Raw genomic sequence first — 56,255 nt, 5'->3', positions numbered from 1 at the left:
CGAGAGCGCGGACGTCCTCCTCCGGGCTCCCCGCCGCGGTGCCCGCGCGCACCGCGGCGACGTGCCCCGCGCCGTCCGCGGCCGCCGTGCGCTCCCCTGTGCTCTCCGCCGGGCCCGCGGCCGGGCTCTCCGGAGGGGCCACGGTGCCGCGGAACAGGACCTGCCGGGCGGAGAGCTCCCCGTGGCACCGGCCGAGGGCGTGCAGGGCGGCCAGGCCGGTCGCGGCGTCCCGCAGCACCGCGGCGGCCTCGGCGGGCGCCAGCCGGCCGCGCTCGGCCAGCCGGTCGGCGACGGAGCCGCCCCGCAGGAAGTCCTCGACCAGCCCGACCGGTGCCGCCGCCGGGCCCAGCAGGCCGCGCACGGCCACGAGACAGGCCTCGTCCCGGCATGCCAGGGCGACCGCGAGCGACCGGAGCGCGGCCCTCGACCGGTCGCGCTCCGGTCCGGGCTCCTCCGGGCAGGGCCGCAGGACGAAGTGCTCCCCCGACCGGGCCTCCCGCACCAGCCACGATCGACCGCCCAGGCGGCGCACCGGCTCCAGGCCGTCCTCCGGCGGGAGCCGCGGAGGCGTGTCCTCGATCCGCGTGCCGGGGAGGGGGCCCGCCCCGTCGTCCCGGACGGCCGCGGCGAGCCGCGCCCGGGCGGAGACTGTCGGGGCCCGGGAGGGCTCGTGGTGGCCGCCGTGCGCGGCGGGGCGCTGCTCCATGCCCCCAGCATGCCCGCCCGTCGCCCCGGGCCGTGGGCGCCGTCCACAGCCCCCGTCCGGCGCGCGTTGTCCCCGCCGCGCGATAGGCTGGGGACATGTCCATCTGCTTCGAACGGCTCGGCTTCGACCCGCACCTCGTCGACTACCGCTCGGCGCTCGAGCTGCAGAAGAACGTGCACCGGGAGGTCGTCGCGGGCGAGCGGGACAACACCGTGCTGCTGCTGGAGCACCCCCCGGTCTACACGGCTGGACGGCGCGCCGAGCCCCACGAGTACCCCACCGACGGGACCGAGGTCGTGGAGATCGGACGCGGGGGCAAGCTCACCTACCACGGCCCGGGGATGCTCGTGGGCTATCCCGTCGTCCGGCTGACCACGCCCATCGACGTCGTGCGCTTCGTGCGCCTGCTCGAGGAGATCATCATCGCTGTCATCGCGGACCTCGGGGTGGAGGCCACCACCGTGGCGGGACGCTCCGGGGCCTGGGTGCTCGCGGACGAGCACGGGCCGGACCGCAAGATCGCCGCCATCGGCGTGCAGGTCTCCAAGCGGGCCACCATGCACGGCTTCGCCCTGAACTGCTCCAACGACCTGCGGCCGTTCGGCAGGATCATCCCCTGCGGCATCACGGACGCCTCCGTCACGAGCCTCTCGCAGGAGACGGGCCGGCTCGTGACCCCGGAGACGGTGGTCGCGTGCGTGGAGCAGGAAATATCCGCCCGCCGGGACGAGTTGTGCGAACAGTTCGTCCCGTCAGGGACCCCGGGTCCGCTGCCCTGGCCCACCGCCGTCAGCTGACCTGCGCCGCCCCCGGGACCGCCGGGACCGTGAGCGCACCACCGTCGACATCTCGACAAGGAGACCGACCATGACCGTTGCCCCCGAGGGCCGCCGCCTGCTGCGCGTCGAGGCGCGCAACGCCGAGACGCCGATCGAGAAGAAGCCGTCCTGGCTGAAGAACACCGCACGGATGGGCCCCGAGTTCCAGGAGCTGAAGTCGCTGGCCCGCGGCAAGGGCCTGCACACCGTGTGCGAGGAGGCGGGCTGTCCCAACATCTACGAGTGCTGGGAGGACCGGGAGGCCACGTTCCTGATCGGCGGATCCAAGTGCACCCGCCGCTGCGACTTCTGCGACATCGCCACCGGCAAGCCGGACCTGCTGGACGTCACCGAGCCCCGCAAGGTGGCCGAGTCCGTCAAGGAGCTGGGCCTGCGCTACGCGACCGTGACGGGCGTGGCCCGTGACGACCTCGACGACGGCGGCGCCTGGCTCTACGCGGAGACCATCCGCGCGATCCACACGCTGAACCCGAACACCGGTGTGGAGATCCTGATCCCCGACTTCCAGGGCAAGCCGGACCGGCTGCAGCAGGTCATCGACGCCGCGCCGGAGGTCTTCGCGCACAACGTCGAGACGGTCCCGCGCATCTTCCGCCAGATCCGGCCCGCGTTCACCTACGAGCGCTCCCTGGACGTCATCACCCAGGGCAAGGACGCCGGGATGATCACCAAGTCCAACCTCATCCTCGGCATGGGCGAGACGAACCAGGAGATCTACGAGGCGCTGTGCGACCTCAACGACGCCGGGTGCGACATCATCACGCTCACCCAGTACCTGCGCCCTTCCCCGCTGTTCCACCCGATCGACCGGTGGGTCAAGCCCGAGGAGTTCGTGGAGCTCTCCGAGATGGCCGAGGAGATCGGCTTCCTGGGCGTCATGGCCGGCCCCATGGTCCGCTCCTCCTACCGCGCCGGCCGGCTGTGGGCCCGCGCCATGGAGAAGTCGGGCCGGGCGATCCCGGAGCACCTGGCGCACATCGAGGACACCGGCAGCGCCTCCCAGGAGGCCTCCTCGCTCGTCCAGCGACTCCGCTGAGGTCCGGCGGGGCGCGGCCCCGCCCACCCGCTAAACTGGAGGACGGACCACGGCCGGGCGCCCTGACGCCCTGACGCCGCGGGTCCCCCGGAACACCGCCACCGCACCACAGGACGAGGTCTCACCGTGTCACCTTCCCACGCCAAGTCGCGCCCCGCGTCGCGATCCACCTCCCCCGGGAAGCCGGCGGGCAAGCCGGCCGGGAAGCCCACCCGGGCGCAGAAGCGCGAGGCGAAGAAGCAGCGGAAGGCGACCAAGGGACCTGGGTTCCTCGGCCAGATCAAGCAGGTCTTCAAGATGACCCGCGAGGTCGAGCCCAACATCGGCTGGTGGATGCTGCTGATCGGCCTCGGGGTGCTGCTGGTCTTCCTGCTCATCGGCGCGCTCCTCGGCAACTGGATCACCGGGCTGCTCATCGGCCTGCCGTTCGCCCTGCTGGCCGCCTCCTTCTACCTGTCCCGGCGGGCCGAGCGCGCCGCGTTCGCCCGGATCGAGGACCAGCCCGGGGCCGCCGGCGCCGCGCTGTCCGCGCTGCGTCGCGGCTGGATCGTGGAGGACCAGCCGGCCGCCATGGACCCGCGCACCCGCGACCTCATCTTCCGGGCCATCGGCCGGCCCGGGGTGGTCCTCGTGACCGAGGGCCCCGCGGGGCGGGTCGACAAGCTCGTCGCCAAGGAGCGCCGCCGGATCGGCCCCGTGATCCAGAACGTGCCGATCCACGTCATCAAGACCGGCAAGGGCGAGGGGCAGGTCCCGCTGCGGGAGCTGTCCAAGCGGATGAAGAAGCTCGACAAGAAGCTCACCCAGCAGGAGGTGCAGACCGTGCACAAGCGGATCAGCACCCTGGGCAACCGCCTGCCGATCCCCAAGGGCGTGGACCCGATGCGCGCCCGCCCGGACCGCCGGGCCATGCGCGGCCGCTGAGCCGCAGGCCCCGCGACACGCACCACGACACGCACGGAGCCCCCCGCCTTCCTCGGAAGGCGGGGGGCTCCGTCGTCGTGGTGCCGGGTGCCGGGTGCCGCGCCCGGCGCTGCGCTCAGCGCGTGCGGACGAGGATCGTCTCCGCCGCCCGGTCGTGCAGGCCGCGCTGGTCCGGGTCGAACACGACCGCCGGGATCACGAGGCACAGCAGGAGGGAGCGGACCGCGGCGCGGGCGAACCCCGCCGGGCGACCCGCCAGCGCCTGCACCTGGAGGCCCAGGAGCAGGTGCCCGGGGGTGTGACCGGTCGCGCCGACCAGCAGCACGTTGAGCACGAACAGGAACGCCAGGGTCATCAGGCCCTGCTCGTTCCACTGGGGCACGAGCCACTCGGCGAGGCCCCAGCACAGGAACCAGTCCACCACCAGGGCCACGATCCGCCGCCCCACGCGTCCCACGGAGCCCGGCCCGTGCTCCGGTCGCCCGAGGCGCTGCCCCGGGTACTGCTGCCGGCCGGTCCCCGGTCCCTCGAGCCACGAGCCCACGTCACGTCTGTCGATCATCCCCTCAGGGTATCGGGGCGGGACTCCCCTAGACTGACGGGAGACCGTGGCTCCCCGGCGGTCCTCCGCGTAACACCGAGGAAACACCCGGGACACGGGGCCTTAATGCCCGGTCCGTAGCGTTGGCCCCGGAAACGGACGCCGCACGAGCATTCCCGGCACGGCGGTCCAGCCCACCTAACAAGGAGAACAGCACATGTTCCAGACACCCGAGGAAGTCCTCACGTTCATCAAGGACGAGGAGATCGTCTTCGTCGACGTCCGGTTCACGGACATGCCCGGCGTGCAGCAGCACTTCAACCTCCCCGCCAAGTCCGTGGACGACGACTTCTTCGAGCACGGGCAGCTGTTCGACGGCTCCTCCATCCGGGGCTTCCAGGGCATCGCCGAGTCCGACATGCAGCTCATCCCGGACCCGACGTCGGCCTTCGTGGACCCGTTCCGCGTCGAGAAGACCCTCGTGGTCACCTGCTCGATCGTGAACCCCCGCACCGGGGAGCCCTACCACCGCGACCCCCGCGGCGTCGCCGAGCGCGCCGAGGCGTACATGGCGTCGACCGGCATCGCGGACGTCGCCAACTTCGCCTCCGAGGCCGAGTTCTTCATCTTCGAGGACGTCCGCTACGACATCCAGCCGCAGGGCTCCTTCTACGCCATCGACTCCGACGAGGCCGCCTGGAACACCGGGCGCAAGGAGGAGGGCGGCAACCTGGGCAACAAGACCGCCACCAAGGGCGGCTACTTCCCGGTCTCCCCGGTCGACAAGCAGGCCGACCTGCGCGACGCGATGTGCGTGGCCCTGGACGAGGTGGGCCTCGAGGTCGAGCGCTCCCACCACGAGGTGGGCGCTCCCGGCCAGGCCGAGATCAACTACAAGTTCAGCACCCTCACCCGGGCGGCCGACGACCTGCAGAAGTTCAAGTACGTCATCAAGAACACCGCGGACGCCTTCGGCAAGTCGGCCACGTTCATGCCCAAGCCCGTCTACAACGACAACGGCTCCGGGATGCACTGCCACCAGTCCCTGTGGAAGGGCAGCGAGCCGCTGTTCTACGACGAGAAGGGCTACGCGGGCCTGTCCGACATCGCCCGCTGGTACATCGGCGGCCTCCTGGAGCACTCCTCGGCCGTGCTGGCCTTCACCAACCCGACGGTGAACTCCTACCGCCGCCTGGTCAAGGGCTTCGAGGCGCCGGTCAACATGGTGTACTCGCAGGGCAACCGCTCCGCCGGCATCCGCATCCCGATCACGGGCACCAACCCGAAGGCCAAGCGCCTCGAGTTCCGCGCCCCGGACCCCTCGTGCAACCCGTACCTGGCGTTCGCCGCCCAGCTGATGGCGGGCCTCGACGGCATCCGCAACCGCATCGAGCCGGCCGACCCGATCGACAAGGACCTCTACGAGCTGCCCGCCGAGGAGGCCAAGGACATCAAGAAGGCCCCGGCCTCGCTCGAGGAGGCGCTGCTGGCCCTCGAGGCGGACCACGAGTTCCTGCTCGCCGGTGACGTCTTCACCGAGGACACCATCCAGTCCTGGATCGAGTACAAGCGCGAGTTCGAGCTCAAGCCGCTGTCCGTGGTCCCGCACCCGCTGGAGTTCTCGATGTACTACGGCGTCTGATCCGCACGGATCGACCGCTTTTCACGGGGAAGGCCCCGGACCCCTCGCGGGGGTCCGGGGCCTTCCCCGTGCCGCCGACAGTCCGACGACGACACCGTCGGTGGCCGCCAGCCGTCTGTGACAGGCGTCGGTGGCCGCCGTCAGTGCCCGTAGAAGAGCCGCTCGAACACGGCCCGGGCCTTGCGGGTGGTGCGCAGGTAGTCCTCCTCGAGCCGGCCGGCGCCACCGTGGGAGTACCCGCACCAGCGGGCCACCGCCTCGAGGTCGGCCCGCTTGGCGGGCAGGGCGTCGGAGCGGCGCCCGGTCCGCAGGACGTTGCCGTTGCGCACCGCCGTGGCCAGCCGCCACGCGGCGGACAGGGCCACGGCGTCCTCGGCGCTCACGAGACCGGCCTCCTCGGCGGCGTGCAGGGCCCGCAGGGTGCTCGTGGTCCGCAGCCCCTGGATCCGGTGCCCGTGCTGGAGCTGCAGCGTCTGGACGAGCCACTCGACGTCCGAGAGCCCCCCGCGGCCCAGCTTCAGGTGCCGGGCCGGGTCCGCGCCGCGCGGCATTCGCTCGTTCTCCACGCGGGCCTTCATCCGCCGGATCTCCAGCAGCTGGCGCTCCGTGAACTCCGCCGGGTACCGCAGCGGGTCCACGACCCGCCGGAACGCGTCGGCCAGCTCGTCGCTGCCGGCCAGGGGCAGCGCCCGGGTGAGCGCCTGGAACTCCCAGGTCTGCGCCCACCGGGCGTAGTACTCGGCGTAGGACTCGACGGAGCGCACCATGGGCCCCTGCTTGCCCTCGGGGCGCAGGTCGTTGTCGATCTCCAGCACGCGCTCCGCCACGATGGGCGGCGTGCAGGGCGCCTTGAGCAGCTGCACCATCCGCTGCAGCAGGGTCTCGGCCTGCTCCCGGGCCGCGGCGGGGTCCGCGTCCCCCACCGGGGCGTAGACGTACATGACGTCGGCGTCGGAGCCGTAGCCGATCTCCCGCCCGCCCTGCCGGCCCATCGCGACGACGAGGACGTCGGCGAGCCGGCCGGCGCGGTCGTAGACCTCCCGCTCGGCCACGTGCAGGGCGCCCAGGACGCAGACCCGGTCGATGTCGGACAGCGCCGCCACGACCTGCTCGACGTCGAGCAGCCCGGAGGTGTCCGCGAGCGCCACGCGCAGCTCCTCGCGGCGGCGGATGAGGCGGATCATCCGCACGGCCTCCCCGGGGTCGGGGTGGCGGGCCATCTGGGCGCGGATCTCGCTCCACAGCGTCTCGAAGGACACCGGGCACAGCTCGTCGTCCTGGCCGAGCCAGGCGGTCGCCTCCGGAGAGTTCTCCAGCAGGTCGGTGACGTACCGGGAGCTGGAGAGGATCTGGCACAGGCGTTCGGCGGCGGCGTTCGAGTCGCGGAGCAGGCGCAGGAACCATGGGGTGGTCCCGAGGGACTCGGAGAGCCGCCGGAAGCCCAGCAGCCCGGCGTCGGCGTCGACGCCGTCGGCCAGCCAGGCCAGGAGCACGGGCAGCAGGGTGCGCAGGATCTCGGCCCGCCGGCTGACGCCGCGGGTGAGCGCCTCGATGTGGCGCACGGCGGCCTTCGGGTCCCGGTAGCCGAGCGCGGCGAGCCGGTCCCGCACCGACTCCGCCGAGAGCTGGGTGTCGGTCTCGGGCAGGTGGGCGAGCGCGGCCAGCAGCGGCCGGTAGAAGATCCGCTCGTGCATCCCCCGGACGCTGCGCTTGACCTTGCGCCACTCCTCGAGCAGCGAGTCGCCGGAGGGGCGGGCGGTGTCCGCGGCGCCGCGCAGGGAGCGGGCGATGACCGTGAGCTCCTGCTCGCCCCGCGGCATGAGGTGGGTGCGGCGAAGCCGGAACAGCTGGATGCGGTGCTCCAGGAGGCGCAGCCAGCGGTAGTGGGCGGAGAACTGCTCGCTGTCCCGGCGGCCGATGTACCCGCCCTCGGAGAGCGCGGCCAGGGACTCGGTCGTGGCCTGGGTCCGGACCCGCTCGTCCGTGCGCCCGTGCACCAGCTGGAGGAGCTGGACGGTGAACTCGACGTCGCGCAGCCCGCCGGGGCCCAGCTTGATCTGGCGCTCGCCCTCGGCGGCCGGGATGTTGTCGGTGACCCGCCGGCGCATGGCCTGCACGGACTCGACGAAGCCCTCGCGCCCGGAGCTGCGCCACACGAAAGGCTCGATGGCCTTGCGGTAGGCCGCCCCGAGCTCCGGGTCCCCGGCCACGGGCCGGGCCTTGAGCAGGGCCTGGAACTCCCAGGACTCGGCCCACCGCTCGTAGTAGCGCACGTGCGAGTCCAGGGTGCGCACGAGCGGCCCGTCCTTGCCCTCGGGCCGGAGGTTGGCGTCCACCTCCCACAGCGGGGGCTCCGCGCCGCGGGCCATGAGCGCCCGGGCGGTGCCCGTGGCGAGGGCCGTGGCGATGACGGTGGCCTCCGCCCCGTCCAGGGGCTCCGCGCCTTCCGGGTCCTCGACGGCCATGACGTGGACGACGTCGACGTCGGAGATGTAGTTGAGCTCCCGGGCGCCGCACTTGCCCATCCCGATCACGGCGAGCCGCACCCGGTCGACGGTCTCGGGGGCCCAGGTCCCCGCCGCCTCCGCCCGGGAGACGGCGAGCGCCCCCTCGAGGGCCGCGGCGGCCAGGTCGGCGAGCTGGCGGCCCACCGCGGGCATGTGGTCGGCGGGGTAGAGGGCCCCGACGTCCCGGATCGCGATGCGCGTCAGCTCCCGACGGTAGGCCGCGCGCAGGGCGCTGCAGGCGGCGTCACCGGTCCCGGAGGCCACCGGGGTCCGCGCGGCGGGGTCCGCGCCGACCGCCGTCAGCAGCGCGTCGCGGAACTGCTCGCCGGGGATCTCCGCCGGCTCGGCGGCGGCGGGCTCCGCGAGCAGGTCCAGGTGCTCGGGGCGCCGGAGCAGGAACTCCCCGAGCGCCTCGGAGGAGCCCAGGAGCCGGAACATGGCCTCGGAGGCCTCCGGGCCGGCGTTGATCCGCTCGGCGAGCTCCGGGGAGCCCTCGAGGAGCCGGACGGTGAGCCGCAGGGCGACGTCGGGCGAGGCCGCCAGGGCCAGACCCTCCAGCAGCCGGTCGAGGTCGACCTCGGCGAGCTCCGGGAAGCCGAGCCAGCGCTGGGCGTTGCCCGTGTCCGCGAAGCCGACCTTGATGAGACGGCCGGACGGGACGGTGCCCGCCGGGGCCGCGGACTGGGGAGGGTGTGTCATGGGACGGTCCGTCCGGGGTCAGAGGATGCCGAGGTTGTTCTTGAGCTCGAAGTGCGTGACGACCCGGCGGTAGTCGTTCCAGTCGCGGCGCTTGTTGCGCAGGAAGTAGTCGTAGACCTGCTCCCCGAGCAGCTCGGCCATGAACTCCGACTCCTCGGTCTCCCGGATGGCGTCGTACAGGCTCGAGGGCAGCGGGTTGTGGCCGAGGGCGCGGCGCTCCGCGGAGCTCATCGCCGCGACGTCGTCCAGCTCCACGGGCGGGAGCTCGTACTCGTTCTCGATGCCCCGCAGACCCGCGGCCAGCAGCGCGGCGTAGGAGAGGTAGGGGTTCGTGGCGGAGTCGATGCCGCGGTACTCGATGCGCGCGGCCTGCACCTTGTCCGGCTTGGACAGCGGCACCCGCACGAGCGCGGAGCGGTTGTTGTGGCCCCAGGACTGGTAGGAGGGGGCCTCTCCCCCGCCCCACAGCCGCTTGTAGGAGTTGACGAACTGGTTGGTCACCGACGTGAACTCGGGGGCGTGCCGCAGGATGCCGGCGATGAAGTGCCCGGCCGTGCGGGAGAGGCGGAACTCGGACCCGGCCTCGAAGAAGGCGTTGGTGTCCCCCTCGAAGAGCGAGAAGTGGGTGTGCATGCCGGAGCCGGGGTGCTCGGTGAACGGCTTGGGCATGAAGGTCGCGTACAGCCCCTGCGAGAGCGCGACCTCCTTGATGACCGTGCGGAACGTCATGATGTTGTCGGCCGTCTGCAGGGCGTCGGCGTAGCGCAGGTCGATCTCGTTCTGCCCGGGGCCGGCCTCGTGGTGGGAGAACTCGACCGAGATCCCGACGGCCTCCAGCATGTTCACGGCCTTGCGCCGGAAGTCCTGCACCACGCCGCCCGGCACGTGGTCGAAGTACCCCTCGTGGTCCACGGGCGTGGGCCGGCCCTCGGCGTCGAGGTCCGCGGACTTCAGCAGGTAGAACTCGATCTCCGGCGCCGTGTAGCAGGTGAAACCCATGTCCGAGGCCTTCTCCAGGACCCGCTTGAGCACCCCGCGCGGGTCCGAGGAGGAGGGCTCGCCGTCCGGGGTGAGGATGTTGCAGAACATCCGGGCGGTGGGCTCCGTCTCGCTGCGCCAGGGCAGGATCTGGAACGTGGACGGGTCCGGCTGCAGGAGCATGTCCGCCTCGGAGACCCGCGACAGGCCCTCGATGGAGGAGCCGTCGAAGCCGAGCCCCTCCTCGAAGGCCGCCTCGACCTCGGCGGGGGCCAGGGCCACCGACTTGAGGCTCCCGACGACGTCCGTGAACCACATGCGCACGAAGCGCACGTCGCGCTCCTCGATGGTCCTGAGGACGAACTCCTGCTGACGGTCCATGGTTGTCTTCCTCGTCTTCCTGCCCGGGAGTGCTGTGCCGCCCGGGCACGCCTGCTGTCCCGCCCACTCTAACGCGCTGTCCCGCCGCGCCCGCCGGACCGGACGGCGCGGACGGGCGCGCCCGATAGGGTGGGGCCATGACCCAGGAGACACCCCGTCCGGCACCGGGCGCGCTGGACGTGCGCCGGGTGCGCACGCACCACCTGCGCGAGGCCAAGCGCCGTGACGAGAAGTTCACGATGCTCACGTGCTACGACGCCCTGACGGCGGCGATCTTCGACGCGGCCGGCGTCGACTCGCTGCTGGTCGGGGACTCCGCGGGCAACAACGTCCTGGGCCACTCCAGCACCCTGCCCGTCACCGTGGACGAGCTGCTGCCGATGTGCCGTGCCGTGTCCGGCGCCGTCGAGCGCGCGTTCGTGGTGGTGGACCTGCCCTTCGGCTCCTACGAGGCCTCCCCCGAGCAGGCGGTGGCCACCGCGGTGCGCTTCCTCAAGGAGGGCGGCGCGCACGCGGTGAAGCTCGAGGGCGGGGCGTGGTTCGCCCCCCACGTCCGGGCCATGGTCCAGGCCGGGGTGCCCGTCGTGGCCCACATCGGCTTCACCCCGCAGAGCGAGCACGCCCTGGGCGGGTACCGGGTGCAGGGGCGCGGCGACGCCGCGCGCACGCTCGTGGAGGACGCCCGCGCCCTCGAGGCCGCCGGGGCCTTCTGCCTGGTGATGGAGATGGTCCCGGCGGAGGCCGCCGCGGCCGTGGACGCCGCCCTGGAGATCCCGACCGTGGGCATCGGGGCCGGGCCCGCGACCACCGGCCAGGTGCTCGTGTGGCAGGACATGCTGGGGCTGCGCCGGGGCCGGATGCCGCGCTTCGTCCGGCAGTACGCGGACCTGCACGGGGTGGTCTCCGACGCCGTGGGCCGCTACGTCGAGGACGTGCGCTCGGGGGCCTTCCCGGCCCCGGAGCACGGCTTCTGAGCCGCCGCGCCCGGCGCACCGTTCCGGGGCGCCCCGGCCGTCGGGGTGCTGCGCCCGCGGCGGATCAGCCCTCCTCGAAGGCGCGGTCCTCCTCGTCCCACTGCCGGGTGCGCTCCGCGGCGAGCTTCAGCGCGTTCTGCGCCTCCTCGCGCGTGGCGTAGGGCCCGAGCAGCTTGCGGTAGTCCGACTGCGGGCCCTCCTCGACCTGGTGGGTGTAGGTGTTGAACCAGTACTCGGCCATGACCTCTCCTCTCGACGGCCGCCGGGCCCCGGTGACCGGACCGGCCCCGTGCCCGGCGCGCTAGGGTAGATCCTAGGCCCGGACCGGCCCGGACGGGGCCGGCCCACCCGATCCAGGAGGTCCAGACCCCCGTGCCCACGCACAACCTCACCGCTCCCGCCCCCGGCGGCACCGCCCCCGTCGGCGCCCTCGCCCCCGGCGCCGTGACCCCCGGCCGGCCCGTGCCGGCGTCCATCCCCCGCCCCGAGTACGTGGGCCGGGCGGAGCCGGACGAGGGCCGCGGCGGCAACGTCTACACCCCGGACGAGATCGAGCTCATCCGCGCGGCGGGCCGGATCGCGGCGCGCGCCCTGCAGGAGGCCGGCCGGGCCGCCGTGCCCGGCACGACCACGGACGAGCTCGACCGGATCGCCCACGAGTACCTGTGCGACCACGGGGCCTACCCCTCCTGCCTGGGGTACCGGGGCTTCCCCAAGTCCATCTGCACGTCCCTCAACGAGGTGATCTGCCACGGCATCCCCGACTCCACGGTGCTGGAGGAGGGCGACATCATCAACCTGGACGTCACGGCCTACAAGGACGGCTTTCACGGCGACACCAACCGGATGTTCCTGGTGGGCGAGGTCGACGAGCAGTCCCGCCTGCTGGTCGAGCGCACCGAGGAGGCCCTCAACCGGGCCGTCAAGGCCGTCCGCCCGGGCCGGGAGATCAACGTCATCGGCCGCGTCATCGAGAAGTACGCCCGGCGCTTCGACTACGGCGTGGTGCGGGACTTCACCGGCCACGGGGTGGGCCGGGAGTTCCACTCCGGGCTGATCGTCCCCCACTACGACGCCGCGCCGTCCTACTCCACCCCGATGGTCCCGGGCATGGTCTTCACGATCGAGCCCATGCTGACCCTGGGCACGATCCAGTGGGAGCAGTGGGACGACGACTGGACCGTGACCACGCGCGACCGGCGGCGCAGCGCGCAGTTCGAGCACACCATGGCCGTCACCGAGGACGGGGCGGACGTCCTCACCCTTCCGTAGGCCCTGCCGTAGACTGCCCACTGATCATCCGACCACGGCCCCACGAGAGGACCGCCCCATGACCACACCAGACCGCGACGTCGCCGCCGTCCCGAACCGCCGCGTCATCGGCATCGACTTCGGCGGCACCGGGACCAAGGGCGGGATCGTGGACCTCGACACGGGCGAGCTCGTCGGCGAGCGCTTCCGGATCGCCACGCCCCGCCCGGCCACCCCCGAGAAGGTCGCGGAGGTGATGCAGCAGATCGTCGCGGAGCTGCAGTCCCGTCCCGAGGCTCCCGCTCCCGACTCGCCCGTGGGCATCGTCTTCCCGGCGATCATCAAGGAGGGCGTGGCCCTGTCCGCGGCGAACATCGACAAGTCCTGGATCGGCACGGACGTCGACGGCCTCATGACCGAACGGCTCGGCCGTCCGGTCGAGGCCCTCAACGACGCCGACGCCGCGGGGCTGGCCGAGGCCGTCTACGGCGCCGGACGGGGCGTCAAGGGTCTGGTCATCGTGATCACCCTGGGCACCGGGATCGGCTCCGCCCTGATCCTCAACGGCAAGCTCGTCCCGAACGCCGAGCTGGGGCACCTGGAGATCGACGGCCACGACGCCGAGACGAAGGCGTCCGCCGCCGCGCGCGAGCGCGAGGACATGCCGTGGAAGAAGTGGGCGACCACCCGCCTGCAGCGCTACTTCAGCCACGTGGAGTTCCTGTTCTCGCCCAACCTGTTCGTGGTCGGCGGCGGGGTGTCGAAGAAGGCGGAGAAGTTCCTCCCCTTCATCGAGCTGCGCACGCCCGTGAAGGTCGCCGAGCTCCGCAACAACGCCGGGATCGTGGGCGCCGCCCTGTGGGCCGGCATCCCGCACGCGCCCGAGAGCTGAGCCCGGTCCGACGACGACGCCCGGTCACCTCCGCGAGGAGGTGACCGGGCGTCGTCGTGACCGGGCGGGAACGATCCGGCCGGGGGCAGAAAAAAACCCGCCGGGGGCCGCGGCTTCCCCTCCGCAGCCCCCGGCGGGAGCTTGTTGTGGACCCCACTCTACGGTCCTCATCCGGCCTGCGGCAAGGGACACGCCGGGACGTGGCGGCCGGAGCCGGTGCACCGCACGGGCGGGTCGTCAGAGCAGCCTCGGCTGGGACACGCCCTCGAGGCCCTTGCCCCGCGGCCGCCGGCCGCTGCGCTTCCGGGCGGCGCCGATGGGCTCCACGGTGGCGGGGATGGTCTGCTGCCCGGTCTGCTCGGCCTGCTGCCGGCGCAGGAGGTCGATCGCCTCCTCGAAGTCCCCCAGGCCGTCGAAGGCCTGGTAGACGCTGGCGAAGCGCAGGTACGCCACGACGTCCAGCCGGCGGAGCGGGGCCAGGATCGCGAGCCCCACCTCGTGCGCCTCGATCTCCGCGGCGCCCAGCGCCCGGATCGTCTCCTCGACCTCCTGGGCGAGCATCGCGAGGTCGTCCTCGCTCACCGGCCGCCCCTGGCAGGCCTTGCGCACCCCGTTGACGATCTTCTGCCGGTCGAAGGGCTCGGTGACGCCCGAGCGCTTGATGACCGAGATGGTCGTGGTCTCGAGCGTGGTGAAGCGCCGGCCGCACTCGGAGCACTGGCGGCGGCGGCGGATCGCCGTCCCGTCGTCCGTGGTGCGGCTGTCGACGACGCGGGAGTCGGTGTGACGGCAGAACGGGCAGTGCACGGTCGGATCAGCTCCCGGTGCGGATCGTGATGGCCCGGCCGTGCGCGGGCAGGTCCTCGGAGCGCGCGACGGCCACGATGTCCTCCCCGATCACGGCGAGCGCGTCCTGGGTGTACTCGACGATCTGCACCGCCTTCATGAAGGCGGTGGTGGACAGGCCCTGGGCGTGCACCGCCGTCCCGCCCGTGGGCAGCACGTGGTTCGAGCCCGCCGCGTAGTCGCCGAGCGGGACGGGGCTGTAGGGCCCCAGGAAGATCGCCCCCGCGTTGCGCACCCGGGCGGCCACCTCATGCGGGTCGGCGGTGTGGATCTCGAGGTGCTCGGCGGCGTAGGCGTCGGCCACGGCGATCGAGGAGTCGAGGTCGTCGGTGAGCACGATCCCGGACTGCGGCCCGGACAGGGCGGTGGTGATCCGCTCCCGGTGCTTCGCCTCGGGGACCTGGACGGCGAGCTCCGCGGCGACCCGCTCGGCGAGCTCGGGCGAGTGGGTGATCAGCACCGCGCCGGCGGCGGGGTCGTGCTCGGCCTGGGAGATGAGGTCGGCGGCCACGTAGGCCGGCACGGCGGTGTCGTCGGCCAGCACGGCGATCTCGGTGGTCCCCGCCTCGGCGTCCACGCCGACCACGGAGCGGAGCAGGCGCTTGGCGGTGGCGACGTAGACGTTGCCCGGACCGGTCACGGTGTCGACCGGCTCGAGGACGTCGTCGCCGTCCGTGACCCCGTGGGCCATGGCGGCCAGCGACTGGGCGCCGCCGATGGCCCAGACCTCGTCCACCCCGAGCAGCCCCGCGGCCGCGAGGATCGTGGGGTGCGGCAGGCCCCCGAACTCCTTCTGCGGCGGGCTGCACAGCACCACGGAGCCGACCCCGGCCGCCTGGGCCGGGACGACGTTCATGACCACGGACGAGGGGTAGACGGCCAGCCCGCCGGGCACGTAGAGCCCCGCCCGGCGCAGGGGCGTCCATCGGTGCACGAGCACGGCGCCGGGCGCGACCTCGACGCGGGCGTCGGCCGGGCGCTGCGCCTGCGCGAAGGCCCGGGTGCGCTCGATGGCGGTCTCCAGGCCCCGGCGCACGGCCGGGTCCAGCTCGTCGACCGCCCGCCGGATCTCCGCCGGGTCGACGCGCAGCCGGTCCTGGGCCACGCCGTCGAAGCGCTGCGCGTAGCGGCGCAGGGCGACGGCGCCCTCGGTGCGGACCGCGGCGATGATCTCCTCCACGGCCTGCTGCGCCGAGGCGAGCGACGTGGAGCTCTGCCGGGGCACTGCCGCCCGCAGCTCGGACCAGGACAGGTGCCGGCCGCGCAGGTCGATCGTTCGCAGGACGGGAGTCGTGGTCGTCTCAGCAGTAGTCACGCTCTCCATGGTATTCCACCGCGGCGCCCGGCCGGGTGCCGGGCCTTGCGCTCAGCCGCCCGGTGGGCTACACCTCCAGGCAGGTCGGGCCGAGCAGCACCTTGAGGTCCCCGAACAGCGCCGGTGAGGGGTTCACCCGCAGATCGGGGCCCAGGCGCAGGACCTGCACCTTCTGGCGGGTCTCGAGGTGGATGCGCACCTCGGAGTCCCCGCGGTGGTTGCGCAGCACCGCGCCGATCTCCTTGACCGTCTCCTCCGTGGCGCGGAACTCGGGCAGGGCGATCAGCACGGGGCCGCTGTGCCCGTCCGCCGAGAGCTCCGGCACGGTGAGCTCCTGCGCGGAGATCGTCACCGACCCGTCGTCCCGGCGCTGCAGCCGGCCCTTGATCACGCAGATGAGGTCCTCCGCGAGCACGCCCGCGATGGGGGCGTAGGCCTTGCCGAAGAACATGATCTCGATCGAGCCCGTCCGGTCCTCGAGCTCCACCCGCGCGTAGGCGTTGCCCGAGGTCTTGGCGATCCGCCGGGACAGGGAGGTGATCATGCCCGCCACGGTCACCACGGCGCCGTCGGGCCGGCCGTCCTCGCCGAGCAGCGGCTGGATCGAGGTGTCGGCGTACTGCCCGAGCGCCTCGTCGAGGCCGCGCAGCGGGTGGTCGGAGACGTACAGGCCGAGCATCTCGCGCTCGAAGGCCAGCAGGTCCTTGCGCTCCCACTCGGGCACGTCCGGCACCGCGACGGTCAGCGACGTCGAGGGGTCCTCGTCGTCCAGCCCCATGCCCCCGAAGAGGTCGAACTGCCCGGCCGCCTCCTGGCGCTTGACGGCGACCGTGGCGTCCACGGCCTCCTCGTGGCAGAGCACGAGTCCGCGCCGGGTGTGGCCCAGCCGGTCGAAGGCGCCCGCCTTGACCAGGGACTCGATGGTGCGCTTGTTGCACACCACGGCGGGGACCTTCGCGAGGAAGTCGTTGAAGGAGGTGAAGGCGCCGTGCTCCTCCCGGGCCTCGACCATCGCGCTGACCACGTTGGCGCCCACGTTGCGCACCGCGCCCATCCCGAAGCGGATGTCGGTGCCCACCGGGGTGAAGTTCAGCGCGGACTCGTTGACGTCCGGGGGCAGCACGGTGATGCCCATCCGGCGGCACTCGGTGAGGTACAGGGCGAGCTTGTCCTTGTCGTCGCCCACCGAGGTGAGCAGCGCGGCCATGTACTCGGCCGGGTAGTGCGCCTTGAGGTAGGCCGTCCAGTAGGAGACGAGGCCGTAGGCGGCGGAGTGGGCCTTGTTGAACGCGTAGTCCGAGAAGGGCAGGAGGATGTCCCACAGGGCCTTGATCGCGGCCTCGGAGTAGCCGCGCTCCACCATGCCGCCGTGGAAGCCCTCGTACTGCTTGTCCAGCTCCGACTTCTTCTTCTTGCCCATGGCGCGGCGGAGGATGTCCGCCTGGCCGAGCGTGAACCCCGCGACCTTCTGGGCGATCGCCATGACCTGCTCCTGGTAGACGATCAGGCCGTAGGTCGTGTTGAGGATCTCCGCGAGCGGCTCCTCGAGCTCGGGGTGGATCGGGGTGATCTCCTGCTGGCCGGTCTTGCGCAGCGCGTAGTTCGTGTGCGAGTTCGCGCCCATGGGACCCGGGCGGTACAGCGCGATGACCGCGGAGATGTCCTCGAAGTTGTCGGGGCGCATGAGCTTGAGCAGCTGGCGCATGGGCCCGCCGTCGAGCTGGAACACCCCGAGGGTGTCGCCGCGGGCCAGCAGCTCGTAGGACTCGGCGTCGTCGAGCAGGAGGTTCTCCAGGTCGAGGACGAACCCGTCCTGGTTCAGCGTGATGTTCTCGATCGCGTCGGAGATGATCGTGAGGTTGCGCAGCCCCAGGAAGTCCATCTTGATCAGCCCGAGCCCCTCGGAGGTGGGGTAGTCGAACTGGGTGATGACCTGCCCGTCCTGCTCGCGGCGCATGATCGGGATGATGTCGATCAGCGGGTCCGAGGACATGATGACGCCCGCCGCGTGCACCCCCCACTGCCGCTTGAGCCCCTCGAGGCCCTCGGCGGTGTCGAAGATCTTCTTCGCCTCCGGGTCCTGGGCGAGGATCTCGCGCAGCTCGTCGGCCTCCCCGTAGCGCTTGGCGCTCTCGTCGTAGACGTCCTTGAGGGAGATGCCCTTGCCCATGACGTCCGGCGGCATGGCCTTGGTCAGCTTCTCCCCCATCGAGAAGGGGTAGCCGAGCACGCGCGAGGAGTCCTTGAGCGCCTGCTTGGCCTTGATGGTGCCGTAGGTGACGATCATGGCCACGCGCTCGTCGCCGTACTTCTCGGTGACGTAGTGGATCACCTCGGAGCGGCGGCGGTCGTCGAAGTCGACGTCGAAGTCGGGCATGGAGACGCGGTCCGGGTTGAGGAAGCGCTCGAAGATCAGGCCGTGCTCCAGAGGGTTCAGCTCGGTGATGCGCATGGCGTACGCGACCATCGAGCCGGCCCCGGAGCCGCGGCCCGGACCCACCCGGATCCCGTTGTTCTTGGCCCAGTTGATGAAGTCGGCCACCACCAGGAAGTACCCGGGGAAGCCCATCTGCAGGATGATGCCCTTCTCGTAGTCCGCCTGCCGCTGCACGTCCTCGGGGATCCCGCCGGGGAAGCGGTGGTGCAGGCCCCGCTGCACCTCCTCGACGAACCAGGACTCCTCGTCGTGGCCCTCGGGGGTCGGGAAGCGGGGCATGTAGTTCGCGGAGGTGTCGAACTCGACGTTGCACCGCTCCGCGATCTCCAGGGTGTTGTCGCACGCCTCGGGGAAGTCCCGGAACAGCTCCCGCATCTCCGCCGGGGACTTCAGGTAGAACTCGTCGGCGTCGAACTTGAACCGCTTCGGGTCCGCCAGCGTCGAGCCGGACTGCACGCACAGCAGGGCGGCGTGGGACTTCGCGTCCTCGGCGTGGGTGTAGTGCAGGTCGTTGGTGGCCACGAGCGGCAGCTGCAGGTCCTTGGCGAGCTTGAGCAGGTCGCCGGTGACCCGCTTCTCGATCCCCAGGCCGTGGTCCATGAGCTCGCAGTAGTAGTTCTCGGCGCCGAAGATGTCGCGGAACTCCGCCGCGGCCTGCCGCGCCTCCTGGTACTGGCCCAGGCGCAGGCGGGTCTGCACCTCGCCGGAGGGGCAGCCGGTGGTGGCGATGAGGCCCTTGCCGTAGGTGTTCAGCAGCTCGCGGTCCATGCGCGGCTTGTACAGCTGGCCCTCCAGGGACGCCAGGGACGAGGCGCGGAACAGGTTCTGCATGCCCTGGGTGGTCTCCGCGAGCAGCGTCATGTGCGTGTAGGCGCCGCCGCCCGAGACGTCGTCCCGGCCGCCGTCGGCGAACTTCACGCGGGTGCGGTCGGAGCGGGCGGTGCCCGGCGTCAGGTAGGCCTCCACGCCGATGATGGGCTTGATCCCCGCGTTGCGGGCCTTGTTCCAGAAGTCGAAGGCCCCGAAGACGAAGCCGTGGTCGGTCGTCGCCAGGGAGGACATCCCCAGTTCGTGGCAGGCCTCGAAGAGGTCGTCCAGGCGTGCCGCACCGTCGAGCATCGAGTACTCGGTGTGCACATGGAGGTGGGTGAAGCTGTTCTTGCCGGTCGCCGTCGTCACCCGACCAGTGTAGTGGTCCGCACCGACCGCTCCGCCCCGCCGGGGCCGTCCCGCGACGGCCGGCTCCCCCGGCCGGGGCCGCTCCGCCGGGTCAGGCGGGACCGCCGTCGCGCAGCGTCTCGAGGGCGAAGGAGAGGTCCGGCGGGTACGGGCTCTCGTACTCGACGGGCTCCCCCGTGCCGGGGTGCTCGAAGCCCAGGCGCTTGGCGTGCAGCCACTGCCGGGTGAGCCCGAGGCCGGCCGACAGCGCGGGGTCCGCGCCGTAGGTGAGGTCCCCGCAGCACGGGTGGCGCAGCGCGGAGAAGTGCACGCGGATCTGGTGGGTGCGGCCGGTCTCCAGGTGCACCTCCACGAGCGCCGCCCGGCCGAAGGCCTCCAGGACCTCGTAGTGGGTGATCGACGCGCGGCCGCCGTCGACCACGGCGAAGCGCCAGTCGTAGCCGGGGTGGCGCCCGATCGGCGCGTCGATCGTCCCGCGCAGCGGGTCCGGGAGGCCCTGCACCACCGTGTGGTAGACCTTCGTGACCGTCCGGTCCTTGAAGGCGCGCTTGAGCGCGGTGTACGCGCGCTCGGTGCGGGCCACGACCATCAGCCCGGACGTGCCGACGTCGAGCCGGTGCACCACACCGGCCCGTTCGGGGGCGCCGGAAGTGCTCACGGTGACGCCCGCGCCCGCCAGGGCCCCGACCACGGTCGGTCCCTTCCAGCCCGGCGAGGGGTGCGCGGCGACGCCGGGCGGCTTGTCGATCACCACGATGTCGTCGTCCAGGTGCACCACGCGGAAGTCCTCGACCAGCTGGGGCACGATCCGGGCCGGGTCCTCGGGGACGGGCACGTGCACGGTGAGGGTCTGCGAGGCCTCGACCCGGAAGGACTTGGCGACGGGCCGGTCGCGGTGCAGCACGCGGCCCTCGGCGCAGAGCACGGCGGCCGCGGAGCGGGAGAGCCCGGTGAGGGCGGCCACGGCGGCGTCCGCGCGCTGGCCCTCGAGCTCGGGCGGCACGGTGAAGCGCTCCTGCACGTGCTCCTCGGGCTCAGCCACGGGTGCCCTCCTCCTCCGGCGAGGCCTCGACCCGCTGCGCGTCCGGGGCGCCCGCGCCCGTGCGGGTGCCGTCGAGCTCCCGGCCGAGCAGCGTCAGGAGCACCACGAGGGAGACCCCCACGACCACCCCGCAGTCGGCGATGTTGAAGATCGCGAAGCGCGGCACGGCGATGAAGTCCACCACGTGGCCCATCCCCGAGCCGGGCTCCCGCAGGAGCCGGTCGGTCAGGTTGCCGAGGGCGCCGCCGAGGACGAGCCCCAGGGCCAGGGCCCACGCGGCCGAGCGGACACGGCGGAGGGTGAGCACGATGAGGACGGAGACGACCACCATGACCAGGGTGAAGACCCAGGTGATGTTCTCCCCCAGGGAGAACGCGGCGCCGGGGTTGCGGATGAACTGCCACCACAGCAGTCCCTCGACCACCGGCGTCCGCTGGCCGAGCTCCATGGTCGCGACGACCCACCACTTGGTGAGCTGGTCCGCGGCGTACACCAGCAGCGCGGCGGCCGCGGCGAGGAGGAGGACGCCCCGCGGGGTCCGGCGGTCGGGTGCTCCGGCGGGGACTTCGGGGGACTCGCTCATGCTCTCCTCGGGTGACGGGGCGGGGATCGGGCTCACCCCGGGGTGGCGGGGCGGCGGGGACGTCGGCCCCGTTCCATGGTGCCACGTCCGCCCGGGAGCCATCCGCCCCGGGGGCGCCCCTCCAGGGGCGGCCCGGGGCGGACGACGACGGAGGGACCGGCACGTGGCCGGTCCCTCCGCGGGGTGCGCGTCGCGGTGCGGCGGCTAGGCCTGCTCGGACCGGACCGGGGCGGCGGCGCCGTCCGCGGCCGGTGCGGGCTCGAGGGACGGGGTGGTGTCCAGGTCCTGCAGCTGGTCCTGGATGTACGCCTTGAGGTTGGTGCGGTAGTCCTGCTCGAAGGCGCGCAGCCCCGAGACGCGGGCCTGCAGCTCGGCCTGCTCCTCCTGGAGGGCCGTGAGGGTCTCCTCGCGCGTGCGCTGGGCGTCCGTGACGAGCTCCTCGGCCCGCTCGCGGGCCTCGCCGACGATCCGGTCCCGCTCGGCGGTGCCCTCGGCGACGTACTCGTCGTGCAGCTTCTGGGCCATCGCCAGGACTCCGGCCGCGGACTGCGCCGCGCCGGAGGTGGGCGCGGTCTCCGCGGGGACGGTCTCGGCGGCTCCGGTGCCGGCCGCGGCGGGCGAGGTCAGCTCCACCGCCTCCTGCGGCGCGCCGCCGGCGACCGGGGCGGGGGCCTCGACGGTCTCCCCAGCGGTCTCTCCGGCGGTGTCCTCGGCGACCGGCAGGCCGGGCTCGGAGACGGGCGACGGCGCGGAGTCCTTGGGCGCGACGGGCTGCCCGGCGGCCTCGAGCTGCTGCTTGAGGTCGGTGTTCTCCTGGTTCAGGCGGCGCAGCTCCACGACGATCTCGTCGAGGAAGTCGTCGACCTCGTCCTGGTCGTAGCCCTCCCGGAACTTGGTGGGCTGGAACCGCTTGTTGATGACGTCTTCGGGCGTCAGAGCCATGGGTGCATTCCTTCGTGGGCGGAGCGCGGGCACGGCCCGCGGCGGGGGATCCGTCCGACCGGGGCCGGGGCGGCGCGGTGGCCGGCGCCCGGTGGTCGTGCGGTTACAGCGTACAGGCCGGTCCCCGGCGGGCCGGGTCCGACAGGCACCGGGCCGGACCGGCACTGCGTCAGACCGGCACTGCGTCAGACCAGCATCGAGCCGATGATGCCCTGGACGATGCTGACGGCGAAGATGAGGATGAGGAACCCGAGGTCCAGCGACACCCCGCCGAAGCGCAGGGGCGGCACGATCCGCCGGAGCCACCGCATCGGCGGGTCGGTGACGGTGTACACGGCGGAGGCCCCGACGAGGGCGGCTCCGCGGGGCCGCCAGTTGCGGGCGAACATCTGCACCCAGTCGAGCACGAGGCGCGCGAGCAGCGCGACGTACACGAGGTGCAGTGCCAGGTACAGCACGGAGAGCAACAGGTCCATCGGTCCGCCTCAGTCCTCCTGGTGGTCGTCGGTCTCGTCCTCGCCGCCGGCGGGGTGCCCGACGACCTCCACGTAGGACGGGGTGAGCAGGAAGACCTTGCCGGTCACCCGTTCGATGGAGCCGTGCAGGGCGAAGACCAGGCCTGCGGAGAAGTCCACCAGGCGCTTGGCCTCGGCGTCGCCCATGTCGCTGACGTTCATGATGACGGGCGTGCCCTCGCGGAAGGCCTCGCCGATGGACTTCGCGTCGTTGTAGGAGCGGGGGTGGACCGTGGTGATCGTGCGCAAGGTCGAGCTGTCCTCTCGAGAGCTGGAGGGGGCGCGTTTGATGGGGGTGACCGGCGCCCGGTACTCGGCCGACCGGCGCGGCACGGCCACTGCGGTGGACTCGTGGGCGCGGGCCTCGCGCGGCTCCTCGCGGACCGCGGCGGTGGGCTGGTGCTCCTGGCGGGACGGCGTCGGCTCGTCGTAGTCCTCGTCCGTCTCGGCGAGGCCGAGATAGATCATGGTGCGGCGCAACGCTCCGGCCATGGTGCTCTCCTTGACTGTCTGTGCGGATATCGGCGGTGGGGGGAGTTCCGGGATCCTCGGACCGCCCTGCGCCCGTGGTGCTGCCCGGAACGCGGTACGGCCCTGGCCCCGCGGGGCCGTCCTCCAAGCTATCCTACGGGCGCCCGGGGCCCGAGGATATCGGAGCCGACGCGCACGTGCGTGGCTCCCCGGGCGACCGCCTCCTCGAGGTCCTGGCTCATCCCCGCGGACACGGCCGCGGCCTCCGGGAGGGACCGCCGCAGCCGCTGCGAGAGCTCCTGGAGGCGGTCGAAGGCGGGCCCCGGGGGCGCCCCCAGCGGGGCGACGGCCATGAGGCCCCCGGCCCGCAGGCCCTCGGTGCCGGCGATCTGCTCGGCGAGCCCGACGACGTCCTCGGGGCGGGCGCCGCCGCGGCGCTCCTCGGCGTCCAGGGACACCTGGACGAGGCACGTCAGGTCCTGCTCGGCGCACGGCCCGGGGGCCGCGTCCCCGGCCGCCACGGCCTCCCGGTGCCGCTGCACCGCCTTGCCGAGGGCCGTGACCAGGGAGGCCCGGTCCACGGAGTGCACCCACCCCGCGTAGCGCACCACCGACTTCGCCTTGTTGGACTGGAGCTGGCCCACGAAGTGCCAGGTGAGGGGTCCGTCCACGAGCCCGACCACCTCCCGCGCCTTGGCGGCGGCCTCCTGGTCCCGGTTCTCCCCCACGTCCCGGACGCCGAGCCGGTGCAGCCGGGCCACGTCCGCGGCCGGGAAGAACTTCGTCACGGCGACCAGCACGGGCTCCTCGGCCGCCCCGCTCCCCCGCGCCGCGGCCGCGATCCGGGCACGCACCCGGTCGAGGGACCGGGCGAGCTCCAGGGTCCGCGGATCGTCGCCGCCGGGGGCGGCGGCCGGGTCGGCGCTCACGCGGCGTCCTCCCCGCGGGGACCCGAGCGCCAGACGAGGCCGACGATGCGGCCGGAGCCGGGGTCCCTGCGGTGCGAGGACAGCCACTCGTTCTCGAGGGTGCAGGAGGGGCCGGCCCCCGACGGCTCGACGACGCCGACCCCGAGGGCGGTCAGCCGCTCCCGGGCCCCGGCGCGCAGGTCGAGGGCAGGGGTGCCCCAGGACGTCGTGGCGGCCACCGCGGGGATCCGCTCCGCGGACTCCTCGCGCATGGCGGCCGGCACTTCGTAGCAGCTGCCGCAGATCGAGGGGCCGAGCCAGGCCGACAGCCCGCTCGCGCCCCGGGCCCGCAGCTGCTCGACGGCGCGCTCGAGCACGCCCTCGAGCAGGCCGCGGCGCCCGGCGTGCGCCACGCCCGTGAGCGGGCCGCGGGGCCCCTCCCCGACCAGCACGACGGGCACGCAGTCGGCGACCATCACGGCCAGCGGCACGCCCGTCGCCGTGACCGCGGCGTCCGCGGTCGGCACGGCCGGCCGGTCGTGCCGGTCCGCGTCGGCCACGTCGGTGCCGTGCACCTGGTCGAGGAACACCAGGGAGCCCCCGGGCACGCCGATCGACCGCTCGAGCGCGGCCCGGCGGGCCCGCACCGCGTCCGGGTCGTCGCCCGTGTGCAGGGCGAGGTTGCCCGCGCCGCGGTCCGTGAACGCCACCCGGACGCCCTGCCCGACGTCGTCCTGCCACCAGAGCACCGGGTCCTCCTGTCGTTGCTCGTCGTGTCTCGTCGTGCCGCCGGAGGAACCGGCGGCGGGGCTTAACGCGCCCTGGGGGCGGACGCGGGTCCACCGCGTCCGCCCCCAGGGGGCCGGACTCACTTCAGGAAGTCGGGGAAGTCCAGGGAGTCCTTGCGCCCGGAGCCCGCCCCGGCGCCGGCCTCCGCCTCGGCGGGCAGGTCGACGTCGAAGCCGGCGTCGTCGGGCACGTCGTCGTTCTGCACCGGCTGCGCCCACCGCTGCGAGGTGGAGGGCTGGGCGAAGGACGGGGTCCCGCCGCGCTGCGGGGCACGGCCCACGCCGGCGGGCTGACCGGCGCCGGACCCGAAGGCCGCGCGCGTGGTCGCCGCCTGCTGGGCGGCCGCGTTGGTGTTGTTCGCGTTGGTCTCCGGGCTCACCGAGTCGAAGCCCGCGGCGATGACCGTGACGCGGGCCTGGTCGCCCAGGGCGTCGTCGATGACCGCGCCGAAGATGATGTTCGCCTCGGGGTGGGCGACCTCCTGGACCAGGCGGGCGGCCTCGTTGATCTCGAACAGCCCGAGGTCGGAGCCGCCCTGGATGGACAGGAGCACGCCGTGGGCACCGTCGATCGAGGCCTCGAGCAGCGGCGACGCGATCGCGAGCTCGGCCGCCTTCACGGCACGGTCCTCGCCCTGCGCGGCGCCGATGCCCATGAGCGCCGAGCCGGCGCCCTGCATCACGGACTTCACGTCGGCGAAGTCGAGGTTGATCAGGCCCGGGGTGGTGATCAGGTCCGTGATGCCCTGAACGCCGGAGAGCAGCACCTGGTCCGCGGACTTGAAGGCGTCCAGCATGGACACGTTGCGGTCGGAGATGGACAGCAGCCGGTCGTTGGGGATCACGATGAGGGTGTCGACCTCGTCGCGCAGCGTCTCGATCCCGTTCTCCGCCTGGTTGGACCGGCGGCGGCCCTCGAAGGTGAACGGGCGGGTGACGACACCGATGGTCAGGGCGCCCAGGGAGCGGGCGATGCGGGCGACCACGGGGGCGCCGCCGGTGCCGGTGCCGCCGCCCTCGCCGGCGGTCACGAAGACCATGTCGGCCCCCTTGAGGACCTCCTCGATCTCCTCGTGGTGGTCCTCCGCCGCCTGGCGGCCGACATCGGGGTTGGCGCCGGCGCCCAGGCCGCGCGTGAGCTCGCGCCCGACGTCGAGCTTGACGTCGGCGTCGCTCATCAGCAGGGCCTGCGCGTCCGTGTTGATCGCGATGAACTCGACGCCGCGCAGCCCCTCCTCGATCATCCGGTTGACGGCGTTGACGCCGCCGCCGCCGATTCCGACGACCTTGATGACGGCCAAGTAGTTCTGGGGGGTGGAGGAGTCCATGGGTACCTAACTGGAGATGGTTCGGGTCGGGGATGGCGAGCCGTTTCTCAACCTTCTATCGAAGGTCGAATCTCATGCCGTCAGCTGCTCCCCCGGCGGGTTCGATGTCGGGGTCAAGCCTAACAACGACGGGGACCACCTGCACGACAAGCCATACCGCTTTCGACACTTTTCGCCAAAACCGCAGGTCGTGCTGCGTTTCGGCCACACTCTCGACCTCTGGTGGAACGTGAGGCCCGGTGTCGCCCCTCAGCGCACCACGGGGCGGGTCGGGCTCGACACGTCGTAGGTCTCGACGCCGCTGCCGGCGCCGCGCGCCTCGACGAGCTCCCGGAGGACCTGCGACTTGAGCTCGCTGTCCTCGGCGGTGCCCCAGACGACCGTGCGGCCGTCGGTGAAGGCCAGCTCCACCGAGGACAGCGACTCGGCCGAGGCGGTGCGCAGCTGGGCGAGGACGGACTCCGGGAGGGCGGCCAGCACGTCCGCGATGGCCTCGAACCGTTCGCCCTCGAGCACGTCGCGCCCGCCCGTGACGACGGGGACGCCCGCCTCCTCCGCGGAGCCGGCGGTCATCAGCTCCACCCCTTCCGAGTCGACGACCACGAACTCCCCGTCGTCCTCGATCGCGGCCACGGGCACGCGCTCGCGCAGCGCGACCACGAGATGGTGCGGGGGCTCGAGCAGGACCTCGATGGAGCGGACCTGCGGGATCCGCCCCACCCGCTCCCGCACCTCGTCCTTGGAGATCCGCGTCAGCGGGACGCCCCGGTAGGCGTCGAGCGCGGACTCGACGCGAGCCGGGTCCGTCAGCTCCGCGCCGCGCACCGTGATGTCCCGCACGGCCAGCGCCGGGGAGAGGAACAGGACGCCGGCGAGCACCGCGAGGGCGGCGAGCACCCCGAGGACCGCGCCGATCCGCCGGCGCCGGCGCCGCGCCCCCGGTGAGGCGGGAAAGGCCACCACCGTGGCTCCCACGGCTGTGGCCCCCACGGCCGTGGAACCGGCCCGCGGGGGCTCCTCCACCGGGGGGAGCCGGGAGGCGGTGAGCGTGCGGGTGGCGGCGCGCTCCTGCCGGTGCCGCCGCCAGGCGCTGAAGCGCCCGCCGGCGGCCGGGACCTCCTCGAGGTCGTCCTCGTCGGCCAGGGGCGTGACCTTGGTCCCGTCGTTCACGCGCACGCGCACGCGCCCGCCCTCCGGCGCGGCCGCGCCGGAGGCGGTGCTCCCTGACCGCGGCGGGCCCCCGGGGCCGGCCGGCGATCCGGGGTCGCGCTCAGGGGCGGCGCCCCGCTCGGGCGCGGGGCCCGCGGTGGTCTCCGGCACGGGCCCGCCGGCGGGCCCGGGAACGCCGGAGTCCCCGGCGGAGTCCCCGGCCGGGTCCCCGAAGCGGGGCTGGTGCGGGCGGCCGTGCCGGCTCATCAGCGGGCTCCGAGGCGGTCCACGAGCCGGGGCCCGAGGGCGGTGACGTCCCCGGCGCCCACCGTGAGCACCAGGTCCCCGGGGCGTGCGGCCGCCGCGGCCTCTGCGACCGCGTCGGCGCCGTCCGGCACGTAGCGGACGTGGGCGGGGGCGCGGTCGGTGACGATCCGGCTCGTGAGGCCGTCGACGGGCTGCTCCCGCGCGGCGAAGATGTCGATGACGAGGGCCTCGTCGGCCAGCGCCAGGGCGTCGGCGAACTCGGCCGCGAACTCGCGCGTGCGGGAGAACAGGTGCGGCTGGAAGATCGCGATCACCCGGTGCCCGGACGCGACCTCCCGCGCGGCCGTGAGCGCCGCGACCACCTCGGTCGGGTGGTGGGCGTAGTCGTCGAAGACCCGGACCCCGTCCACCTCGCCCCGCAGGTCGAAGCGCCGGGCGGAGCCGTGGAAGCCGGCCAGCCCGCGCACCGCATCCGCGGGCGGGACGCCGGCCTCGACGGCCACGCAGAAGGCGGCGGTCGCGTTGAGGACGTTGTGCCGGCCCGGCACCACGAGCTCGAGCCGCTCCTCCCGGCGGTCGGCGCCCTCGCCCAGGAGCAGGGTGCTGGTGGTGCGCAGCCCGTCGGCCTCCCCGGGGAGCACCCGGACGTCGGAGCCCGGGTCCGTGCCGTAGCTGACCACCCGTCCGCCGGCGGACCGGTGGCGCTCCGCGAGCGCCCGGGAGCCGGGGTCGTCCTGGCAGGCCACGAGCAGCCCGTCCGCGGGCAGGGTCGCGGCGAACTCGTCGAAGGCCCGGTAGAAGGCCTCGCGGGAGGCGTAGTAGTCGAGGTGGTCGGGCTCGATGTTCGTGACCACGGCGATCCGCGGACCGTACGCGAGGAAGGAGCCGTCCGACTCGTCGGCCTCGGCCACGAACCACGGACCCGTGCCGAGGGCCGCGTTGGAGCCGAGGTCGGCCACGTGCGCGCCGATGGCCCAGGAGGGCTCCAGCCCGGCGGTGTGCAGCGCGAGCGCGGCCATGGCGCTCGTGGTCGTCTTGCCGTGCGTGCCGGCCACCGCCACGACCGCGCGGCCGTGCATCGCGGCCGCGAGGGCCTCGGAGCGGTGCAGCACGCGCAGCCCCGCGGCCCGGGCGGCGGAGTACTCGGGGTCCTCGGGCGGGATCGCGGTGGACACGACCACGGTCTGCGCCCCGTCCACGTGCTCGGCGCGCTGGCCCACGTGCACGGTGGCGCCCAGGTCCTGGAGCTGGCGCAGCGCCGGGGAGTCCTGGCGGTCGGAGCCGCTGACCGGGACCCCGCGGGCGAGCATCAGCTTGGCGACGGCGGACATCCCCGCGCCGCCCATCCCGATGAAGTGGACCCGGCCCAGCAGGGCGGGGTCGGTCTCGTGCTCAGCGCTCAACGGGGACCTCCTCGAGGATCATCCGTGCCAGCACGGTGTCGGCGTCGCGCACGCCGTGGGCGCGGCTCGCGGCGGCCATCGCGGCGAGGCGGCCGGGGTCGGCCAGCAGCGGGTGCACGTTCCGGCGGTACCAGTCGGGGGTGAACGCGTCGTCAGCGACGAGCTGCGCCGCGCCGGCCGCCACCAGGGAGGCGGCGTTGAGCGCCTGTTCGCCGTTGCCGACGGGCAGCGGGACGAACACGGCGGGCAGGCCGACGGCGGCGACCTCCGAGACGGTCGCGGCGCCGGCGCGGGCCACGAGCAGGTCCGCGGCGGCGTAGACGCGCTCCATGCCGTCCACGTACTCGACCTGCACGTAGCCGGGGGCGCTCAGCGGCGCGCCGTCGTCCCGGGTGAGCTGCTTGCCCCGGCCGGTGACGTGGAGGAGCTGGTAGCCGCGCGCGGCGACCTCCTCGACGACGCCGGCCACGGTGCGGTTCATGGCGAGGGCGCCCGAGGAGCCGCCGGTGACCACGACGGTGGGCAGGTCGGGGTCGAACCCGAAGGACCGGCGGGCCTCGGCGCGCAGCGCCTCCCGGTCCAGGTGGGAGATCTCCCGGCGCATGGGCATGCCGACGGTGACGGCTCCGCGCAGCGGGGTGCCGGGGAACGCGGCGGCCACGGTCCTGGCCCAGCGCGCGCCGACCCGGTTGGCCAGACCGGGGCGGGCGTTGGCCTCGTGCACCACGATGGGCAGCCCGCGCCGGGCGGCGGCGAGGTAGACGGGGGTGCAGACGTAGCCCCCGACGCCCAGCACCACGTCCGGCCGGACGCGGTCGAGGATCTCCCCGGCCTGCCGCACGGCGCCGAGGAGCCGTCCGGGCAGCCGGACGAGGTCCACGGAGGGCCGGCGGGGCAGCGGGACCCGGTCGACGAGCTCGAGCTCGAGCCCGGCCTGCGGGACGAGCCGGGTCTCCATCCCGGACGCGGTGCCCACCGCCGTGAGGCGGGCCGCCGGGGCCTGCTCCCGCAGCGCGGCCGCCACGGCCAGGAGGGGGCTGACGTGCCCGGCGGTGCCCCCGCCGGCCAGCAGGACCGACGGCGCGGGGCCTCCGGTGGTGGGTTCGGACGGTGTCATGCGCGATCCTCGTTCGGGGTGCGGGGGCGGGGGGTGCGGGTGGGGACCTGGATCCGGCGCGGCAGCCGGGTGAAGGACATCACGACGCCGACGGCCGCGAGGCTCATCAGCAGCGACGACCCACCGTAGCTGATGAACGGGAGGGGGACGCCGATCACGGGCAGCACCCCCGTGACCATGCCGATGTTGATGAACGCCTGGCCGACCAGCCAGGTCACGATGCAGGCGGTGGCGATCCGGACGAAGCCGCTGCGGGCGCGCAGGATGACCCGGGCCATCGCCAGGGCCATGACCGCGAAGAGGGCGAGGATCAGCACCGTGCCCAGCAGGCCCAGCTCCTCGCCGATGATCGAGAAGATGTAGTCGTTGTGCGCCTCGGGGACGTAGTTGTACTTGAGCCGGGACTGGCCCAGCCCCACGCCCCACCAGCCGCCCGAGGCGAGGGCGTTGAGCCCCTGCTGGGACTGGTAGCAGGCGTCGGTGGCGCCGCACTCGCCGAACAGCCAGCCGGTGATCCGGTCCACGCGGTGGGGCGCGGTGACCACGGCCAGCGTGCCGACCAGCGCGGCCCCGGCGGCCGCGATCGCGAACAGCCGCAGCGGCGCCCCGGCGAAGAACAGGGCGGCCCCGTAGATCAGCACGAAGACGAGGGCCGTGCCGACGTCGTCGCCCAGCACGATCATCGCGGCGGGGATCCCGATGCCCAGCCCGGACGGCCACAGGGCCTGGCGCCAGTCGCGCACGGCGTCGCCCTGCCGGGCCAGGACCATGGCCAGCCAGATCGCCACGGCGAGCTTGGCGGCCTCGGAGGGTTGGAAGGTCTGCCCGCCCACCACGATCCAGTTCCGGTTGCCGTTGATCTCCTGTCCGAGCGGGGTGAAGACGAGCATGAGCAGCAGCACGGCGAGGACCAGCAGTCCGGTGGCGCCCCGGCGGTACCAGGCGGTGGGCACGAAGGACAGCGCGAACATCAGGACCACGCCGATCCCCCCGAAGGTGGCCTGCTTGACGAAGTACGAGTACGCGGACTCCTGCGCCGAGATCGACTCGACCGCCGAGGCGGAGAGGACCATCATGATGCCGATGGCCGTGAGCAGCAGCACGGAGCCGGCCAGCGCGTAGTAGGAGTGGATGAGGGGGCCGTCCACGAGGGCACGCCAGAAGCGGCGCGCCCCGCCCAGGGAGCCGCGGGCCGTCTCCGCGAGCCCCGCCCGGTCCTGCAGCTGCGTCACGAGAGCCGTCCCACGAGGTCCGCGACCTCCCGGACGAACGCGTCACCGCGGTGGGCGTAGGAGCTGAACTGGTCCATCGAGGCGGACGCCGGGGCCATCAGCACCGTGTCGCCCTTCCGGGCGACCTCGTGGGCGAGCCGCACCGCCTCGCCCATCACGGCGTCGCCCGCCGCGGGGCCGGGACGTTCGGCGGTCCGCAGGACGGGGACCTCGGGGGCGTGCGCGGCGAGCGCGGCCAGCAGCGAGTCGTTGTCCGTGCCGATGAGCACCACGGTGCGCAGCCGGCCGGCGTGCCGGGCGACGAGCCGATCGTAGGAGACGCCCTTGGACAGGCCGCCGGCGATCCACACCACGGAGTCGAACGCGGCCAGGGCGGCGTCGGCCGCGTGCGGGTTGGTGGCCTTGGAGTCGTTGATCCACAGCACGCCGTGGGTCGTGGCGACGGCCTGGATGCGGTGGTCGCCGGGCTCCCAGGCGCGCAGCCCCTCCCGCACGGCCTCCGGCGGGGCGCCGGCCGCCCGGGCCAGCGCCGCGGCGGCCAGCGCGTTGGCCACGCCGTGGGGCGTGGGGAGGGGGCCGGTGTCGGTGATGGAGGCGAGCTCGAGGGCGGAGCCCCGGCGGTCGTCGAGGAAGGCGCGGTCCACGAGCAGGTCCTCCACGACGCCGAGCATGCTGACGTCCGGGGTCTCGAGGGTGAAGCCCACGGCGCGGCAGCCCTCCTCGACGTCGGCCTCCTCGACCATGCGCACGGTCTCGGCCTGCTGGGCGTTGTAGACGCACGCCACCCGGGTGTGCTCGTAGATGCGGGACTTGTCCGCCACGTAGTTCTCGTAGCCGCCGTGCCAGTCCACGTGGTCCTCGGCCACGTTGAGCACCACGGACGCCAGCGGCGACATCGAGGACGTCCAGTGCAGCTGGAAGCTGGAGAGCTCCACGGCGAGGACGTCGTGCTCGACCGGCTCGCGCAGCGCGTCCAGGATGGGGGTGCCCACGTTGCCGACGGCGGCCGCGGTGAGCCCGGCGGCCTGCAGCATCGACGCGGTCATCCCCACCGTGGTGGTCTTGCCGTTGGTCCCGGTGATGCACACCCACTCGGCGGTCCTGCGCCCGGCGCGCTCGCGCACCCGCCAGGCGAGCTCCACGTCGCCCCAGATCTGGACGCCCTCGGCGGCCGCGGCGGCGAGCAGGGGGTGGTCGGGCCGCAGCCCCGGGGACGTGACGACCAGGTCGGGGCGCTCGCCCTCGACGTCGGGCACGGCCCCCTGGGCGGCCTCCCCCAGCAGGACGTCGACGGCGCCCACGATCCGCAGGGTGTCGGCCTTCGCCCGGTTCTCCGGGGTGTCCGCCCCGTCGACGACGACGACGCGGGCGCCGAGCTCGATCAGGGTGTCCGCGGCGGCGAAACCCGACAGGCCGATGCCGGCGACGACCACGCGCAGCCCGGCCCAGTCGGCGTCCCACGTGGTGAGCCCGGCCAGGCGCGGCCGGTCCAGGACGGGGTTGTCGTTGCTCGCGTGGATCATTGGATCATTCCTCCGTGGGAGAGCAGCCAGTCGCCGTAGAAGACGCCGAGCGCGGCCGCGACGAACAGCCCGGCGATGATCCAGAAGCGGACCACGATGGTCACCTCGTTCCAGCCCTTGAGCTCGAAGTGGTGCTGCAGCGGCGCCATCTTGAAGATGCGCTTGCCGCCGGAGAGCTTGAAGTAGCCGACCTGCAGGATGACGGAGACCGTGATGATCACGAACAGCCCGGCGATGAGCACCAGCAGCAGCTCGGTGCGGGTGAGCACCGCGAACGCGGCGAGCGCGCCGCCGAGGCCCAGCGATCCCGTGTCGCCCATGAAGATCTTCGCCGGGGAGGTGTTCCACCACAGGAAGCCCACCAGGGCCCCGACCAGCGCGGCGGCGGTGAGGGCGAGGTCGGCGGCGTCGCGCACCTCGTAGCAGACCCCCTCGGCCACGGCTCCGCACAGGTGGGTGTTCTGCCACATGGCGATCAGCAGGTAGCCGCTGAACACGAGGATGGACGCCCCGGTGGCGAGGCCGTCGAGGCCGTCGGTGAGGTTCACGGCGTTGGTCGTGGCGGTGGCGATCAGGTTCACCCAGATCACGAAGAGGACGGCCCCGACCGCGGTGCCGGCGAAGGCGAGGTCGAGGGCGGTGTCCCGGGTGATGGAGATCGCCGAGGACGCGGGGGTCGTGCCCTGCGGACCGGGCACGAGCAGCACGAGCAGGGCGAAGGCGGTGCCGATGAGGCCCTGGAGGACGATCTTGCCCACGGGGCTGAGCCCGAGGTTCTGCTTCTTGGCGATCTTCTTGTAGTCGTCGATGAACCCGACGAAGCCCATGCCGAGCATCAGCAGCAGCGCGGAGAGCCCGGAGAGGGTGACGCCCCCGTAGGAGGGCCACAGCACCCCGGAGATCAGGTGCGTGAGCGCGTAGGCGACCACCACGGAGCCGAGGATCGCCACGCCGCCCATGGTGGGCGTCCCGCGCTTGGTGTGGTGGCTGGTGGGCCCGTCGTCCCGGATGAACTGGCCGTAGCCGCGCCGGGCGAGGAACTTGATGAAGGCCGGGGTGCCGAAGAGGGACAGGACCAGGGCGAAGCAGGCCGCCATGAGGATCTGGATCATGCCGGCTCGTTCCCGTCCGCGGAGGGGCCCGGGGTGGTGGGCCTCCCGCTCGGGTCGAGGGAGGCGTTGACGAAGGGACCGGCCGAGCGCCAGTGGTCGCCGCGCGCCGGGGCGTCGTTGCCCGGGGCGGGCCCGCCGGCGCCGTCCCCGGCGTCGGCCGCGACCCGGTCCCCCAGGACCCGGAGACCGGCAGCGTTGGAGGACTTGAAGAGCACGATGTCACCCGGTGCCAGCTCCTGGCGCAGGATCTCCTCGGCGTCCTCCGCGGTCGCCGCCCAGGTGGCCTCGTTGCCCCACGAGCCCTCGAGCTGGGCGGCGTCGTAGACCGGGCGGGCGAGGTCGCCCACGGCGATCAGCTTGGAGATGTTGAGCCGGACCACCATGCGGCCCAGGGCGTCGTGCTCCTCGATCGTGCTGTCGCCGAGCTCGAGCATGCCCCCGAGCACCGCCCAGGTGCGGCGGGGCGCGGACCCGGCGGAGCCGCGGCCCAGCTGGGCCAGGGTCTGCAGCGCGGCGCGCATCGACTGCGGGTTGGCGTTGTAGGCGTCGTTGACCACCGTGACGCCGTCGGCCCGCTCGGTGCGCTCCATCCGCCACCGGCTCGCGGCGCCCTGGGCGTTGAGCGAGGCCGCGATCCGCTCCGGGGCGACCCCGGCCACGAAGGCCGCGGAAGCGGCCGCGAGCAGGTTGGAGACGTGGTGCTCCCCGATGAGCCGGGAGACGATCCGGTGCGCGGAGCCGTCCGGGAGGTGCAGGAGGAACTCCGGGCTGCCGCCGGGCCCGAGGCGGATCTCGGAGGCGTGCACCCGGGCGGCCGGGACGTCGGGCAGCGCGTTCGCCGGGGACTCCCCGAAGAACAGCACGGGCGCGGCGGTGCGGCGGTGCATCTGGCGGACCAGGGGGTCGTCGTCGTTGAGGACCGCCACGCCGTCGGCCCGCAGGGACTCGACGAGCTCGCCCTTGGCGCGGGCGATGTTGGCGACCCCGCCGAACTCGCCGGCGTGGGCGGAGCCCACGCACAGCACCACCCCGATGTCGGGGCGGACCATCCGGCACAGGTAGTCGATGTTGCCGATCCGGGTGGCGCCCATCTCGATGATGAGGAACCGGGTGTCCGGCTCGGCCTCGAAGACGGTCAGCGGCACGCCGACCTCCCCGTTGTACGAACCGCGGGGCGCGACCGTGGGACCCTCCGCGGCGAAGATGCCCCGCAGGAGGTCCTTGGTGGTCGTCTTGCCGACGGATCCGGTGACGGCGATGACCTTCACCTCGTGGTCGGCGCGCAGCTGGGCCACGACCCAGGCGGCCAGCCGGCCCATCGCCTCCACCACGTCGGGGACCAGCACGCCCGGGTAGGTGACCCCCGCGGCGTCGGAGACCTCGTGCTCGACGAGGGCGAGGACGGCGCCGGCGGCGAAGGCCGCGCCCACGTACTCGTGGCCGTCGGTGACCTCCCCCGGTTTGGCGACGAACAGCGTGCCGGGACGCGCCTCGCGGGAGTCGGTCGCGACGTGGCGGACGACGGGCGCCGCGGCGGCGGCGCCGACGGCGCGCCCGCCGGTGATCTGCGCGAGCTGTGCGGCGGTGAGGTCGATCATCGGTTCTCCCAACGGTCCTGCTGCCCGTCGGCCAGCGCGGCCCGCAGCTCTTCCCTGTCGTCCAGCGGGTGGTCCACGCCCCGGATCTCCTGGACCGTCTCGTGCCCGCGGCCGGCCACGAGCACGGAGTCGGTGCGCCCCGCCATGGCCACCGCGGCGCGGATGGCCACGGTGCGGGGCTCGAGCACGAGCACCTCCTGGGCCCGGGCGCCGGCGTCGCGGGCCGCGAACGCCCCGGCCGCGACCTCGGCGCGGATCGCGCCGGCGTCCTCGTCGTGCGGGTCGTCGTCCGTGATGATCACCACGTCCGCGTGGCGGGCGGCGATCTCCCCCATGACCGGGCGCTTGGAGCGGTCCCGCTCCCCCGTGGCGCCGAAGACCACGATCACGCGGCCCTCCTCGTCCGGCGGTTCGACGGCGGCGAGCGCGCGGCGCAGGGCGTCCGGGTTGTGCGCGAAGTCGACGACGGCGGTGGGCTGCGTGCCGATGAGCTGCATCCGCCCCGGCACGTCCGTGGTGAGGGGGTCCGCCTCGTCGAGGACGCGCTGCACGTCGGCGACGTCGACCCCGGAGGCCACGACCATGACCACGGCGAGCGCGGCGTTGGCCACGTTGAAGTCGCCCGGCAGGCCCGTGGACACGCGCAGTGTGCGGCCGTCCCGGTGCCGCAGCGCGAAGGAGTGCCCGATCCCGCGGCGGGTCAGGCTGGTCAGCGTCCAGTCCGCGCCGTGCCGGCCCGGTCCGGCGTCCCGGTCCCCCGGCACGCCGCCGCGCAGGGCGATCGTGTCGACGAGGTCCGGGCCGAGCCGCTCGCGCGCGTGCTCGGCCATCCGCAGGCCCCAGACGTCGTCCTCGTCCTGGACCACGACGACGGCCCGGCGGGTCCGCTCCGGGGTGAGCAGCTGGGCCTTGACCGCGAAGTACTCGTCCATCGACCCGTGCAGGTCGAGGTGGTCCTGGGTCAGGTTGGTGAACCCGGCGACGTCGAAGCGGACGCCGTCCACCCGGTGGAACTGCAGGGCGTGGGAGGAGACCTCCATGGACGCCGCCGTGATGCCGCGCTCGCGCATGAGCGCCAGCAGCGCGTGCACGTGCGGGGCCTCCGGGGTGGTGAGCCGGGAGGGGATCGACTCGTCGCCGGCGAGGATCTCGATGGTCCCGATCAGGCCCGTGCGCCGGCCCAGGGCGCGGAGCACCGAGTTGGTGAAGTAGGTCGTGGTCGTCTTGCCGTTGGTGCCGGTCACCGCGAACAGGGCCGGGGCGGTCCCGTCCTCCGGCCGGGAGCCGTAGACGCGTGCGGCAATCGCCCCCACGGACCGGCGGGGGTCCGGGGCCTCGACCACGGGCAGCCCGATGCCGGCGTCCCGGAGGATCGCGGCGCCCTCGGCGTCGGTGAGCACCGCGGCGGCGCCGGAGCGCTGGGCGGCCGCGCCGAAGCGGGCGCCGTGGGTGCGGGCGCCGGGCAGCGCCGCATAGAGGTCCCCGGGGCGCAGCTCCCGGGAGTCCAGGGCGATGCCGGTGACCTCCACCGCGCGGGACGGCGCCGCCCCGCCCGCGAGCCGGGCGGTCTCCGCGAGGCTCAGCGGCCGGGGGCGGGCGGGGCGCATCGTCTGCGCGTCGTGTCCCTGCTGGGCTGTCGCGTCCATCAACGTCCTTCGTGGTCTGGGCGGCGGGTGGGTGGTCCGCCGGGAGCGGGGGGGCGGTCCCGGGGGGTGGCCGGGCACGGCGATATGGAAGTCTAGTCGCCCTCGTCGGCCCGCCGGGACGCCTCCGGGGCGGTCCCGCCGGTCCCGGCGGCCCCGGTCCCGGCCGCGGCGTCGGCCCCGGTGCCGGCCTCGGTGCCGGCGGCGGGCCCCTCCTGGGCGTCGGCCGGGGCGTCCGCCCCGGTGCTGCCGTCCTCGGGTGCCTCGACGCCCGGCGGGGTGTCCACCCGCGCCGTCTGCTCGCTCTCGTCCTCCTCCGGATCGTCCGTGCGCAGCGGGATCCGCACGGGCTCGGTGGTGGAGGGCGGGACGTCGTAGTGGCGCAGCACCTGGCCCATGATCTTGCTGAAGGTGGGGGTGGTGCCGATCGCGCGGACGTCGCCCTGGGGGCGCTGGAGCGTGACCGCCACGAGGTACTGAGGGTCCTCGACGGGGGCGACGCCCACGAAGGAGGTGGTGTACCCGTCGTAGCCGCCCTCCGGGCTGGGGGCCTCGGCGGTGCCGGTCTTGCCGCCCACCCGGTAGCCCTCCACGGCGGCCTCCTTGGCGCCGCCCTGGGTGACGGTGACCTCCATCATGTCGAGCACCTGCTCGGCCGTCTCCTCGGAGACGACCCGCTCGCCCTCGGGCCGCTCGACCGGGGTGCTGGTGCCGTCGGGGGCGACGACGGACTCGACGACCCGGGGCTCCACCTGGACCCCGCCGTTGCCGATGGCCTGGAAGATCGTCGCCGTGCGCAGCGGGGTCTGGGCGACGCCCTGGCCGAAGAGCACGGTGTACTGCTGGCGCACGTCCCACTGGTCCGCGCTCGTGAGGATGCCGGGCGACTCACCGGGCAGCTCGATGCCCGTGGTCTCGCCGACGCCGAAGCGCTGCATCCACTCGTGGCGCTGCTCCGGGGCGAGCTTGCCGCCGACCAGGACGGTGCCGGTGTTCATCGAGTCGGCGATGATCCCGGTGAACGTGCGCCGCTGCTCGCCGTGGTCGAAGGCGTCGGTGATCTTCTGCCCGTCGATCTCCAGGAACGGGGGCACGGTGATCTCCGTGCGGGGCGTGACCACGCCCTCCTCCACGGCGGCCGCCGCGGTGAGGATCTTCTGGGTGGAGCCGGGTTCCACGGCCTGGGTGACGGCCCGCGCCCCCAGGTCCTCCGCCTCGGCGGAGCCGATGTCGTTGGGGTCCACGGTCGAGGAGTCGGCCAGCGCGAGCACCGCACCGTCCTCGATCCGCATGACCACGGCCGTGCCCCACTCGGCGTCCAGCTCCTCGGCGCGCTCGGTGACGGCCTGCTGGGCGAAGAACTGGACGTCGCTGTCGATCGACAGCTGCACCGAGGAGCCGTCCTCCACCGGGCTCTCCTCCTGGGGCGCCACCGGGATCCGCACGCCGTCGGCGCTGATCTCGAAGGTCCGGCTCCCGTCGGTGCCGCGCAGCAGCTCGTCCTGGGTCTGCTCGATCCCGCCGAGCGCCTCGTCGTCCCCGCCCATGAAGCCGACCACACTGCCGCCCACCGGGCCGTTGGGGTAGATGCGGTCGGAGGACGGCTGCCCGTACACGTAGGGCAGGCCGAGCTCGCGCACGGTGTTCCACTGCTCGGGCGTGACCCCGCGGGCCACGTACTCGAACTGCTTGTCGCCGTCGAGGGCGTCCTTGACCTCGGTGTCCTCGAGCTCGAGGGCGTCGGCGAGCTGGTACACCGCCTGCGTGGGGGTCACGGTCTCGGTGGTGCCGTCGGCCAGGGGACGCTCGAACTCGCGCACCAGGGACTGGTCGACCGTGACGTCGTAGCGCTGGAGCGTGCGGGCCAGGACGTTGCCGTGGGTGTCGCGGATCTCACCGCGCAGCGCGGGCACCACCTCCGTTCGGGACCGCTCACCCGCAGCGGCCTCCGCCCGGCCTGCGACGTCGAAGCCCTGCACCCACACGAGCCGGATCCCGAGGACCACGAGCAGGCCGAGCACGAGGACCACGCCGATGTGGCTGCGTCCGATGCCGCGGGCGCGGGGGGCGTCGGACGTCGAGCGTGCGCGTGCCACGTGTCTGCCTCGTTCCTGGTTGCGACTGGGAGATGTCCGGGGGGCTGCTGCCGGCGGGGGCGGGGGCCGGTGGCCCGGTCACTCCCCGGGCGTGCGCTGCGGCGGGGCCGCGAGGGAGCCGCCCTCCGCGTCCGCCTCGCCGGCCGGCGCGGCGTCCTCGCGGGCGCTGCGCTCGGCGTCCTCCCGCTCCTGCGCCGCCTTCTCCCGCTCGCGGTCCTCGGCGCGCTGGGCGGCACGGTCCGCGGCCTCGGAGCCGGTCTGGTGGGCGTGGTCGACCAGGATCTCGTGGTTCTCCTGGGGCTGCGCGGGCATGGGGTCGCCCTCGACGGTCCCGTTCGTGACGTCGACCGTGCCCGAGTCCTGCGCGGGGACCATGCCGAGGTCCGTCGCCATCACCGCGAGGTTCTGCGGGGCGTTGTAGAACTCGAGGTCCTGGGTGAGCGCCTCGTTCTGCTGGCTGAGGGCCTGCTCCTGGGCGCGCAGCTCCACGAGCCGGTACTGGCCCCCGGAGATCTGGATGTTCAGAACCAGGATCGAGGCCAGCGCCACCACGAGCGCCACCAGGCTGAGCACCACGGTGGAGAACCGCTGTCGGCGTGCCCGGCCCGGGACCACGGACAGCGGGGCCCGGGTCGACCCGGCCCGCTCCTCGGCGGGCGGCGCCGGGTCGCTCAGCTGGCGGGCGGAGGTGCCCTCCACCGGCGGACGCTGCCCGCGCCGCCCGGCCCAGGCGCCGATGCCCGTGCGCTGGGAGGTCGGGCGGACGGGGCGTCGCTGGAGTCCGGTTCCGCTCATGCCGTGTACCTCTGCGCGTTCTGTGCTGTGGGGGGGACGTGCTCTCGGATGCGCTCCACCGCGCGCAGGCGCGCGGAGGCGGCACGGGGGTTCTCGTCGATCTCCCGGGGGGTGGGGGTCTCCGTCCCGCGGGTCAGGACCCGCAGGGTGGGCTTGTGCTGGTCGAGCTCCACGGGGAAGCCCTTCGGCGCCGTCGAGGCGGCTCCGCGGGCGAAGGCCTGCTTGACGATCCGGTCCTCGAGGGAGTGGTAGCTCATGGCCACCACGCGCCCGCCCACGGGCACTGCGTCCAGTGCGGCGGGGATCGCCCGGCGCAGCACGTCGAGCTCCTCGTTGACCTCGATCCGCAGCGCCTGGAAGGTCTGCTTCGCGGGGTGGCCCTTGCGGTGCTGGGCACCCTGCGGCACGGCCCCGCGGACGACCTCGACGAGCTCGCCCGTGGTCCGCAGCGGGGTCCTGGCCCGCTGCGCCACGATCGCGCGGGCGATCCGACCGGCGAAGCGCTCCTCGCCCCAGTCCCGCAGGATCCGGCGCAGGTCCTCTTCGCTGTAGTCGTTGACCACGTCCTGGGCCGTGACGGGCGCGGTGGAGTCCATGCGCATGTCCAGGGGCGCGTCGTAGGAGTAGGCGAAGCCGCGCTCGCGCTCGTCGAGCTGCAACGAGGAGACCCCGAGGTCGAAGAGCACCGCGTCCGCGTGGTCGAACCCGTGCCGGCCGAGGGCCTCCGGGATCCGGTCGTAGGTCGTGTGCACGGGGTGGAACCGGTCGCCGAACGGGGCGAGCCGCGCGCCGGCCAGTGCGTGGGCCTGCGGGTCCCGGTCGATCGCCACCAGCTGCAGGCCGGGGAAGCGCCGCAGCAGCGCCTCGGAGTGACCGCCCATGCCCATCGTCGCGTCCACCGCCACGGCGCCGTCCTCGCCGAGCGCGGGAGCCATCAGGTCCAGGCACCGTTCGAGCAGCACGGGAACGTGGAGCTGCTCGGCTGGGCGTTGCGCCATGGGCCCTCTCTTCGGCGGTCGACGGTGGATCGGTCTTCGGTGGCCGGCGCCGGGTCGACGCCGTGGTGCGGCGGCGGGCCTTCCAGGATCAGAACCCCATCCGCTGGCCGTCCCTCGAATCCGGCCTGGCTCAGGGGAAGGTGAGTCAGGACGGTGACGGCTGTGCGGCTGGAGATCTCATCCGGGAAGCGGCTCCGCGTGCTCCGCGGTGGTCTCGGCGGCCCTGCGCTCAGAAGAGCCCGGGCACCACTTCCTCCTCGGTCTCGGAGAAGACGGCCTCCTTCTCGTTCAGGTAGTCGTTCCACGCCTGGGCGTCCCAGATCTCCGCCCGGGTGCCCGCGCCGATGACGGCGAGCTCCCGGCCCAGCCCGGCGTAGTCCCGCAACGGCGGCGGTATGGTGACTCGGCCCTGCTTGTCCGGGACCTCGTCCGAGGCGCCCGAGAGAAAGACCCGGATGTAGTCCCTGGCCTGCTTCGAGGACAGCGGTGCCGCCCTCAGCTGCTCGTGGACCCGCTCGAACTCGCGGACGCTGAACACGTAGAGGCACCGTTCCTGACCGCGGGTCAGCACGAGTCCCTCCGCCAGTTCCTCCCGGTACTTCGCCGGCAGGATCAGGCGGCCCTTCTCGTCGAGACGGGGTGAGTACGTTCCGAGAAACATGCTCACCGCCTCTCCAGCCCGAGAGTTCTCCCAGATCCATCTCTTCGCCCCACTTTACTCCACTTCACTCCCCGGTCAACGAACGCAGGGCCCGGGCGCCGCGGCGTGGCGCGGCGCCCGGGCGCCGCGACGGGCGTCGCCCCAGGTGGGCACGATGGCGCCGCGGCGGAGGGCTGCGGGGAGGAGCGTGGAGGACACCCCGGGCCCGCGGTGCGGGGCGCCGGCACCGGGCGTCGGGGAGCGCGGTGGAGGACGCCGCGGCCCGCGGCACCGGGCGCCGGCGGAGGGGTGCGGGGAGGAGAGTGGAGGACGCCGCGGTGCGGGCTGCGGGGAGGACGGTGGAGGAACGCTCCCCGGACGTTCCCGGGGTGCGGCCGGGGTGCGGCCGCGGCACCTCCAGGGCATGAAAAAGCTCCCCGGCGGTGCACCGGGGAGCTGATCGGACCCTGCAGACCGCCGTGCGGCAGCAGGGTGGGGGGAGGTGGAGGGGCCGGTCGGGTCGGTCCGAGCGGGCGGCGCCCTGCGGTCGGCTCCGGGTCCGGGCGGGGCCGGTCAGGTGGACGGGCCCCCGGAGTTGCGCTGGTCCCAGCGCTCCTCGAGGTTCTGCAGGAAGGGCGACGAGCGGCGGGGCGGGCCGCCCTTGCCGGGCTCCCCGCCGGGGCGCGGCTTGCCGGAGCGCAGCGTGGCGACGTAGACACCCGCGCCCATCACGACGAAGCCCAGGACCCCGACCAGGATGGAGTCGATGACGACCCCGCCCAGGAGGACGAGCAGGCCGACGACGGCGATCACGATCCCGAGGACGATGTTGCGGGTGGAAGCACCCCTGACGGCGCGGGACCCCATGTTCGTCACGAACCTCGGGTCGTCCGCGTGGAGCTGCTTCTCGAGCTGCGCCAGGAGCTGTTGCTCGTGCTCGGACAGTGGCACGGTATGCCTCCTCATCCTTCGGGTGCGGATTCCCCGGCTGTTCCGGCGCCGCCTGCTACCAGGATAGACCGTCGGGTGCTGATTTGGCACCGCGCACACGGCTGTCAACAGCCTCCGAGTTGCCCTCCGGACTCCGGGGTGCGGGAGGCAGGAGACGGGCGGGGCCGAGGCGCTCGGCGCCGAAGCGGGCGTGCACCCGGTCCATGGCCTGCTCGGCGGCCCCCCACTCCTCCTCGCGGCCGTCCAGGCTCAGCTGCAGGGCGTCCGTGGCGGGCTCCAGCCGCTCGGCGCGGATGCCGATGAGCCGGACCGGCTGGGGCCGGTCCCCGAGCTCCTCGAGCAGGCCCACGCCGTGCTCGAGGAGGTCGTGGGCGGACGTGAAGGGATGCTGCAGGGTCCGCGACCGGGTGATGGTCGTGAAGTCCGCCCAGCGCACCTTGAGCCCCACCCGGCGGGCGCGCAGACCCTGCCGGCGCAGCCGCGAGGCGGTCCGGTGGCTGAGCCGCAGGAGGGTCTCGTGCAGCACGCGGTCGTCCGCGACGTCCCGGGGGAAGGTCTCCTCCGCGCCCACGCTCTTCTCCTCGCGGACCGGTTCGACGGGGCGGGGGTCCCGTCCGTTGGCGAGCTCGTGCAAGTGGTGGCCGGCCGCCCGTCCGACCAGGCGGGTCAGCATCGGCACGGGGGCGGCCGCGAGGTCCCCCACGCTCCTGAGCCCCGCGCCGGTGAGCGTCTCGGCCGTGCGCCCGCCGACGCCCCACAGCGCCGAGACCGGCAGCTCCGCCAGGAACGCGACGGTGTCCTCGGGCTGGACGAGCAGCAGGCCGTCCGGCTTGGAGCGGGTGGAGGCGATCTTCGCGACGGTCTTGTTGGCGCCGATCCCCACGGAGGCGGTCAGTCCCAGCTCGTCCCGCACACGGGCCCGCAGGCCGCGGGCGATGCCCACGGGCGGGCCGAGCCGCCGGACCGCTCCGGCGACGTCGAGGAAGGCCTCGTCCACGCTGATCTGCTCGACACGGTCGGTGATCTCCCGGAACATGGCCATGACCCGGCGGGAGTAGGCGTCGTAGGCGTCCCGGTGGGGCTCGAGCAGGACGGCCCGGGGGCACATCGCCCGGGCCCTTGCCAGGGGCATGCCGGAGCGGACGCCGAACGCCCGGGCCTCGTAGGACGCGGAGAGGACGACGGAGCGTCCGCCCGACCCGGCCACGATGACGGGCCTGCCGCGCAGCCCAGGGGCCGCGAGCAGCTCCACGCCGACGTAGAACATGTCCATGTCGACGTGCAGCACGGCGCACTGCCGCCAGCGCTCCAGCCGGTCCCTCGGCGTCTCGGTCACCGCGTCCTCCTCCCGGGTCCGGCACAGCTTAGCCCTCGGCGCGGACATCCCGGCCGCGGTGCGGGCCCCGGCCCGGGCGGAGCGCCCCGGTCCGCTCACCGGGCCTTCGATAGGCTGGGGCGGACATCGCGGACGACCGGCAGAGGGCGTCCGCCGCCGCCCCGAGTCCGAGGTCGATCCGCCCATGACGTGCCCGCCCCTCCCGCACCACCCCGACGCCCCCGCCGGCACCGCGCCGCAGGCCCGGCCCGAGGACGCCTTCCGCGCCGAGGACGAGCGGTTCGTGGCGCGGCTGCACGCGGAGCTGGAGGAGTTCTTCGGCCGGCAGCGAGCGGTCCTGGGCGGCATCTCGGCGGACGCCCTCCCGCTGCTGGACGCCGTCGTCGCGCTCTCCGCCGGCGGCAAGCGGCTGCGGGCGCGGCTGTGCTACTGGGGCTGGCGGGCGGCGGGCGGCGACCCGGAGGACCCGGCCGTGGTCCGGGCCGGGGCGGCGCTCGAGCTCTTCCAGTCCGCCGCGCTCATCCACGACGACGTCATCGACCGCTCCGACACCCGCCGCGGCGCCCCCAGCGTGCACCGCCGCTTCGAGTCCGTGCACGCGGACCGGGGCTGGGCCCTGGACGGTCCGGCCTTCGGCGTGGCCGCCGCGATCCTCTCGGGCGACCTGTGCCTGTCCTGGAGCGAGCAGTCGTTCGCCGCGGCCACCACCACGGCGCCCGGCGGCCACCGCGCACGGGCGGTCTTCGACCTCATGCGCTCCGAGGTGATGGCCGGGCAGTACCTCGACGTGCAGGGAGAGGTCGCCGGCGGGGGCCAGGACCGCGACGGCGCGGTGCAGCGGGCCCTGGACGTCATCCGGTACAAGTCGGCGAAGTACTCGGTGGAGCACCCCGTGGTGCTCGGCGCCGCCCTGGCCGGGGCGCCGGAGGCGGTCCTGGAGCGCTGCTCCGCGTTCGCGCTGCCCCTGGGCGAGGCGTTCCAGCTGCGCGACGACGTCCTGGGCGTGTTCGGCGATCCCGCGGCCACGGGCAAGCCCGCCGGCGACGACCTGCGCGAGGGCAAGCGGACGGTGCTCGTCGGCTACGTCCGCACGCTCGGCAGCGAGGCGCAGATCGCGCGGCTCGAGGACGCCCTGGGCCGGCCGGAGCTGACGGAGGAGGACGTCGAGGAGCTCCGCTCGCTCATCACGGCGTGCGGCGCCCTGGGCTCCACGGAGGAGCTCATCGAACGGCTCAGCGGGGAGGCGTTCACCGCGCTGGACCGGCTCGGGGCCGACGCCGTGCCGATGGCCGCGCTGCGCGGCCTCGCGACGGCTGCGGTCCGCCGCTCGTCCTGAGTCCGGCGCGCCGGTCAGGAGCGGGTCACCAGGCCAGGGCCTGCGCCCGGCGGCGGATCTCCGTCTTGCGCCCGTCCCGCAGCGCGTCGACGGGACGGCCCGGCAGGGACTCGTCCTCGGTGAACAGCCACGTGATCGCCTCGACGTCGGTGAAGCCGGAGTCCCGCAGGACCGCCACCGTGCCCTTCAGCGAGTCGACCACGGCGCCGTCCAGCAGGAAGGCGGCCGGCACCCGGCGGATGCTGTCGTGCGGGTTGCGGACGGCGAGGAGCGTCCCGTCGTCGACGAGGCCGTGGACGCGGGTGACCACGAGGCCGAGCTGCTCGGCGACGTCGGGCAGGGGCAACCACTCCTGGACGAGACCGTCCAGGCGGTCGAACTCCTCGGTGCTGATTCCGGATGTGTTCTTCACGCCCCCAGAGTGCCACGTCCGCCGGTGCCCGTGCCACGCGGGCCCGCCACGGTATGCTCGACCCGCGGAGCCGGCTGAGACCTCCGCACCTTCCCCGATCAGCGTCAGAGAGTTACTTCATGCCGTATCCCCCCGACAGCGACACGACCGACCCGAACGACGCACCGCGCTCCACCACCGCCGAGACCACTGCCGAGACCTCCGCCGAGGCCTCCGGGCGGCAGGACGACCGCTCCGCCGGCTGGGCGCGCCGCGCCCGGACGGGGTCGGCGGTCACCGCCGTCGCCGCCCTCGCCGCCCTGGGCGGGGGCACCGTGGCCCACGCCGCCCCCGCCCAGACGGCCCAGGTGGCCTCGGCGCCCCTGCTCGCCGGCCAGAAGACGACGAAGACCCCCGTGCACACCGTGTCCCCCGGGGACTCCCTGTGGGCGGTCGCCCAGCGCCACGGCGTGGCCGTGGACGAGCTCATGCGGTGGAACGACCTCTCCGGCGCGGCGCTGCTGCTGCCCGGGCAGGAGCTGCGCCTCTCCGGCGGGGCGGCCCCGGCGGCCGAGCCTTCGAAGAAGCCGGCCCCGCCCGCGGCGGAGCCGCCCCGGACGGAGCACGTGGTGCGCTCGGGCGACTCGCTGTGGAGCATCTCGCAGACGCGCGGGGTGTCGGTCCAGTCGCTCCTCGACGGCAACGACCTCACGGTGAACTCGCTGCTGCGCCCGGGCCAGCGGCTGTCGGTCTCGGAGCCGGCCCCCGAGACCGTGCGGACCGCCCAGGCCCCTGCCCCCGAGCGGGCCGAGCAGCCCCGGCCGGCGCCCGCGCGCGCCGTCGGCGACACCTTCCTGGGCCGCACGTACGAGGACGGGGTGGTGGACTCCGCCAACCGCCACCACGAGCAGCTCGCCGCCCGCCCCGCGCCCTCGCGCGAGGAGATGCGCCGGCTCGTCCACGACACCGCCGTGCGGATGGGCGTGGACCCGGCGCTCGCCCTGGCGCACGCCCACCAGGAGTCGGGCTTCGACCACCGGGCCGTGTCCCCCGCGGACGCCGTGGGCACCATGCAGGTCATCCCGGACGCCGGGGACTGGGCCTCGGGACTCGTGGGCCGGGAGCTCGACCTGCTCGACCCGCAGGACAACGTCACCGCCGGCGTGGCCATCATCCGGCAGCTGGGCCGCGCCGCGCCCAGCACCGACGTGGCCATCGCCGCGTACTACCAGGGCCTGCACGGGGTGAAGAAGTACGGGATGTACGACGACACCAAGCAGTACGTCAAGAGCGTCAAGACGCACCGCAAGCGGTTCGGACCGTGACCTGCGACCCAGCCTGCGCACAGCGCCCCGCCCTAGGCTGATCCCGTGCAGCACGCGCTCCCCGACCACCTGACCGGGACCGTCCTCGAGGGCCGCTACGAGCTGGGTCCGCGGATCGCCCGCGGTGGCACCGCCACCGTGTACCGGGCGGTGGACACCCGCCTGCAGCGCGTCGTGGCGGTCAAGCTCATGCACGCCCACCTGGCCGAGGACCCGGCCGCGGCGGACCGGTTCGTGCGGGAGGCCCGGTCGGCGGCGCGGCTGTCCCATCCCCACGTGGTCTCCGTGCTCGACCAGGGCCACGCCCCGGACGGGGTGCCGTACCTGGTCATGGAGCACGTGGCGGGCTCGACGCTGCGGGACCTCCTGCGCCGGCGCGGCGCCCTGCCCCCGGGCGAGGCGCTCGGGCTGCTGGAACCGGTCCTCGACGGGCTGGCGGCGGCCCACCGCGAGGGCCTGGTGCACCGCGACGTGAAGCCGGAGAACGTGCTGATCTCCGCCGCCGGCCGGGTGACCGTCGCGGACTTCGGTCTCACCCGCGCCGTCGACCAGCACACGGCGACCGGAACGGTGCTGGGCACGGTCGGCTACGCCTCGCCGGAGCTCGTCACGGGGCAGCGGGTCGACACCCGCGCGGACGTGTACTCGGCCGGGATCCTGCTCTTCGAGCTCCTGGCCGGCCGCCGTCCCTTCGAGGGCGGTCCGCTGGCCGTGGCCCGCGCCCACGCGGACGGCGCCGTCCCGGACCTGCGCACCCTCGATCCCGGTCTCCCGGCCGGTGTGGCGCGGCTGGTCGCCCGGGCCACGGCACGGGAGCCGGAGCGGCGTCCGCCCGACGCCGGCAGCTTCCTCGACGAGCTCCGGTCGGTCCGGGCGGGTCTGCGGCCCGCGGAGCTCGACCGCCCCCCGGGACCCGGCGCCGCCCGCGGCACCCCGGCCGTGCCGGCTCCGGACGCCGCGGCCACGGCGGCCCTGGACCCCGCGGTCGGACCCACCGCGGCCCTCGGGGCGGGCGCCCCCACGGAAGCCCTCGGCCGAACCGCTCCCACGGAAGCCCTCGGCCGAACCGCTCCCACGGAGGCCCTCGGTTCGAGCGGCACCACGGAGACCATCGGCCGGGACGCCCCCACCGAGACCCTCGGCCGGGACGCTCCCACGGAGGCGTTCGGCCCGGCGGCCGGCCGGACCGGGGTGCCGGGTCCGCACGCCGCGACCCTGGGAGCGGCCGGGGCCGGGGCCCCGGCGGTCTCCGGCCGGCCGCTGCCGGCGCGGACCTCGAGCGGCTCCTCCGACCCCTGGCGGCCCGAGGTCGAGCTGCGGCCCACCCGGCCCCTGCACGCGGCGGGGACGCTGGCCCTGGTCGCGCTCGCGGTGGCCGGGGCGGCATTCCTGGGCTGGCTCCTGGGCTCCGGTCCGGGCGGGACCGTGAGCGTGCCGGACGTGCGGGGAGCGGGTCCGGAGCTCGCCGAGCAGTACCTGGCCGGGGCCGGTCTGGGCAACGTCGCCGTGCACGAGACCGCGGACCCGGTGGCCCCCGCCGGCACCGTGCTCGGCACCGACCCGGAGGCCGGGGCCACGGTGCGCTCCGCGGAGCAGGTCGTCCTGCTGGTCTCGACCGGTCCCGTGCGGACCACCGCGCCCGACGTCACCGGGATGTCGGAGGAGGACGCCCGGGCGCGCCTCGAGGACGCCGGGCTGGCGGCCGGCACCCGGAGCCCGGTCGCCGACGACGCCGCCGCCGGGACGGTCGTGGGCCAGCACCCGGAGGCGGGCGAGGCGGTGGCCGAGGGGTCGGCCGTGGACCTCGCCGTCTCCCTCGGGGCCCGCGCCGACTCCGCGCCCGGGGTGCTGGGCAGGCCCGTGGACGAGGCGGTCCGGCTCCTCGCGGAGGCGGGGTTCGCGGCGCGGGTCGAGGAGAGCCTCGGCGCCCCCTTCGGCTACGTGGTGGCCCAGACGACGGACGGGGCCGAGGTCGTCCTCACCGTCGTCTGAGCGGACGGCAGGAACGGCCCCGGCCCCGTCGGCCGGTCCCGCGCTCAGCGGCGGGAGAGGTAGCCCGCCACGAGGAACGCGATCTCCAGGGACTGCATGTGGTTCAGGCGCGGGTCGCACAGCGACTCGTAGCGGTCCTGGAAGGAGGACTCGTCGACGGGGTCGGCGCCGCCGAGGCACTCCGCGACGTCGTCGCCCGTCATCTCCACGTGGATGCCGCCGGGGAAGGAGCCGATCGCCTCGTGCACCTCGAAGAAGCCGCGGACCTCGTCCACGACGTCGTCGAAGTTTCGGGTCTTGTACCCGGACGGCAGGGACACGGTGTTGCCGTGCATGGGGTCGGTGACCCACACGACCTTGGCGCCGGAGCGCTCCACGGCCTCGACGAGCGGGGGCAGCTTCTCCCGGATGTTCTTCGCGCCCATGCGGGTGATGAAGGTGAGCCGTCCGGGCTCGCGCTCCGGGTCGAGCTTGTCGATGAGCGCCAGCGCGTCGTCCCCGGTCGTCTTGGGGCCGAGCTTCACGCCGATCGGGTTGCGCAGCCGGGAGAGCAGGTCCACGTGGGCGCCGTCGAGCTCCCGGGTGCGCTCGCCGATCCACAGGAAGTGCCCGGACGTGCCGTACGGGAGGTGGGTGCGGGAGTCGATGCGGCTCAGCGCGCGCTCGTAGTCCAGCAGCAGGGCCTCGTGGCCGGCGTAGAACTCCGTGGTGCGCAGGGCGTCGAAGTCCGCGCCGCACGCGTCCATGAACTTCACGGCCCGGTCGATCTCGCGGGCGAGCGACTCGTACCGGGCGTGGGCCGGGTTCGTGGTGAAGCCCATGTTCCAGGCGTGCACGAGGCGCAGGTCCGCGAACCCGCCCGTGGTGAAGGCCCGGATGAGGTTCAGGGTCGAGGCCGAGGTGTGGTAGCCGCGCACCATCCGCCGCGGGTCGTGGACCCGGGACTCCTCGGTGAAGTCGAAGCCGTTGACCATCTCGCCGCGGAACGTCGGCAGCGTCGTGCCGTCGCGGGTCTCGTCGTTGGACGAGCGGGGCTTCGAGAACTGCCCGGCCATCCGGCCCATCTTCACCACGGGCATGGACGCGCCGTAGGTGAGCACCACGGCCATCTGCAGCAGCGTCTTGACCCGGGCGCTGATCCGGTCGGCGGTGGCGCCCTCGAAGGTCTCGGCGCAGTCCCCGCCCTGCAGGAAGAACGCCCGGCCGTTGGCGACCTCGGCCAGACGGTCGCGCAGCTTGTCCACCTCCCCCGCGAAGACGAGGGGCGGGACCGCGTTGAGCTCGGCGATCGAGGCGGCGAAGTCGGGGTGGTCGCGCCAGGTCGGCTGCTGGTCGGCGGCCAGCTCGCGCCAGTCGTCCAGCCCCGGGTAGTCGGCCGCGGAGGGCACCGGGGAGGCGAGGTTGCGAAGGCTGTCGGGAACGGTGAAGTCGAGCATCATGTCTTCCTATGTCTCGTCCGGGGCGGGGCCGGGCGCGGGATCAGGGTGCGGTGGGCCGCGGGGTGTCGTCGTCAGCGGCGCCGGGACGGTCGCGGTGGGCGATGGAGTCCGCGGTCCGGCGGGCGGTGTGGGCGGCGCTGCGCGCCTTGTCCTTGGCGTTGCCCACGAGCTCCGCCGCGGCCTGCTTGGTCTCCTGGCGCTTCTGCTCGGCGAGCCGCTTCTTGTGCTCCGAGGCGTAGACGTCCACGTAGACCTGGCCGGAGAGGGCCTGGATCGCGTGCATGATCTCGTCGGTGACCTCGCGGAGCAGGGCGTGCTCACCCTGCCGGCCCCGGTAGCGGGAGAAGTCGAGGGGCTCGCCGAAGATCGTGGTGACCCGGGCGCTGCGGCGGGGCAGCGGGAGCCTGGTCCCGATCGGCTGGACCTTGTCGGTGCCGACCATGGCGATCGGGACGACCGGGGCCCCCGTCTCGAGCGCGAGCCGGGCCACCCCGATCTTGCCCTTGTACATGCGGCCGTCCGGGGAGCGGGTGCCCTCCGGATAGATCCCGAGCAGCTCGCCCTCCAGCAGCTTGCGGCCGCCGTTGCTCAGGGACTTCGCGCTGGCCCGGCCCCCGGAGCGGTCCATGGGGATCTGGTTGATGGCGCGGAAGAACGCGGCCATCACCCTGCCCTTGACGCCGGGGCTGTTGAAGTAGTCGGACTTCGCCAGGAAGTACACCTGCCGGGGCACGGCCACGGGCATGAACACCGAGTCGGAGACGGAGAGGTGGTTGCTCGCGAGGATGGCCGGGCCCTCCTCGGGCACGTGCTCCAGGCCGCGCACCTCGGGACGGAAGGCGACGTTGATCAGGGGGCCGACGACGTAGCGCTTCAGAAACATGTAGACCATGTGGGAGGGGACTCCTTCGTGCTGATCGGGATGTCGCGAGGGTCCGTGCCGCTCGGACCGGGTCCGGCCTCCGGTATTCTCTCACGTCCGCACGGGCACCCGCGCCGGTCCGCCCGCCGACGGCGCCCGCCCTGACATCATGGACGCATGACGCCACCCGTCGAGGACCAGCACCTGCCCGCCCCCTCCGCGACCGTCGGGCCCGCCGCCGCGGACGATCCCGGCGCGCCCTTCCACCATCCGGCCGACGGGCCCGCGGGCGCGCTCGTGCTGCACGGCTTCACCGGCGTCCCGTTCAGCGTCCGCCCCTGGGGCCGGGCGCTGCACGCGGCGGGCGCCGACGTCGTCGGGCCCGTGCTGCCCGGCCACGGCACCCGCTGGGAGGACCTCGCCGGCGTCCGCTGGGAGCAGTGGCGCGACCACGCGGCCGAGCACGTGCAGCGGCTGCGGGCCCGGCACGACGTGGTGGTGGTGTGCGGGCTGTCCATGGGCGGGGCGCTCGCCCTGCACCTCGCCGCGACCCTGCCCGTCGACGGGGTCGTGGCTCTGAACCCGGCGCTGTCCCTCGTCAGCCGCACGGCCCGGCTCGCCCCGGCCCTGCACCGCGCGGTGCCGTCCGTGCCGGGCGTGGGGGACGACATCAGCCTCCCGGGCGTCACCGAGCACGCCTACCCGCGCACGCCCGTGGCGGGCGTCGCCGAGCTGGGCCGGTTCATGACCCGGACCCGGAGGATGCTGCCCGCGGTCACCGCCCCGGTCCTGGTGCTGCGCTCGCTGCACGACCACGTGGTGTCGGACGCCTCGCACCTGCACGTGCTGCGCCGGGCCGGCGGGGACGTGGAGCTGGTGCGGCTGGCGGAGAGCTTCCACGTGGCCACCCTGGACCGGGAGGCGGACGTGGTCGCGGCGCGGTCCGTGCGCTTCCTGGAGGACCTGCTGGCGGGCCGCAACCCGGTCACCGCGAGACCGTTGCGCCCCGCCTCTCGGGGGGACCGGCGATGAGTGCGGGCCCGGGGACGCCGGGCGGCGCCGGGCACGGCCCCGAGGACGAGTGGAGCCGGATCGTGTCGGACCTCGAGGACGTGCGCCGGGCCGGGGACCGGCACCTCGCCGGGCCCCGGGACTGGTCCCCCGAGGACGCCGGAGCAGAGGCTGCCGGGGAGCCGGAGGACGCGGGGGACGACGACGCGCCCTACTCCCCCGACCCCGGGCCGGTCACGCAGGGACTCAGCGGCGGGGCACTGCTGTCCTGGACCGTGCTGGTCGGGGTGCCCGTGCTGCTGGTGGTGCTCTCCCTCCTGCCCGGCTCCCTGCCGTGGTGGGCCATCGTGGGCGGCCTGGTCGCCGTGGTCGGGGCCATCGGCCACCTGCTGCGGTCCCTGCCCGACGACCGCGACGAGCTGGACGACGGCGCCCGCGTCTGACGGGGTTTGCGTGAGCCAATTCACTAGACTGGAGCGGACGGCCCACCGATCCCGATCCGAGGAGAACCCCATGCGCCACGTCGCGACCGACGCCCTCGTGGACCCACCGGCCCACAGCCGCATCACCGACTTCCTGCTCATGCAGGCGGGCCAGGACGAGGATCCGCACCTGTACACCGTCCTGGCACCGGAGGGGGCCGCCCGCGAGGTGCGCGCCCGGGAGTTCCTCGCCGCCGTGCAGGGTGTGGCCAAGGGTCTCGTGGCCGCGGGGATCGAGCCCGGGGACCGGGTGGGCATCCTCAGCCGGACGCGCTACGAGTGGACCCTCGCGGATCTCGCGATCTGGTACGCCGGCGCCGTTCCCGTCCCCGTCTACGACTCGTCCTCGACGCAGCAGATCGCCTGGATCATGGGCGACTCCGACGCCAAGGCCGTGTTCGTCGAGACGCAGGCTCTCGAGGACTCCGTGCTCGCTGCCTCGCGGGAGACGCCGTTCCGCGCCGCGGAGAACGTCTGGCGCCTGGACGGCACCGGCACGGGCCTCGACGACCTCGCGCGCGCCGGCGCGGACGTGCCGGACGAGGAGCTCGAGGCCCGCCGCACGTCGCGCGGGCTCGAGGACGTCGCCACGATCATCTACACCTCGGGGACCACCGGACCGCCCAAGGGGTGCGAGCTGACGCACGGGAACTTCGTGCGGCTGTGCGAGAACACGACCCTCGTCGTCGAGGACATCATCCACCCGGGCGCCCGGACGCTCCTGTTCCTGCCGCTGGCGCACGTCTTCGCCCGCTTCGTGGAGGTGATCGCCCTCTACTCCGGGACCGTCCTGGCCCACACCCCGGACGTGAAGAACCTGATGGCGGACCTCGGGGCCTTCCGGCCCACGTTCATCCTGGCCGTCCCGCGCGTGTTCGAGAAGATCTACCAGAGCGCCCGCCTCAAGGCCGAGAAGGCCGGCGGGGCGAAGTCCCTGATCTTCGAGCGCGCGGTGACCACGGCCGTCGCGTACTCGAAGGCCGGTCAGGACGGGCGGGTCCCGCCGCTCCTGCGCGCGCGCCACGCCCTCTACGACCGGCTCGTGTACTCGAAGCTGCGGGACGCGATGGGCGGGGAGGTCACGCACGCCGTCTCGGGCGGCGCCGCCCTCGGCACTCGGCTGGGCCACTTCTTCAACGGGATCGGCGTGTACGTCGTGGAGGGCTACGGGCTCACGGAGACCACGGCCCCGATCGCCGTCAACACCCCGGAGATCGGCAAGATCGGCACCGTGGGCCTGCCGCTGCCGGGCAACGAGGTGCGGATCGGCGAGGACGGGGAGGTCCTGGTCCGGGGCACCCACGTCATGCGCGGCTACCACGGGCGCGAGGACCTCACCGCCGAGGCCTTCGAGGACGGGTGGTTCCGCACCGGCGACCTCGGCTCGCTCGACGAGGACGGCGCCCTCACCCTCACCGGCCGGAAGAAGGAGATCATCGTCACCGCCGGCGGCAAGAACGTGGTCCCCAACGTGCTGGAGGACCCCATCCGCGCCTCGGCCCTGGTCTCCCAGGTCATGGTGGTCGGGGACGACCGGCCGTTCGTGGCCGCCCTCGTGACCCTCGACCAGGACGTGCTCCCCGCCCGCCTGGAGCTGATGGGCCTGGACCCCGCGATGCCGGTGGCGGAGGCCGCCCGCCACCCGAAGGTCGTCGAGCACGTCCAGGACATCGTCACCCGGGCGAACCAGGCGGTCTCCCGCGCGGAGAGCATCCGGGCCTTCGAGATCCTCGACGTCGACTGGACGGAGGCCTCCGGGCACCTGACCCCGTCCATGAAGATCAAGCGGGCCAGGATCGCGCAGGACTTCGCGGACCGGATCGAGGAGATCTACTCGCGCCCCGCCCCCGAACCGGCCGCGGCCCCCGCCACCCCGGCGGAGCGGATCAAGGAGAAGCTCTCCCACGCGCACCTGCCGGGCCGCGGCTGACCCGGGGCCGGCCGGCGGCCGGTGGGATCACCGGCCGCCGACGAGGGCCCCCGGGGACAGCGGTGAGTGCTCGGGGACGTCGAGGCCCAGCAGGGCGTTCTCGACGACCTCGCTGAGGGCGGGGTGGATCCAGTACTGGCCGCGCGCCATCGTGTGCGCGTCGAGGCCGAAGGACATGGCCTGCACCAGCGGCTGGATGAGCAGGGAGGCCTCCTCCCCGATCAGGTGCGCGCCCAGGAGGCGACCGGTGCCCTTCTCCGCGATCAGCTTGCACAGCCCCGTGCGGTCCTCCATGGCCCACCCGTAGGCCGTGGCCCCGTAGTCCTGCACCTTGACGGTGATCTCGCTGCCCTGCTCGACCGCCCACTGCTCGGCCTCCTGCTGCGTCATGCCGACGGAGGCGATCTGCGGGCTGGTGAACACGGCGGAGGGCACGAACCGGTGGTCGGTGGCCCGGAGGTCGCCGGGGTGCAGGAGGTTGTGCTGCACCGTGCGGGCCTCGGCGTTGGCCACGTGCTTGAGCTGGTAGGGCGAGCTGATGTCGCCCAGCGCCCACACGCCCTCGACGGGGCGGCCCGCGGAGAGGGCGCGCTGGTGCTCGTCGACGGCCAGCAGCCCGTCAGGCCGCACGTCCAGGCCGCCCGCCCGGGCGTCGAGCACGTCGGTGTTCGGCTGCCGGCCCGTGGCCACCAGCACCACGTCCGCGGGCAGGCGCATGACGAGCTCCGGGTCCTGCGGGTCGCGGAAGGTGACCATCACGGCGCACTCGTCGCCGTCCCACTCCTCGACCTCGCTCAGCGACCAGCCCGTCTCCAGCTTCCACTGCCGGGAGGCCTCGCGGGCGAACCGCTCGGCGATCTCCGGGTCGTGGTAGCGCAGGATCCGGTGCGAGCGGTTGACCTGGGTCACCCGCGCGCCGAGGCTGGAGAAGACGTGGGCGAACTCGGCGCCGATGTAGCCGCCGCCGACCACCACCACGCGGCGGGGCATCTCCTCGATGCGCATCACCGTGTCCGAGGTGTGCACCTGGGGCAGGTCGATCCCGGGGATCTCCGGCCGCACCGGGCGCGAGCCGGAGGCCACCACGATCTGGTCGGCCGTGAGGTCCTCGCCCGAGGCGGTGCGCAGGGTCCGCGGGGCGGTGAAGCGCACGTGCTCCTCGTAGACCGTCACGTGCGGCAGCGTCCGGCGGTACTCGAGCCCGCCGTGGGAGATCGCGTCGATCCGCCCGAAGATCCGGTCCCGCATCTCCCGCCAGCGTACGCCGTCCACCGAGACGTCGAGGCCGAGCCGGTCCGCCTCCTGGGCGCGGCGGGCCACGCTCGCCGGGTACGCGTACATCTTCGTCGGGATGCAGCCCACGTTGAGGCAGGTGCCGCCGAAGGTCCCGCCGTCGATGATGGCGACGTCCAGGCTCTCGTAGTCCTCGGTGAGGATCGAGTTGCCCGAGCCGGAGCCGATGATGATGAGGTCGAATTTCCGCATGCGGCCCATCCTATGCGCGGCCGCCGGGCGGCCCCCGCCGGCACCGCGGCCCTCCCGGGGTCCGTGGTGCCGGCGCGGGCGTGCCGGGTCAGCCGGCGGTGTCGAGCGCCAGCAGGAGGTCGCCGCCGGAGACCTGGGTGACGCCCTTGAGGGCCACGCGGGCGACCGTGCCGCCCGTGGGGGCGGTGATGGAGGCCTCCATCTTCATGGCCTCGATGGTGGCCACCTGGCCGCCCGCCTCCACGGTGTCGCCCTCGGCCACCGTCACGGTCACCGCCCCCGCGAACGGGGCGGCCACGTGGCCGCGGTCCGTGGGGTCGGCCTTCTCGGTCTCGGGCACCGAGGAGGTGATCGAGGTGTCGCGGACCTCGATCATCCGGGGCTGGCCGTTGAGGGTGAGCATCACGGTGCGCATGCC

General features: G+C 73.9%; 47 protein-coding genes and 1 pseudogene. 13 read left to right on the top strand and 35 right to left on the bottom strand.

The genetic code is table 11. The features are described 5' to 3' along the window. Positions 1-706, bottom strand: a pseudogene (locus CK505_RS14680) (hypothetical protein); the annotation flags it as partial. A 95-nt stretch (positions 707-801) separates the two neighbouring features. Here CK505_RS14680 and lipB point away from each other — a divergent pair. From lipB to CK505_RS14665, 3 genes are all read left to right on the top strand, one after another. Further along, positions 802-1,503, top strand: coding sequence for a lipoyl(octanoyl) transferase LipB (gene lipB / locus CK505_RS14675; RefSeq protein WP_095651558.1), 702 nt, complete (start codon positions 802-804; stop codon positions 1,501-1,503). A gap of 70 nt (positions 1,504-1,573) precedes the next feature. Continuing rightward, entirely contained in the window at positions 1,574-2,581 is a 1,008-nt protein-coding gene (gene lipA / locus CK505_RS14670; RefSeq protein ID WP_017834152.1) for a lipoyl synthase, read from the top strand. A gap of 126 nt (positions 2,582-2,707) precedes the next feature. Continuing rightward, entirely contained in the window at positions 2,708-3,505 is a 798-nt protein-coding gene (locus tag CK505_RS14665) for a DUF4191 domain-containing protein (RefSeq protein ID WP_095651557.1), read from the top strand. A gap of 115 nt (positions 3,506-3,620) precedes the next feature. Here CK505_RS14665 and CK505_RS14660 read toward each other — a convergent pair whose 3' ends face one another. Continuing rightward, positions 3,621-4,067, bottom strand: a complete 447-nt coding sequence (locus CK505_RS14660) for an RDD family protein (protein ID WP_035924043.1) — start codon at positions 4,065-4,067, stop codon at positions 3,621-3,623. Positions 4,068-4,263: 196 nt separating this feature from the next. Here CK505_RS14660 and glnA (CK505_RS14655) point away from each other — a divergent pair, with 196 nt between their 5' ends. Then, positions 4,264-5,688, top strand: coding sequence for a type I glutamate--ammonia ligase (gene glnA / locus CK505_RS14655; protein WP_017834149.1), 1,425 nt, complete (start codon positions 4,264-4,266; stop codon positions 5,686-5,688). Between the two features lie 140 nt (positions 5,689-5,828). On the opposite strand, the gene CK505_RS14650 is transcribed toward glnA (CK505_RS14655), so the two are convergent. After that, the gene (locus tag CK505_RS14650; RefSeq protein ID WP_095651556.1) at positions 5,829-8,894 is read right to left on the bottom strand and encodes a bifunctional [glutamine synthetase] adenylyltransferase/[glutamine synthetase]-adenylyl-L-tyrosine phosphorylase; all 3,066 of its coding nucleotides are present in this window, start codon (positions 8,892-8,894) and stop codon (positions 5,829-5,831) included. A gap of 18 nt (positions 8,895-8,912) precedes the next feature. Further along, positions 8,913-10,253 carry a type I glutamate--ammonia ligase gene (glnA, locus tag CK505_RS14645; protein ID WP_017834147.1) on the bottom strand — a complete coding sequence of 447 codons (1,341 nt, stop codon included), beginning with the start codon at positions 10,251-10,253 and terminating at the stop codon, positions 8,913-8,915. 137 nt (positions 10,254-10,390) lie between these two features. Here glnA (CK505_RS14645) and panB point away from each other — a divergent pair, with 137 nt between their 5' ends. After that, complete coding sequence (panB, locus tag CK505_RS14640) at positions 10,391-11,227, top strand: 3-methyl-2-oxobutanoate hydroxymethyltransferase (protein ID WP_095651555.1); 837 nt, start codon at positions 10,391-10,393, stop codon at positions 11,225-11,227. Positions 11,228-11,291: 64 nt separating this feature from the next. Here panB and CK505_RS18255 read toward each other — a convergent pair whose 3' ends face one another. After that, a complete protein-coding gene (locus tag CK505_RS18255) occupies positions 11,292-11,468 on the bottom strand; it encodes an SPOR domain-containing protein (protein WP_017834145.1) in 177 nt (58 codons plus the stop codon). A gap of 131 nt (positions 11,469-11,599) precedes the next feature. Here CK505_RS18255 and map point away from each other — a divergent pair, with 131 nt between their 5' ends. Together map and ppgK are read left to right on the top strand one after the other, a co-directional pair. Beyond that, the gene (map, locus tag CK505_RS14635) at positions 11,600-12,499 is read left to right on the top strand and encodes a type I methionyl aminopeptidase (protein WP_017834144.1); all 900 of its coding nucleotides are present in this window, start codon (positions 11,600-11,602) and stop codon (positions 12,497-12,499) included. Between the two features lie 58 nt (positions 12,500-12,557). Next, positions 12,558-13,370, top strand: coding sequence for a polyphosphate--glucose phosphotransferase (gene ppgK, locus CK505_RS14630; protein ID WP_017834143.1), 813 nt, complete (start codon positions 12,558-12,560; stop codon positions 13,368-13,370). Between the two features lie 237 nt (positions 13,371-13,607). Here the strand turns inward: ppgK and nrdR are convergent, their stop codons facing one another. From nrdR to dinB, 25 genes are all read right to left on the bottom strand, one after another. Further along, complete coding sequence (gene nrdR, locus CK505_RS14625; RefSeq protein WP_081994156.1) at positions 13,608-14,177, bottom strand: transcriptional regulator NrdR; 570 nt, start codon at positions 14,175-14,177, stop codon at positions 13,608-13,610. Positions 14,178-14,184: 7 nt separating this feature from the next. After that, the gene (gene hisD / locus CK505_RS14620; protein ID WP_095651554.1) at positions 14,185-15,540 is read right to left on the bottom strand and encodes a histidinol dehydrogenase; all 1,356 of its coding nucleotides are present in this window, start codon (positions 15,538-15,540) and stop codon (positions 14,185-14,187) included. A gap of 58 nt (positions 15,541-15,598) precedes the next feature. Beyond that, the gene (gene dnaE, locus CK505_RS14615) at positions 15,599-19,147 is read right to left on the bottom strand and encodes a DNA polymerase III subunit alpha (protein WP_017833675.1); all 3,549 of its coding nucleotides are present in this window, start codon (positions 19,145-19,147) and stop codon (positions 15,599-15,601) included. A 91-nt stretch (positions 19,148-19,238) separates the two neighbouring features. Then, the gene (locus CK505_RS14610; protein ID WP_031283109.1) at positions 19,239-20,168 is read right to left on the bottom strand and encodes an RluA family pseudouridine synthase; all 930 of its coding nucleotides are present in this window, start codon (positions 20,166-20,168) and stop codon (positions 19,239-19,241) included. A 13-nt stretch (positions 20,169-20,181) separates the two neighbouring features. After that, a complete protein-coding gene (gene lspA / locus CK505_RS14605) occupies positions 20,182-20,772 on the bottom strand; it encodes a signal peptidase II (RefSeq protein WP_017833677.1) in 591 nt (196 codons plus the stop codon). 204 nt (positions 20,773-20,976) lie between these two features. Beyond that, on the bottom strand, positions 20,977-21,714 hold the full coding sequence (locus tag CK505_RS14600; RefSeq protein ID WP_095651553.1) for a DivIVA domain-containing protein: 738 nt from the start codon (positions 21,712-21,714) through the stop codon (positions 20,977-20,979). Between the two features lie 185 nt (positions 21,715-21,899). Further along, positions 21,900-22,190 carry a YggT family protein gene (locus CK505_RS14595; RefSeq protein ID WP_017833679.1) on the bottom strand — a complete coding sequence of 97 codons (291 nt, stop codon included), beginning with the start codon at positions 22,188-22,190 and terminating at the stop codon, positions 21,900-21,902. 9 nt (positions 22,191-22,199) lie between these two features. Next, a complete protein-coding gene (locus CK505_RS14590) occupies positions 22,200-22,721 on the bottom strand; it encodes a cell division protein SepF (RefSeq protein WP_017833680.1) in 522 nt (173 codons plus the stop codon). A 128-nt stretch (positions 22,722-22,849) separates the two neighbouring features. Continuing rightward, positions 22,850-23,629, bottom strand: a complete 780-nt coding sequence (locus CK505_RS14585) for a YggS family pyridoxal phosphate-dependent enzyme (protein ID WP_095651552.1) — start codon at positions 23,627-23,629, stop codon at positions 22,850-22,852. Next, positions 23,626-24,357, bottom strand: a complete 732-nt coding sequence (locus CK505_RS14580) for a polyphenol oxidase family protein (protein ID WP_095651551.1) — start codon at positions 24,355-24,357, stop codon at positions 23,626-23,628. The genes CK505_RS14585 and CK505_RS14580 overlap by 4 nt, the downstream gene beginning before the upstream one ends. A 119-nt stretch (positions 24,358-24,476) precedes the next feature. Next, the gene (gene ftsZ / locus CK505_RS14575; protein WP_035924051.1) at positions 24,477-25,724 is read right to left on the bottom strand and encodes a cell division protein FtsZ; all 1,248 of its coding nucleotides are present in this window, start codon (positions 25,722-25,724) and stop codon (positions 24,477-24,479) included. Between the two features lie 249 nt (positions 25,725-25,973). Continuing rightward, positions 25,974-27,140 (bottom strand): cell division protein FtsQ/DivIB, encoded by a 1,167-nt coding sequence (locus tag CK505_RS14570; protein ID WP_095651550.1) that lies wholly within the window; start codon positions 27,138-27,140, stop codon positions 25,974-25,976. Further along, complete coding sequence (gene murC, locus CK505_RS14565; RefSeq protein WP_017833685.1) at positions 27,140-28,543, bottom strand: UDP-N-acetylmuramate--L-alanine ligase; 1,404 nt, start codon at positions 28,541-28,543, stop codon at positions 27,140-27,142. Before murC ends, CK505_RS14570 begins: the two co-directional genes overlap by 1 nt. Beyond that, positions 28,533-29,660 (bottom strand): undecaprenyldiphospho-muramoylpentapeptide beta-N-acetylglucosaminyltransferase, encoded by a 1,128-nt coding sequence (murG, locus tag CK505_RS14560; protein ID WP_095651549.1) that lies wholly within the window; start codon positions 29,658-29,660, stop codon positions 28,533-28,535. The genes murC and murG overlap by 11 nt, the downstream gene beginning before the upstream one ends. Continuing rightward, positions 29,657-30,892 carry a putative lipid II flippase FtsW gene (gene ftsW / locus CK505_RS14555; RefSeq protein WP_017833687.1) on the bottom strand — a complete coding sequence of 412 codons (1,236 nt, stop codon included), beginning with the start codon at positions 30,890-30,892 and terminating at the stop codon, positions 29,657-29,659. Before ftsW ends, murG begins: the two co-directional genes overlap by 4 nt. Then, entirely contained in the window at positions 30,889-32,415 is a 1,527-nt protein-coding gene (murD, locus tag CK505_RS14550; protein ID WP_095651548.1) for a UDP-N-acetylmuramoyl-L-alanine--D-glutamate ligase, read from the bottom strand. Before murD ends, ftsW begins: the two co-directional genes overlap by 4 nt. Then, positions 32,412-33,527 (bottom strand): phospho-N-acetylmuramoyl-pentapeptide-transferase, encoded by a 1,116-nt coding sequence (mraY, locus tag CK505_RS14545; protein WP_017833689.1) that lies wholly within the window; start codon positions 33,525-33,527, stop codon positions 32,412-32,414. Before mraY ends, murD begins: the two co-directional genes overlap by 4 nt. Continuing rightward, positions 33,524-35,125: a UDP-N-acetylmuramoyl-tripeptide--D-alanyl-D-alanine ligase gene (murF, locus tag CK505_RS14540; RefSeq protein WP_035924055.1), complete on the bottom strand. Its 1,602-nt coding sequence runs from the start codon at positions 35,123-35,125 to the stop codon at positions 33,524-33,526. The genes mraY and murF overlap by 4 nt, the downstream gene beginning before the upstream one ends. Continuing rightward, a complete protein-coding gene (locus CK505_RS14535; RefSeq protein ID WP_095651547.1) occupies positions 35,122-36,771 on the bottom strand; it encodes a UDP-N-acetylmuramoyl-L-alanyl-D-glutamate--2,6-diaminopimelate ligase in 1,650 nt (549 codons plus the stop codon). Before CK505_RS14535 ends, murF begins: the two co-directional genes overlap by 4 nt. 92 nt (positions 36,772-36,863) lie before the next feature. Next, entirely contained in the window at positions 36,864-38,864 is a 2,001-nt protein-coding gene (locus tag CK505_RS14530; protein ID WP_095651546.1) for a penicillin-binding protein 2, read from the bottom strand. Positions 38,865-38,942: 78 nt separating this feature from the next. After that, positions 38,943-39,659: a hypothetical protein gene (locus tag CK505_RS14525; protein WP_017833693.1), complete on the bottom strand. Its 717-nt coding sequence runs from the start codon at positions 39,657-39,659 to the stop codon at positions 38,943-38,945. Then, positions 39,656-40,657: a 16S rRNA (cytosine(1402)-N(4))-methyltransferase RsmH gene (gene rsmH / locus CK505_RS14520; protein WP_035924058.1), complete on the bottom strand. Its 1,002-nt coding sequence runs from the start codon at positions 40,655-40,657 to the stop codon at positions 39,656-39,658. The genes CK505_RS14525 and rsmH overlap by 4 nt, the downstream gene beginning before the upstream one ends. A 229-nt stretch (positions 40,658-40,886) precedes the next feature. Continuing rightward, positions 40,887-41,318 carry a division/cell wall cluster transcriptional repressor MraZ gene (gene mraZ / locus CK505_RS14515; protein WP_031283112.1) on the bottom strand — a complete coding sequence of 144 codons (432 nt, stop codon included), beginning with the start codon at positions 41,316-41,318 and terminating at the stop codon, positions 40,887-40,889. Positions 41,319-41,870: 552 nt separating this feature from the next. After that, positions 41,871-42,248, bottom strand: coding sequence for a DUF3040 domain-containing protein (locus tag CK505_RS14510; RefSeq protein ID WP_017833696.1), 378 nt, complete (start codon positions 42,246-42,248; stop codon positions 41,871-41,873). 55 nt (positions 42,249-42,303) lie between these two features. After that, a complete protein-coding gene (gene dinB / locus CK505_RS14505; protein ID WP_095651545.1) occupies positions 42,304-43,584 on the bottom strand; it encodes a DNA polymerase IV in 1,281 nt (426 codons plus the stop codon). A 184-nt stretch (positions 43,585-43,768) separates the two neighbouring features. Between dinB and CK505_RS14500 the strand changes: the two genes are divergently transcribed. After that, positions 43,769-44,920 (top strand): polyprenyl synthetase family protein, encoded by a 1,152-nt coding sequence (locus tag CK505_RS14500; protein ID WP_095651544.1) that lies wholly within the window; start codon positions 43,769-43,771, stop codon positions 44,918-44,920. Positions 44,921-44,945: 25 nt separating this feature from the next. On the opposite strand, the gene CK505_RS14495 is transcribed toward CK505_RS14500, so the two are convergent. After that, positions 44,946-45,332: an Rv2175c family DNA-binding protein gene (locus CK505_RS14495; protein ID WP_017833699.1), complete on the bottom strand. Its 387-nt coding sequence runs from the start codon at positions 45,330-45,332 to the stop codon at positions 44,946-44,948. A gap of 119 nt (positions 45,333-45,451) precedes the next feature. Here CK505_RS14495 and CK505_RS14490 point away from each other — a divergent pair, with 119 nt between their 5' ends. Continuing rightward, complete coding sequence (locus CK505_RS14490; RefSeq protein WP_095651543.1) at positions 45,452-46,636, top strand: LysM peptidoglycan-binding domain-containing protein; 1,185 nt, start codon at positions 45,452-45,454, stop codon at positions 46,634-46,636. 45 nt (positions 46,637-46,681) lie between these two features. Beyond that, positions 46,682-48,628, top strand: a complete 1,947-nt coding sequence (locus CK505_RS14485; protein WP_095651542.1) for a PASTA domain-containing protein — start codon at positions 46,682-46,684, stop codon at positions 48,626-48,628. Positions 48,629-48,672: 44 nt separating this feature from the next. Here CK505_RS14485 and CK505_RS14480 read toward each other — a convergent pair whose 3' ends face one another. Together CK505_RS14480 and CK505_RS14475 are read right to left on the bottom strand one after the other, a co-directional pair. After that, positions 48,673-50,064, bottom strand: coding sequence for a class II 3-deoxy-7-phosphoheptulonate synthase (locus CK505_RS14480; RefSeq protein ID WP_031283120.1), 1,392 nt, complete (start codon positions 50,062-50,064; stop codon positions 48,673-48,675). A 43-nt stretch (positions 50,065-50,107) separates the two neighbouring features. Further along, positions 50,108-50,959 (bottom strand): 1-acyl-sn-glycerol-3-phosphate acyltransferase, encoded by an 852-nt coding sequence (locus tag CK505_RS14475; protein ID WP_017833703.1) that lies wholly within the window; start codon positions 50,957-50,959, stop codon positions 50,108-50,110. A 147-nt stretch (positions 50,960-51,106) separates the two neighbouring features. Between CK505_RS14475 and CK505_RS14470 the strand changes: the two genes are divergently transcribed. From CK505_RS14470 to CK505_RS14460, 3 genes are all read left to right on the top strand, one after another. Then, positions 51,107-51,961, top strand: a complete 855-nt coding sequence (locus CK505_RS14470; RefSeq protein ID WP_095651541.1) for a carboxylesterase — start codon at positions 51,107-51,109, stop codon at positions 51,959-51,961. Then, positions 51,958-52,383: a hypothetical protein gene (locus tag CK505_RS14465; protein WP_095651540.1), complete on the top strand. Its 426-nt coding sequence runs from the start codon at positions 51,958-51,960 to the stop codon at positions 52,381-52,383. Before CK505_RS14470 ends, CK505_RS14465 begins: the two co-directional genes overlap by 4 nt. A 70-nt stretch (positions 52,384-52,453) precedes the next feature. Further along, on the top strand, positions 52,454-54,352 hold the full coding sequence (locus tag CK505_RS14460; protein ID WP_095651539.1) for a long-chain fatty acid--CoA ligase: 1,899 nt from the start codon (positions 52,454-52,456) through the stop codon (positions 54,350-54,352). A 27-nt stretch (positions 54,353-54,379) separates the two neighbouring features. Here CK505_RS14460 and CK505_RS14455 read toward each other — a convergent pair whose 3' ends face one another. Both CK505_RS14455 and CK505_RS14450 read right to left on the bottom strand, forming a co-directional pair. Beyond that, positions 54,380-55,837, bottom strand: coding sequence for a mycothione reductase (locus tag CK505_RS14455; RefSeq protein ID WP_095651538.1), 1,458 nt, complete (start codon positions 55,835-55,837; stop codon positions 54,380-54,382). A gap of 88 nt (positions 55,838-55,925) precedes the next feature. Further along, positions 55,926-56,255, bottom strand: a 330-nt coding sequence (locus tag CK505_RS14450) for a biotin/lipoyl-containing protein (RefSeq protein ID WP_141246840.1), incomplete at its 5' end; no start/stop codon positions are given.

The organism is Kocuria sp. WN036 (assembly GCF_002287015.1).
Classification (GTDB): Bacteria; Actinomycetota; Actinomycetes; order Actinomycetales; family Micrococcaceae; genus Kocuria; species Kocuria rosea.
Note: the sequence above shows the minus strand (reverse complement) of the source record. Positions and strands in the feature narration are given on the sequence as shown.

What these genes read in the sequence shown, in the direction of transcription:
- lipB (WP_095651558.1), top strand. Translation starts at nt 802, where the DNA reads ATGTCCATCTGCTTCGAACGGCTCGGCTTCGACCCGCACCTCGTCGAC.
- lipA (WP_017834152.1), top strand. Translation starts at nt 1,574, where the DNA reads ATGACCGTTGCCCCCGAGGGCCGCCGCCTGCTGCGCGTCGAGGCGCGC.
- CK505_RS14660 (WP_035924043.1), bottom strand. Translation starts at nt 4,067, where the DNA reads ATGATCGACAGACGTGACGTGGGCTCGTGGCTCGAGGGACCGGGGACC.
- glnA (WP_017834149.1), top strand. Translation starts at nt 4,264, where the DNA reads ATGTTCCAGACACCCGAGGAAGTCCTCACGTTCATCAAGGACGAGGAG.
- CK505_RS14650 (WP_095651556.1), bottom strand. Translation starts at nt 8,894, where the DNA reads ATGACACACCCTCCCCAGTCCGCGGCCCCGGCGGGCACCGTCCCGTCC.
- glnA (WP_017834147.1), bottom strand. Translation starts at nt 10,253, where the DNA reads ATGGACCGTCAGCAGGAGTTCGTCCTCAGGACCATCGAGGAGCGCGAC.
- panB (WP_095651555.1), top strand. Translation starts at nt 10,391, where the DNA reads ATGACCCAGGAGACACCCCGTCCGGCACCGGGCGCGCTGGACGTGCGC.
- CK505_RS18255 (WP_017834145.1), bottom strand. Translation starts at nt 11,468, where the DNA reads ATGGCCGAGTACTGGTTCAACACCTACACCCACCAGGTCGAGGAGGGC.
- ppgK (WP_017834143.1), top strand. Translation starts at nt 12,558, where the DNA reads ATGACCACACCAGACCGCGACGTCGCCGCCGTCCCGAACCGCCGCGTC.
- hisD (WP_095651554.1), bottom strand. Translation starts at nt 15,540, where the DNA reads ATGGAGAGCGTGACTACTGCTGAGACGACCACGACTCCCGTCCTGCGA.
- lspA (WP_017833677.1), bottom strand. Translation starts at nt 20,772, where the DNA reads ATGAGCGAGTCCCCCGAAGTCCCCGCCGGAGCACCCGACCGCCGGACC.
- CK505_RS14600 (WP_095651553.1), bottom strand. Translation starts at nt 21,714, where the DNA reads ATGGCTCTGACGCCCGAAGACGTCATCAACAAGCGGTTCCAGCCCACC.
- CK505_RS14595 (WP_017833679.1), bottom strand. Translation starts at nt 22,190, where the DNA reads ATGGACCTGTTGCTCTCCGTGCTGTACCTGGCACTGCACCTCGTGTAC.
- CK505_RS14590 (WP_017833680.1), bottom strand. Translation starts at nt 22,721, where the DNA reads ATGGCCGGAGCGTTGCGCCGCACCATGATCTATCTCGGCCTCGCCGAG.
- ftsZ (WP_035924051.1), bottom strand. Translation starts at nt 25,724, where the DNA reads ATGGACTCCTCCACCCCCCAGAACTACTTGGCCGTCATCAAGGTCGTC.
- CK505_RS14570 (WP_095651550.1), bottom strand. Translation starts at nt 27,140, where the DNA reads ATGAGCCGGCACGGCCGCCCGCACCAGCCCCGCTTCGGGGACCCGGCC.
- murG (WP_095651549.1), bottom strand. Translation starts at nt 29,660, where the DNA reads ATGACACCGTCCGAACCCACCACCGGAGGCCCCGCGCCGTCGGTCCTG.
- murD (WP_095651548.1), bottom strand. Translation starts at nt 32,415, where the DNA reads ATGATCCACGCGAGCAACGACAACCCCGTCCTGGACCGGCCGCGCCTG.
- mraY (WP_017833689.1), bottom strand. Translation starts at nt 33,527, where the DNA reads ATGATCCAGATCCTCATGGCGGCCTGCTTCGCCCTGGTCCTGTCCCTC.
- murF (WP_035924055.1), bottom strand. Translation starts at nt 35,125, where the DNA reads ATGATCGACCTCACCGCCGCACAGCTCGCGCAGATCACCGGCGGGCGC.
- CK505_RS14535 (WP_095651547.1), bottom strand. Translation starts at nt 36,771, where the DNA reads ATGGACGCGACAGCCCAGCAGGGACACGACGCGCAGACGATGCGCCCC.
- CK505_RS14525 (WP_017833693.1), bottom strand. Translation starts at nt 39,659, where the DNA reads ATGAGCGGAACCGGACTCCAGCGACGCCCCGTCCGCCCGACCTCCCAG.
- rsmH (WP_035924058.1), bottom strand. Translation starts at nt 40,657, where the DNA reads ATGGCGCAACGCCCAGCCGAGCAGCTCCACGTTCCCGTGCTGCTCGAA.
- mraZ (WP_031283112.1), bottom strand. Translation starts at nt 41,318, where the DNA reads ATGTTTCTCGGAACGTACTCACCCCGTCTCGACGAGAAGGGCCGCCTG.
- CK505_RS14500 (WP_095651544.1), top strand. Translation starts at nt 43,769, where the DNA reads ATGACGTGCCCGCCCCTCCCGCACCACCCCGACGCCCCCGCCGGCACC.
- CK505_RS14490 (WP_095651543.1), top strand. Translation starts at nt 45,452, where the DNA reads ATGCCGTATCCCCCCGACAGCGACACGACCGACCCGAACGACGCACCG.
- CK505_RS14480 (WP_031283120.1), bottom strand. Translation starts at nt 50,064, where the DNA reads ATGCTCGACTTCACCGTTCCCGACAGCCTTCGCAACCTCGCCTCCCCG.
- CK505_RS14475 (WP_017833703.1), bottom strand. Translation starts at nt 50,959, where the DNA reads ATGGTCTACATGTTTCTGAAGCGCTACGTCGTCGGCCCCCTGATCAAC.
- CK505_RS14470 (WP_095651541.1), top strand. Translation starts at nt 51,107, where the DNA reads ATGACGCCACCCGTCGAGGACCAGCACCTGCCCGCCCCCTCCGCGACC.
- CK505_RS14465 (WP_095651540.1), top strand. Translation starts at nt 51,958, where the DNA reads ATGAGTGCGGGCCCGGGGACGCCGGGCGGCGCCGGGCACGGCCCCGAG.
- CK505_RS14460 (WP_095651539.1), top strand. Translation starts at nt 52,454, where the DNA reads ATGCGCCACGTCGCGACCGACGCCCTCGTGGACCCACCGGCCCACAGC.
- CK505_RS14455 (WP_095651538.1), bottom strand. Translation starts at nt 55,837, where the DNA reads ATGCGGAAATTCGACCTCATCATCATCGGCTCCGGCTCGGGCAACTCG.